Source organism: Streptomyces sp. NBC_00224, assembly GCF_041435195.1.
In the GTDB taxonomy this organism is placed as follows: domain Bacteria; phylum Actinomycetota; class Actinomycetes; order Streptomycetales; family Streptomycetaceae; genus Streptomyces.
On the sequence record NZ_CP108106.1, the window covers coordinates 6,789,219 to 6,846,889 of the forward strand.

Annotated in this window: 43 protein-coding genes and 1 pseudogene (2 of these 44 cut by a window edge); 30 read left to right on the top strand and 14 right to left on the bottom strand. The window is 69.8% G+C overall.

All coding sequences use genetic code 11. From position 1 onward, the window contains the following. From OG965_RS30335 to OG965_RS30345, 3 genes and pseudogenes are all read left to right on the top strand, one after another. Positions 1-532: the 3' portion of an AAA family ATPase gene (locus OG965_RS30335; RefSeq protein ID WP_371655217.1), read on the top strand. The gene continues 593 nt to the left of window position 1, outside the view; 532 of the gene's 1,125 nt are visible here — the last part of the coding sequence; its start codon lies off the left edge, out of view; the stop codon is at positions 530-532. Then, a pseudogene (locus OG965_RS30340) lies at positions 529-849 on the top strand (nucleotide pyrophosphohydrolase); the annotation flags it as partial. The gene OG965_RS30335 and the pseudogene OG965_RS30340, both read left to right, overlap by 4 nt. 251 nt (positions 850-1,100) lie before the next feature. Continuing rightward, entirely contained in the window at positions 1,101-1,592 is a 492-nt protein-coding gene (locus OG965_RS30345) for a DUF6099 family protein (RefSeq protein WP_371655218.1), read from the top strand. A gap of 26 nt (positions 1,593-1,618) precedes the next feature. Here the strand turns inward: OG965_RS30345 and OG965_RS30350 are convergent, their stop codons facing one another. After that, positions 1,619-1,849: a hypothetical protein gene (locus tag OG965_RS30350; protein WP_371655219.1), complete on the bottom strand. Its 231-nt coding sequence runs from the start codon at positions 1,847-1,849 to the stop codon at positions 1,619-1,621. 248 nt (positions 1,850-2,097) lie between these two features. Here OG965_RS30350 and OG965_RS30355 point away from each other — a divergent pair, with 248 nt between their 5' ends. The 6 genes from OG965_RS30355 to argF all read left to right on the top strand — a co-directional run bounded on the left by OG965_RS30355 (position 2,098) and on the right by argF (position 10,676). Then, positions 2,098-3,027 (top strand): LLM class F420-dependent oxidoreductase, encoded by a 930-nt coding sequence (locus OG965_RS30355; protein WP_371655220.1) that lies wholly within the window; start codon positions 2,098-2,100, stop codon positions 3,025-3,027. A gap of 2 nt (positions 3,028-3,029) precedes the next feature. Then, complete coding sequence (gene mmuM, locus OG965_RS30360) at positions 3,030-3,983, top strand: homocysteine S-methyltransferase (RefSeq protein WP_371655221.1); 954 nt, start codon at positions 3,030-3,032, stop codon at positions 3,981-3,983. A gap of 83 nt (positions 3,984-4,066) precedes the next feature. Further along, complete coding sequence (locus OG965_RS30365; protein ID WP_371655222.1) at positions 4,067-5,533, top strand: 3' terminal RNA ribose 2'-O-methyltransferase Hen1; 1,467 nt, start codon at positions 4,067-4,069, stop codon at positions 5,531-5,533. Next, positions 5,530-8,250, top strand: coding sequence for a polynucleotide kinase-phosphatase (locus tag OG965_RS30370; protein ID WP_371655223.1), 2,721 nt, complete (start codon positions 5,530-5,532; stop codon positions 8,248-8,250). Before OG965_RS30365 ends, OG965_RS30370 begins: the two co-directional genes overlap by 4 nt. A gap of 99 nt (positions 8,251-8,349) precedes the next feature. Then, on the top strand, positions 8,350-9,582 hold the full coding sequence (locus OG965_RS30375; RefSeq protein ID WP_371655224.1) for an arginine deiminase: 1,233 nt from the start codon (positions 8,350-8,352) through the stop codon (positions 9,580-9,582). 62 nt (positions 9,583-9,644) lie between these two features. Then, a complete protein-coding gene (argF, locus tag OG965_RS30380) occupies positions 9,645-10,676 on the top strand; it encodes an ornithine carbamoyltransferase (RefSeq protein WP_371655225.1) in 1,032 nt (343 codons plus the stop codon). Here argF and OG965_RS30385 read toward each other — a convergent pair. Next, the gene (locus tag OG965_RS30385; protein ID WP_371655226.1) at positions 10,636-11,085 is read right to left on the bottom strand and encodes an ATP-binding protein; all 450 of its coding nucleotides are present in this window, start codon (positions 11,083-11,085) and stop codon (positions 10,636-10,638) included. The two genes, argF and OG965_RS30385, sit on opposite strands and share 41 nt — an antisense overlap. Before the next feature lie 383 nt (positions 11,086-11,468). Between OG965_RS30385 and OG965_RS30390 the strand changes: the two genes are divergently transcribed. The 3 genes from OG965_RS30390 to OG965_RS30400 all read left to right on the top strand — a co-directional run bounded on the left by OG965_RS30390 (position 11,469) and on the right by OG965_RS30400 (position 15,194). Next, entirely contained in the window at positions 11,469-12,296 is an 828-nt protein-coding gene (locus tag OG965_RS30390) for an enoyl-CoA hydratase family protein (protein ID WP_371655227.1), read from the top strand. A gap of 3 nt (positions 12,297-12,299) precedes the next feature. Continuing rightward, positions 12,300-14,612 (top strand): bifunctional salicylyl-CoA 5-hydroxylase/oxidoreductase, encoded by a 2,313-nt coding sequence (locus OG965_RS30395; protein ID WP_371655228.1) that lies wholly within the window; start codon positions 12,300-12,302, stop codon positions 14,610-14,612. 126 nt (positions 14,613-14,738) lie between these two features. Then, a complete protein-coding gene (locus OG965_RS30400; RefSeq protein WP_371655229.1) occupies positions 14,739-15,194 on the top strand; it encodes a tellurite resistance TerB family protein in 456 nt (151 codons plus the stop codon). A 43-nt stretch (positions 15,195-15,237) separates the two neighbouring features. Here OG965_RS30400 and OG965_RS30405 read toward each other — a convergent pair whose 3' ends face one another. From OG965_RS30405 to OG965_RS30420, 4 genes are all read right to left on the bottom strand, one after another. After that, positions 15,238-16,200, bottom strand: coding sequence for a M56 family metallopeptidase (locus tag OG965_RS30405; protein ID WP_371655230.1), 963 nt, complete (start codon positions 16,198-16,200; stop codon positions 15,238-15,240). Between the two features lie 4 nt (positions 16,201-16,204). Continuing rightward, entirely contained in the window at positions 16,205-16,603 is a 399-nt protein-coding gene (locus OG965_RS30410) for a BlaI/MecI/CopY family transcriptional regulator (RefSeq protein ID WP_371655231.1), read from the bottom strand. An 88-nt stretch (positions 16,604-16,691) separates the two neighbouring features. After that, a complete protein-coding gene (locus OG965_RS30415; protein ID WP_371655232.1) occupies positions 16,692-17,537 on the bottom strand; it encodes a PaaX family transcriptional regulator C-terminal domain-containing protein in 846 nt (281 codons plus the stop codon). Between the two features lie 4 nt (positions 17,538-17,541). Continuing rightward, positions 17,542-19,161 (bottom strand): AMP-binding protein, encoded by a 1,620-nt coding sequence (locus OG965_RS30420; RefSeq protein WP_371655233.1) that lies wholly within the window; start codon positions 19,159-19,161, stop codon positions 17,542-17,544. Positions 19,162-19,327: 166 nt separating this feature from the next. Here OG965_RS30420 and OG965_RS30425 point away from each other — a divergent pair, with 166 nt between their 5' ends. The 11 genes from OG965_RS30425 to OG965_RS30475 all read left to right on the top strand — a co-directional run bounded on the left by OG965_RS30425 (position 19,328) and on the right by OG965_RS30475 (position 31,951). Then, a complete protein-coding gene (locus OG965_RS30425) occupies positions 19,328-20,437 on the top strand; it encodes an acyl-CoA dehydrogenase family protein (protein ID WP_371655234.1) in 1,110 nt (369 codons plus the stop codon). Then, positions 20,434-20,832 carry a RidA family protein gene (locus tag OG965_RS30430; RefSeq protein ID WP_371655235.1) on the top strand — a complete coding sequence of 133 codons (399 nt, stop codon included), beginning with the start codon at positions 20,434-20,436 and terminating at the stop codon, positions 20,830-20,832. Before OG965_RS30425 ends, OG965_RS30430 begins: the two co-directional genes overlap by 4 nt. A gap of 278 nt (positions 20,833-21,110) precedes the next feature. Then, positions 21,111-23,468 carry a collagenase gene (locus OG965_RS30435; protein ID WP_371655236.1) on the top strand — a complete coding sequence of 786 codons (2,358 nt, stop codon included), beginning with the start codon at positions 21,111-21,113 and terminating at the stop codon, positions 23,466-23,468. 81 nt (positions 23,469-23,549) lie between these two features. Further along, a complete protein-coding gene (locus OG965_RS30440; protein WP_371655237.1) occupies positions 23,550-24,737 on the top strand; it encodes an NAD(P)/FAD-dependent oxidoreductase in 1,188 nt (395 codons plus the stop codon). Continuing rightward, a complete protein-coding gene (locus tag OG965_RS30445; protein ID WP_371655238.1) occupies positions 24,737-25,108 on the top strand; it encodes a (2Fe-2S)-binding protein in 372 nt (123 codons plus the stop codon). Before OG965_RS30440 ends, OG965_RS30445 begins: the two co-directional genes overlap by 1 nt. Beyond that, a complete protein-coding gene (locus OG965_RS30450; protein ID WP_371655239.1) occupies positions 25,089-26,525 on the top strand; it encodes an FAD-dependent oxidoreductase in 1,437 nt (478 codons plus the stop codon). Before OG965_RS30445 ends, OG965_RS30450 begins: the two co-directional genes overlap by 20 nt. Positions 26,526-26,610: 85 nt before the next feature. Further along, positions 26,611-27,540, top strand: a complete 930-nt coding sequence (locus OG965_RS30455) for a dihydrodipicolinate synthase family protein (protein ID WP_371655240.1) — start codon at positions 26,611-26,613, stop codon at positions 27,538-27,540. A 2-nt stretch (positions 27,541-27,542) separates the two neighbouring features. Then, positions 27,543-28,544: a proline racemase family protein gene (locus OG965_RS30460; protein ID WP_371655241.1), complete on the top strand. Its 1,002-nt coding sequence runs from the start codon at positions 27,543-27,545 to the stop codon at positions 28,542-28,544. Further along, positions 28,541-29,521, top strand: a complete 981-nt coding sequence (locus tag OG965_RS30465) for an ornithine cyclodeaminase family protein (protein ID WP_371655242.1) — start codon at positions 28,541-28,543, stop codon at positions 29,519-29,521. Before OG965_RS30460 ends, OG965_RS30465 begins: the two co-directional genes overlap by 4 nt. Before the next feature lie 28 nt (positions 29,522-29,549). Next, a complete protein-coding gene (locus tag OG965_RS30470; RefSeq protein ID WP_371655243.1) occupies positions 29,550-30,260 on the top strand; it encodes a GntR family transcriptional regulator in 711 nt (236 codons plus the stop codon). Between the two features lie 143 nt (positions 30,261-30,403). Further along, complete coding sequence (locus OG965_RS30475) at positions 30,404-31,951, top strand: MFS transporter (protein ID WP_371655244.1); 1,548 nt, start codon at positions 30,404-30,406, stop codon at positions 31,949-31,951. Between the two features lie 53 nt (positions 31,952-32,004). On the opposite strand, the gene OG965_RS30480 is transcribed toward OG965_RS30475, so the two are convergent. After that, on the bottom strand, positions 32,005-33,531 hold the full coding sequence (locus OG965_RS30480) for a helix-turn-helix domain-containing protein (protein WP_371655245.1): 1,527 nt from the start codon (positions 33,529-33,531) through the stop codon (positions 32,005-32,007). Positions 33,532-33,882: 351 nt separating this feature from the next. On the opposite strand from OG965_RS30480, the gene acnA reads away from it, so the two are divergent. After that, a complete protein-coding gene (gene acnA / locus OG965_RS30485; protein WP_371655246.1) occupies positions 33,883-36,612 on the top strand; it encodes an aconitate hydratase AcnA in 2,730 nt (909 codons plus the stop codon). Between the two features lie 392 nt (positions 36,613-37,004). Here acnA and OG965_RS30490 read toward each other — a convergent pair whose 3' ends face one another. Together OG965_RS30490 and OG965_RS30495 are read right to left on the bottom strand one after the other, a co-directional pair. Then, positions 37,005-37,322: a hypothetical protein gene (locus OG965_RS30490; RefSeq protein ID WP_371655247.1), complete on the bottom strand. Its 318-nt coding sequence runs from the start codon at positions 37,320-37,322 to the stop codon at positions 37,005-37,007. 29 nt (positions 37,323-37,351) lie between these two features. Then, positions 37,352-41,317: a polymorphic toxin-type HINT domain-containing protein gene (locus tag OG965_RS30495; RefSeq protein ID WP_371657105.1), complete on the bottom strand. Its 3,966-nt coding sequence runs from the start codon at positions 41,315-41,317 to the stop codon at positions 37,352-37,354. Between the two features lie 349 nt (positions 41,318-41,666). Here OG965_RS30495 and OG965_RS30500 point away from each other — a divergent pair, with 349 nt between their 5' ends. After that, positions 41,667-42,182, top strand: a complete 516-nt coding sequence (locus OG965_RS30500) for a hypothetical protein (protein ID WP_371655248.1) — start codon at positions 41,667-41,669, stop codon at positions 42,180-42,182. Between the two features lie 207 nt (positions 42,183-42,389). After that, complete coding sequence (locus tag OG965_RS30505) at positions 42,390-43,892, top strand: FG-GAP-like repeat-containing protein (protein ID WP_371655249.1); 1,503 nt, start codon at positions 42,390-42,392, stop codon at positions 43,890-43,892. A 94-nt stretch (positions 43,893-43,986) separates the two neighbouring features. Here the strand turns inward: OG965_RS30505 and OG965_RS30510 are convergent, their stop codons facing one another. The 5 genes from OG965_RS30510 to OG965_RS30530 form a co-directional block, all read right to left on the bottom strand. Continuing rightward, entirely contained in the window at positions 43,987-44,904 is a 918-nt protein-coding gene (locus OG965_RS30510; protein WP_371655250.1) for an FG-GAP repeat domain-containing protein, read from the bottom strand. Positions 44,905-45,121: 217 nt separating this feature from the next. After that, a complete protein-coding gene (locus tag OG965_RS30515; RefSeq protein ID WP_371655251.1) occupies positions 45,122-46,054 on the bottom strand; it encodes an FG-GAP repeat domain-containing protein in 933 nt (310 codons plus the stop codon). A gap of 249 nt (positions 46,055-46,303) precedes the next feature. Further along, a complete protein-coding gene (locus tag OG965_RS30520; protein WP_371655252.1) occupies positions 46,304-47,266 on the bottom strand; it encodes an FG-GAP repeat domain-containing protein in 963 nt (320 codons plus the stop codon). Between the two features lie 216 nt (positions 47,267-47,482). Next, positions 47,483-48,427, bottom strand: a complete 945-nt coding sequence (locus OG965_RS30525) for an FG-GAP repeat domain-containing protein (protein WP_371655253.1) — start codon at positions 48,425-48,427, stop codon at positions 47,483-47,485. A gap of 227 nt (positions 48,428-48,654) precedes the next feature. Continuing rightward, positions 48,655-52,506, bottom strand: coding sequence for a GH92 family glycosyl hydrolase (locus OG965_RS30530; RefSeq protein WP_371655254.1), 3,852 nt, complete (start codon positions 52,504-52,506; stop codon positions 48,655-48,657). 528 nt (positions 52,507-53,034) lie between these two features. On the opposite strand from OG965_RS30530, the gene ngcE reads away from it, so the two are divergent. The 4 genes from ngcE to OG965_RS30550 form a co-directional block, all read left to right on the top strand. Further along, a complete protein-coding gene (ngcE, locus tag OG965_RS30535) occupies positions 53,035-54,486 on the top strand; it encodes an N-acetylglucosamine/diacetylchitobiose ABC transporter substrate-binding protein (RefSeq protein ID WP_371655255.1) in 1,452 nt (483 codons plus the stop codon). 58 nt (positions 54,487-54,544) lie between these two features. Then, positions 54,545-55,471: a carbohydrate ABC transporter permease gene (locus tag OG965_RS30540; protein ID WP_371655256.1), complete on the top strand. Its 927-nt coding sequence runs from the start codon at positions 54,545-54,547 to the stop codon at positions 55,469-55,471. Next, positions 55,468-56,382, top strand: coding sequence for a carbohydrate ABC transporter permease (locus OG965_RS30545; protein WP_371655257.1), 915 nt, complete (start codon positions 55,468-55,470; stop codon positions 56,380-56,382). The genes OG965_RS30540 and OG965_RS30545 overlap by 4 nt, the downstream gene beginning before the upstream one ends. A gap of 217 nt (positions 56,383-56,599) precedes the next feature. Continuing rightward, positions 56,600-57,671 carry the 5' portion of an ROK family protein gene (locus tag OG965_RS30550; protein ID WP_371655258.1) on the top strand. Its footprint extends 128 nt past the window's final position, so 1,072 of the gene's 1,200 nt are visible here — the first part of the coding sequence; its start codon is at positions 56,600-56,602; its stop codon lies off the right edge, out of view.

The window sequence follows — 57,671 nt, forward strand, 5'->3', positions numbered from 1 at the left end:
CCAGCCGCAGCGCATGCGCGAACCCGTCCTGCCCGGCCAGGGACGGCTGCGGCGCGGCTGCGACAACCTCGCCGAGATCCTCTCCCGCACCGCCGAGGAGTGCACCATCCGGCATGCCCGGCTGGTCACCGCGGCCCGCGCGGGCTGCGCCGGCCCGGTCACCGCGCTCGCCGCCGAAGAACTGGCCGACGGGACGTTACGGGCCGTGGTGGGCCGCGGCGAACGGACACCCACGCCCGTGGCCCGCCTGGGCGAAGGCGAACTGCGCTACCTCGCGCTCGCCCTGGTCCTGCTCACCGGCCCCGGAGTACTCGCCGTCGACACCGTCGCCGAGATCCCGTCCGCCATGCAGACCCTCACCGTCCTCACCGACGGATTCGACCGGGGCCTCGACCGGCGCCAGGCCGGCGAACTGGCCGCACTGGCCGCCGAGATGTGCCGACGCGGCCACATCCGTCTCGCCGGCACCGTCACGGACGCCGGATGCGCCCGAGGAGTCCAGGGGGCGGCAGTGGTAGACCTGGAGCCGTGACCGAACTCGACGTAGAGGCACTCCAGCGCCGACTGGCCGACTTCGCGGCCGCGCGCCACTGGCAGCCCTTCCACACCCCCAAGAACCTCGTCTCCGCCCTCAGCGTCGAGGCCTCCGAACTCCTTGAGATCTTCCAGTGGCTGACCCCCGAGCAGTCCGACCGCGTCATGCACGACCCCGACCGCGCCCACCGGGTGACCGACGAGGTCGCCGACGTCCTCGCCTATCTCCTCCAGCTCTGCGAAGTCCTCGGCATCGACCCGCTCGCCGCGCTCGCCGCCAAGATCGACCGCAACGAGCTCCGCTTCCCCGTCCCCACCGCCCCGCCCGCCCCGCAGAACCTCACCGGGCCCGCCCCGGCACAGACCCGCCCGACCTCCGCACAAACCGGCCGCGCCCCTGTACAGAACCCCGAAGAAAGTCCAAACGGTCACTCTTCGGAGTGAGCGAGTTATTCAAAACCCCCTGCTCGTCCACAGATTTCCCAATTCCTCTGGCTTTCCTGGCCTCAGAAGCTCACTCTAGGTAGTGACGGGGAAACGGATCGTCGTATGAACGGGGGCGACTCATGGACGCGGTACGGCTCATCGGAGTGAGCAGGTTAGCGCTCGCGGAAAGTACCGCGGCGCTGGAGATCGTCGCCGAGGCCTGGCAGGCACAAGCCCTCGCCCAGGCCATCGGAAGCCACCTGGCGGCCACCGGCCCACCGGAACTCAGGGGCGAAGCACGCGGCCTCAGCGAGACCGGCGGCCGCGGCTGCGGCGCCCTCGACCACCCCGGGCTGCGCATCGGCGGCATCCGCGCCACCCAGCTCTCCGAAGTCACCGACGCCAGACAGACGCTGACCGGACTCGGTGGCCTGCTCGGAGATGTCGGCATGGCCCTCGTCGGCGTCGCCTGCGCCACCGACGAAGAAGGGCTCTACTGGCAGTGCATCGAAGCGATCGACGCCGCCGACGAGTCGAGCGACCGGGTCCGCGGAATGCTCCGCCGACTCACCGTACGCGAGCAGGAAAGACGGCCCGGCGCCCTGCGCGACTCGACGGCGAGGCCGTCATGACCGGACGGGAGTCACCACACCGGCACTCACACGCCCGTGGAGCGGCCCTCCATATGCCCACCGGCGTCCTGACCCGGCAGCACACGCTCGGCGGAGGACTGCAGATCGGCGTCGAGCTGCGAAAGATCCGCGTTCAGCGCCGCCATCAACTCCTCCATCTGCTGCAGCAGCCCCTTCGGCGCACCTTGCTGCCCGGGCACGGACTGCCCGGCCGGCTCCTGCGGCACGGCCTGTTCGGGCACGGCTTCCTGGGACATGGCGGCCTCCTCGGCCCAAGCCCTCCCGCGAGGCCGCGGGGGTGGCAGTTCGACAGACGCGTCGGCAACGGCCGCCGGCGCGCGGGCCGGGCGGTCCGGCTCCGCCCGAGCCAACGACCACTCAGCGCGACAGTCACTGGTCAGAGCCCGCGCGGCCCGTCAGGTGGACGATATTCACCCGACTGGGCAGCCATCGCGCATACGGCAAGGGCGGGGTTGACGACAGTTCGAAGGTGCAGGATGGATGCATGGATCTTCGAATCTTCACGGAGCCCCAGCAGGGCGCCGACTACGACACTCTCCTCGCCGTCGCGAAGGCCACCGAAGCCCTCGGATTCGACGCCTTCTTCCGCTCCGACCACTACCTCCGGATGGGCTCGGCGGACGGCCTCCCGGGCCCCACCGACGCCTGGATCACCCTGGCCGGACTCGCCCGCGAGACCAGCCGCATCCGCCTCGGCACACTGATGACCGCCGGCACCTTCCGGCTCCCCGGCGTCCTCGCCATCCAGGTCGCCCAGGTGGACCAGATGTCCGGCGGCCGTATCGAACTCGGCCTGGGCGCAGGCTGGTTCGAGGGCGAGCACAAGGCGTACGGCATCCCCTTCCCGAAGGAGAAGTCCGCACGACTCGAAGAACAACTGGCCATCGTCACCGGCCTCTGGGCCACCGAGACCGGCAAGACCTTCACCCACGACGGCACCTACTACCAGCTCACCGACTCGCCCGCGCTCCCCAAGCCCGCCCAGGCCAAGGTGCCGGTCCTGATCGGCGGCCACGGCGCGGTCCGCACCCCACGGCTGGCCGCACAGTACGCCGACGAGTTCAACATCCCGTTCGCCTCCCTGGCCGACAGCGAGCGGCAGTTCGGCCGGGTGCGCGCCGCCGCGCAGAGCGCCGGACGCAGCCCCGACGGCCTGGTGTACTCCAACGCCCTGGTCGTCTGCGTAGGAAAGAACGACGCCGAAGTGGCGCGCCGGGCGGCCGCCATCGGAAGGGAGGTCGAAGAGCTCAAGGCGAACGGACTGGCGGGCTCGCCCGCCGAAGTAGTGGAGAAGATCGGCGCGTACGAGGCGATCGGTTCGTCCCGGATCTACCTGCAGGTCCTCGACCTGCACGACCTCGACCACCTCGAACTCATCTCCTCCCAGGTCCAGTCCCAGCTGAACGGGGCCTGACCGTGCGGCCCGCCCGTCCACTCGCCGACGCCCTGGCCGAACGGACCGTGGTCCTTGACGGCGGCCTCTCCAACCAACTAGAGGCCCAGGGCTGCGACTTGAGCGACCCGCTCTGGTCGGCCCGGCTGCTCGCCGACGACCCGAGCCAGATCGAGGCCGCACACGAGGCGTATGTACGGGCGGGCGCACAGGTACTGATCACCTCCAGCTACCAGGCGACGTACGAGGGCTTCGCCCACCGGGGAGTGCCCCGCCGCGAGGCGACGGCCCTGCTTGCCCGGAGCGTGGAGCTGGCGAGAAAGGCGGGGGAGAGGGCGGGGGCGGGGAGGGGGGTGGGGGGAGGGGAGGGGGAGCCCCCCAAGAAGGCCGAAGTATGGGTCGCCGCCTCGATCGGCCCCTACGGCGCCTTCCTGGCCGACGGCAGTGAGTACCGCGGCGGGTACGGGCTGACGGTGAAGGAGCTGGAGCGCTTCCACCGCCCCCGCGTCGAGACGCTGGCGGCAGCCGGGCCGGACGTGCTCGCGGTGGAGACCGTGCCCGACGCCGACGAGGCCGAGGCGCTGCTGCGGGCGGTCGAGGGGTGCGGAGTACCGGTGTGGCTGTCGTACAGCGTGGAGGGGCTGCGGACCAGGGCGGGCCAGCCGCTGGAGGAGGCGTTCGCGCTGGTGGCGGGCCTGGACCAGGTGATCGCCGTGGGCGTGAACTGCTGCACGCCCGCCGACGCGGACCGTGCCGTGGAGCTCGCGGCGTCGGTCACCGGCAAGCCGGTGGTCGTCTACCCCAACAGCGGGGAGCGCTGGGACGCGGAGGCCCGGTCGTGGCGGGGCGGCGCCACGTTCGACCCGTCGCGCGTAAGTGCCTGGCGCAGCGCGGGCGCCCGTCTGGTGGGAGGCTGCTGCCGGGTGGGGCCGACGGAGATCGCACGGCTGGCGGGGTTCGTGGCAGAAGAGGCGTGAGGGGCGGGACAGGTTGAGGCCACCCTCGGCACTCAGGGGAAAATGCCTGGTAGGAGCTGTTGAAACCGGGTGATACTCGACGCGTGTTCCTGACAATCACCACGACCGGTACCCCTGAACGCCCCGCCACCGACCTCGGGTTTCTGCTGCACAAGCATCCCGGGAAGGCGCAGGCGTTCTCCACGTCGCACGGCACCGCGCACATCCTCTACCCCGAGGCGAGCGCCGAGCGCTGCACGGCCGCGCTGCTCCTGGAGGTGGATCCGGTCGCGCTGGTGCGGCGGGGCAAGGGCAAGGGTCGTGGCGGAGCCCCCGATTCCGCGCTGGCGCAGTACGTCAACGACCGTCCGTACGCGGCCTCGTCGCTGATGTCCGTCGCGCTGAGCACCGTCTTCAGGAGCGCCCTGCGCGGTGTGTGCAACGCGCTGCCGGAGCGGGCCGAGGCGCCGCTGCCGCTGCGGATCGAGGTGCCCGCGCTGCCCGCGCGCGGCGGCGCCGACCTGGTGCACAAGCTGTTCGGGCCGCTGGGCTGGGCCTCGGTCTCGGCGGAGCCCGTCGCGCTGGACGAGGAGTTCCCGGAGTGGGGCGAGTCCCGTTACGTACGGCTCGTACTGGAGGGGGAGCTGCGGCTCGCGGACGCACTGCGGCAGTTGTACGTGCTGCTGCCGGTGCTCGACGACGCCAAGCACTACTGGGTCGCGCCCGACGAGGTCGACAAGCTGCTGCGCGCCGGTGACGGCTGGCTGGCCGACCACCCCGAGCAGAAGCTGATCACCAGCCGCTATCTGTCCCGGCGCTGGGGGCTGACCCGGCAGGCAATGGAGCGCCTCGAACTGGTGCGACTGGCCGAGGCCGATGACATCGCCGTCGAGGCCATCGACAACGCGGTGGACGAGACGACCGACACCGAGGACCGGCCCGTGCCGCTCGCCGTACAGCGACGCGATGCCATCCTGGCGGCGCTGACCGCCACCGGGGCGAGCCGGGTGCTCGATCTGGGCTGCGGCCAGGGACAGTTGGTGCAGGAGCTGCTCAAGGACGTCCGATTCACCGAGATCGTGGGTGTGGACGTCTCGATGCGGGCGCTGACGATCGCCGCGCGGCGGCTGCGCCTGGACCGGATGGGCGAGCGGCAGGCCGGGCGGATCACCCTGATGCAGGGCTCGCTCGCGTACACGGACAAGCGGCTCAAGGGGTACGACGCGGCCGTGCTCAGCGAGGTCATCGAGCACCTCGATCTGCCGAGGCTGCCCGCGCTCGAATACGCGGTGTTCGGCGCGGCGCGCCCGCGAACGGTGATCGTGACCACGCCGAACGTCGAGTACAACGTGCGCTGGGAGTCGCTCCCGGCCGGGCATGTGCGCCATGGCGACCACCGGTTCGAGTGGACGCGTGCGGAGTTCCGCGACTGGGCCGTTTCGGTGGCCGAACGGCACGGTTACGGCGTCGAGTTCGTGCCCGTGGGGCCGGACGACGCCGAGGTGGGGCCGCCCACCCAGATGGCTGTATTCGAGATGACCACGACCGCGAAGGAGGCGAACGCCGCATGAACACCGAGAACGACACCGACACCGAGGCCGGTACCAGCACCAGTACGAGTGCCAGCACCAGCACCAGTGCCGAGACGAGCACGGAGACCGGGACCGGGACCGGGACTGGGATCGAAACCGGCACCGGAACCGGAACCCGGACCGACGTCGGGCCCCCGACCCCGCCTCGCAAGCGCGCGCTCGCCGTCCCCGACCTGTCCCTCGTCGTTCTCGTCGGCGCCACCGGATCGGGCAAGTCCACTTTTGCCCGTCGGCACTTCAAGCCCACCGAGGTCATCTCGTCGGACTTCTGCCGGGGCCTGGTGGCCGACGACGAGAACGACCAGAGCGCCAGCGGCGACGCGTTCGACGTGCTCCACTACATCGCGGGCAAGCGGCTCGCGGCCGGGCGGCTGACCGTCGTCGACGCCACCAGCGTGCAGGTGGAGAGCCGCAGACAGCTGGTCCAGCTGGCTCGGGAGCACGATGTGCTGCCCGTGGCCATCGTCCTCGATCTGCCCGAGGAGGTCTGTGCCGCCCGCAACGCGACCCGGCCCGACCGTGCCGGCATGCCCCGTCAGGTCATCGCGAGGCACCGCCGTGAGCTGCGGCGTTCGCTGCGCGGCCTGGAGCGTGAGGGGTTCCGCAAGGTCCATGTCCTGCGCTCCGAGGCGGAGGTGGACAGCGTGGAGATCGCGATCGAGCGACGCTACAACGACCTCACTCACCTCACTGGCCCCTTCGACATCATCGGTGACATCCACGGCTGCCGCTCCGAGCTGGAGACGTTGCTGGTGAAGCTGGGTTACGTGGACGGGGCGCACCCCGAGGGCCGTACGGCGGTCTTCGTCGGTGACCTCGTGGACCGTGGGCCGGACAGCCCGGGTGTGTTGCGGCGCGTGATGAGAATGGTGGCCGATGGTAACGCTCTGTGTGTTCCCGGGAACCATGAGAACAAGCTCGGACGTTATCTGGGTGGCAAGAAGGTCCAGCGCACCCATGGACTGGCGGAAACCATCGAGCAGTTGGAGAGGGAGGGCGATGGATTCAAGGAACAGGTGAAGGAGTTCATCGACGGGCTCGTCAGCCACTACGTGCTCGATGGCGGCAAGCTGGTCGTCTGTCACGCGGGTCTGCCCGAGAAGTACCACGGGCGTACGTCGGGGCGTGTTCGCTCGCACGCCTTGTACGGGGAGACGACCGGCGAGACCGACGAGTTCGGCCTGCCCGTGCGCTACCCGTGGGCCGAGGACTACCGGGGTCGCGCGGCGGTCGTCTACGGCCACACGCCCGTCCCGAACACGTCGTGGATCAACAACACCATCTGCTTGGACACGGGTGCGGTGTTCGGCGGAAAGATGACCGCGCTGCGCTGGCCGGAGCGCGAGCTCGTCGACGTGCCTGCCGAGAGGGTCTGGTACGAGCCGGTCCGTCCGCTGGCCACCGAGGCGCCCGGTGGCCATGACGGACGCCCGCTCGACCTCGCCGACGTGCACGGCCGCCGGGTCGTGGAGACCCGGCAGCTGGGCAATGTGGCGGTGCGCGAGGAGAACGCGGCGGCCGCGCTCGAAGTCATGAGCCGTTTCGCCGTCGACCCACGGCTGCTCGCGTATCTGCCGCCGACGATGGCGCCCACGGCGACCTCGCGTGCGGCGGCCCGCGGCAGCGGCGGTGACGAGCAGTTCCTGGAGCATCCGGCGGAGGCGTTCGCGCAGTACGCGGCGGACGGGGTCGCGCGGGTCGTGTGCGAGGAGAAGCACATGGGCTCGCGGGCGGTGGCCCTGGTGTGCCGTGACGCCGAGGTGGCGCGCGAGCGGTTCGGGGTGCAGGGGCCGACGGGCGCTCTGCACACCCGCACCGGTCGTCCGTTCTTCGACGACGCGGCCGTCACCGAGGAGATCCTCGGCCGGTTGCGGGCGGCCGTGTCCGCGGCCGGGCTGTGGGACGAGCTCGGTACGGACTGGCTGTTGTTCGACGCCGAGCTGATGCCGTGGTCGCTGAAGGCCTCGGGGCTGCTGCGTTCGCAGTACGCGGCGGTGGGTGCCGCGTCCGGGGCGGTCTTCCCGGGCGCGCTGGGGGCTCTGGAGGCGGCCGCGGCGCGCGGTGTCGACGTGGACGGGCTGCTGGCGCGTCAGCGTGAGCGGGCGCGGGACGCGGAGGCGTTCACCGACGCGTACCGGCGGTACTGCTGGACCACGGACGGGCTGGAGGGTGTGCGGTTCGCGCCCTTCCAGATCCTGGCCTCCCAGGGCCGCAGTCTGGCCGCGGTGCCCCACGACGAGCAGCTGGCGTGGCTGGACCGTCTGGTCGAGCACGACCCGACGGGTCTGCTCCAGGTCACCCGGCGCCTGGTCGTCGACACCGGCGACGAGGCGTCCGTGCGGGCCGGCGTCGACTGGTGGCTCGATCTGACCGCTGCGGGCGGCGAGGGCATGGTGGTCAAGCCGCTCCAGGCGCTGGCCCGGGACGGCAAGGGGCGCCTTGTGCAGCCCGGTATCAAGGTGCGCGGACGCGAGTATCTGCGGATCATCTACGGTCCGGAGTACGTGCGCTCCGACAACCTGGAGCGGCTGCGGCAGCGCTCCCTGGGCCACAAGCGCTCGCTGGCGCTGCGGGAGTACGCGCTGGGGCTGGAGGCGCTGGACCGGCTGGCGGCGGGCGAGCCGCTGTGGCGTGTCCATGAGGCGGTGTTCGCGGTCCTGGCCCTGGAGTCGGAGCCGGTGGACCCCAGGCTGTGAAGCCGTGGGGGCGGAGCCGTGCGGTTCCGCCCCCACGGGCCGGGGTGGAAGCCGCCGGTTCACCGGGTGAGCGGGCTGCGGGCGGGACAGGATGGGGACATGGGATTCCACGTCGACTCCGAGACCGGGCGGCTGCGCCGCGTCATCCTGCACCGGCCCGATCTGGAGCTGAAGCGGCTCACTCCGAGTAACAAGGACGCTCTTCTCTTCGACGATGTGCTCTGGGTGCGCCGGGCCCGCCAGGAGCACGACGGCTTCGCGGACGTGCTGCGCGACCGCGGGGTCGAGGTGCACCTCTTCGGCGATCTGCTGCGCGAGTCGCTGGCGATTCCGCAGGCGAGACGGCTGGTACTGGACCGGGTCTTCGACGAGAAGGAGTACGGGCCGCTGGCCACCGGGCATCTGCGCGAGGCGTTCGACGAGCTGTCCGCCGCCGAGCTCGCCGAGGCGCTGGTGGGCGGTATGACCAAGCGGGAGTTCCTGGAGCGCCATGCCGAGCCGGTGTCCGTCCGGTTCCACGTGATGGATCTGGACGACTTTCTGCTGGGCCCGCTGCCCAACCACCTCTTCACGCGTGACACCTCTGCCTGGATCTACGACGGGGTGTCCATCAACGCGATGCGCTGGCCCGCCCGGCAGCGCGAGACGGTCCACTTCGAGGCGATCTACCGCCACCATCCGCTCTTCGCGGGCCCCGAGGCCGGGCGGTTCCACACCTGGTCGAAGGGGCAGAGCGACTATCCCTCGACCATCGAGGGCGGGGACGTGCTGGTGATCGGCAATGGTGCGGTGCTGATCGGGATGAGTGAGCGGACGACTGCGCAGGCGGTGGAGATGCTGGCGCGCGGGCTCTTCGCGGCCGGTTCCGCACGGACGATCGTGGCGCTGGACATGCCCAAGCGCAGGGCCTTCATGCACCTCGATACGGTGATGACGATGGTCGACGGAGAAACCTTCACTCAGTACGCCGGGCTCGGCATGCTCCGCTCGTACACGATCGAGCCGGGCGCCGGTGAGCAGGAGCTGAAGGTGACGGACCACCCGCCGGAGCACATGCACCGCGCCATAGCGGCCGCCCTCGGCCTGGACGGGATCCGGGTGCTGATGGCCACCCAGGACGTGCACGCGGCGGAGCGCGAGCAGTGGGACGACGGCTGCAACGTCCTGGCGGTCGAGCCGGGCGTGGTGGTGGCGTACGAGCGCAATGTCACCACCAACACGCATCTGCGGAAGCAGGGCATCGAGGTGATCGAGATTCCCGGCAGCGAGCTGGGGCGGGGGCGGGGCGGGCCTCGGTGTATGAGCTGTCCCGTGGAGCGCGATGCCGTATAGTGATGCGTTCAATCGCATATACTTACAGTGTCCCCGCCTTCCGTCACCCAGGAGCAGTCACCATGGCGACAGACCTCGCAGGCCGCCACTTCCTCAAGGAGCTGGACTTCACCGCCGAGGAGTTCCGCGCTCTGGTGGACCTCGCCGCCGAGCTCAAGGCCGCCAAGAAGGCGGGCACCGAGGTCCAGCGGCTGCGCGGGCGGAACATCGCGCTGATCTTCGAGAAGCCGTCGACGCGTACGAGGTGCTCCTTCGAGGTGGCGGCCGCCGACCAGGGTGCCTCCACGACGTACATCGACCCGGCGGGCTCGCACATCGGCAAGAAGGAGTCGGCGCGGGACACGGCACGGGTGCTCGGCCGGATGTTCGACGCGATCCAGTTCCGAGGGGACGCCCAGGAGACGGTCGAGACGCTCGCCGCGCACGCGGGCGTGCCGGTCTACAACGGCCTCACCGACGCCTGGCACCCCACTCAGATGCTCGCCGACGTCCTCACCATGACCGAGCACACCGACAAGCCCCTTGAGCGGACGGCTTTCGCCTATCTGGGTGACGCCCGGTACAACATGGGCAACTCCTACCTGTTCACGGGCGCGCTGCTCGGCATGGACGTACGGATCGTGGCCCCCAGGGCGTACTGGCCGGCCGACGCCGTCGTCGCCCTCGCGCACCGGGCCGCCGAGCGCAGCGGGGCCCGGATCACCCTCACCGAGGACATCGCCGAAGGCGTGGCGGGCGCGGACTTCGTCGCCACCGACGTCTGGGTGTCGATGGGCGAGCCCAAGGAGATCTGGGCCGAGCGGATCAAGGCGCTGGCGCCCTACGCCGTGACCATGGACGTCCTGCGTGCCACCGGCAACGCGGACGTCAAGTTCCTGCACTGCCTGCCCGCCTTCCACGACCTCGGCACGGCGGTCGCCCGCGAGATCCACGAGCAGTACGGCCTGGCCGAGCTCGAAGTCACCGACGAGGTCTTCGAATCCGCGCACTCGGTGGTCTTCGACGAGGCGGAGAACCGTCTGCACACCATCAAGGCGGTCATGGTCGCGACGCTTACGGGAACTCCGGCAGGGGCGGACGCGCCGGCAGCGTGAACCACACCGCCTTGCCGTGCGCGGTGGGGCGGTGGCCGCAGGCCGAGCTCAGGGTGCGGATCAGCAGCAGGCCCCGGCCGTGCTCCTGCCACGGGTCGGGCTCGTAGGCGGGTTCCGGGGCGCCGAGGTCGCCCGGCGGCAGCGGGGAGCGGTCGTGGACCTCGACCTGGCAGCCCGACTCCAGCAGCTCGACCACCAGCTCGATGGGCTGGTCGGCGGCGGTGTGCTCGACGGCGTTGGCCACCAGCTCGGCGGTGAGCAGTTCGGCGGTGTCGCTGTCGGCGGGGGCGTCGATGTCCGCCAGTGCGGTACGGATCAGGGCGCGGGCGATGGGGACGGCGGCGTCGGTGTGGGGGAGTGGGATACGCCAAGAGGTCGGGGCGCGGGCGGCGCCGGTGGGGTCGGGCACGGCGGGGGTTTCCGTTCGGTCGCGTGAAGCGTCCGGGGCGCGGGGGGATGCGCGGGGCGCTGCTACTCCCCCCAACTTTACGAACGGGGGCAAGGGGCCGGACAGAGGCCCCTGGCAGGCGGTGAAAGGGACGTGCGGCGCGCCGTGGGAGGCCTTTCGCCCTGCCTTTCGCCCCGCCCTTTGCCCTGCCCTTCGCCCCGGCGGTGCCGCTCGCCCGCGCGGGCGAGCCCGCGCCGCACCCCGGTCGCACGCTCGCCCGGACGTACGTGGACGGGCCCGCGCCCCTGCCGCCTCTCCATATCGCGCACTCGTGACGACAGTCACACATGAGTGATATCTTCGGAGTGCAGGCATCTGTCAGCCCGCTGAGGAGGCCGCACTCCATGAGCCCGTTCCCCAGCTCCGCACCCCGCACCGAAAACTGGCGCCACCTGCGGCTTTCCATGGCGGACGGGGTGGCCACCGTCACCCTTGCCCGCCCCGAGAAGCTCAACGCGCTCACCTTCGGGGCTTACGCCGACCTCCGCGATCTGCTCGCCGAGCTCGCCCGGGAGCGGGCCGTGCGCGCCCTGGTGCTCGCGGGCGAGGGGCGCGGCTTCTGCTCCGGCGGCGACGTCGACGAGATCATCGGCGCCACGCTCTCCATGGACACCGCCCAGTTGCTCGACTTCAACCGGATGACCGGCCAGGTCGTACGGGCCGTGCGCGAATGCCCCTTCCCGGTGATCGCGGCGGTCCACGGCGTCGCGGCCGGTGCGGGCGCGGTTCTCGCGCTGGCCGCCGACTTCCGTATCGCCGATCCCTCCGCCCGGTTCTCCTTCCTGTTCACCAAGGTCGGCCTCTCCGGCGGCGACATGGGCGCGGCCTATCTGCTGCCGCGCGTCGTCGGGCTCGGCCACGCCACCCGTCTGCTGATGCTCGGCGAGCCGGTCCGCGCCCCCGAGGCCGAACGGATCGGCCTGCTCAGCGAGCTCACCGAGGAAGGGCAGGCCGACGCGCGCGCCGCCGAGCTCGCCCGCCATCTCGCGGCCGGACCCGCCCTCGCGTATGCGCAGACCAAGGCCCTGCTCACCGCCGAACTCGACATGCCGCTCGCCGCCGCCGTCGAACTCGACGCCGCCACCCAGGCCCTCCTGATGAACGGGCAGGACTACGCCGAGTTCCACGCCGCCTTCACCGAGAAGCGGCCCCCGAAATGGCAGGGGCGCTGAGCCGTGCCCGGGCACGGCGACAGCGGCCCCGACCCCGCCGAGCGACCGCTGCGGATCGCGGTCATCGGCGGCGGCCCCGGCGGGCTGTACGCCGCCGCACTGCTCAAACGGCTGCGCCCCGAACGCGAGATCACCGTCTGGGAGCGCAACGCCCCCGACAACACGTTCGGCTTCGGAGTCGTCCTCTCCGACGAGACCCTCGGCGGGATCGAGCACGCCGACCCCGTGGTGTACGAGGCGCTGAAGGCCGAGTTCGTCCGGTGGGACGACATCGACATCGTCCACCGGGGCCGCACCCTCACCTCCGGCGGGCACGGCTTCGCCGCGCTCGGCCGGCGCAGGCTCCTGGAGATCCTGCACCAGCGCTGCCGCGCGCTCGGCGTGGGACTGCGCTTCCGCACCGAGGCGCCGCCCGCCGCCGAACTCGCCACCGGCTACGACCTGGTCATCGCGGCCGACGGCGTGCACAGCGCCACCCGCGAGGCGCACGCCGAACACTTCGCGCCCCGCGTCACCGGCCACCGCTGCCGCTACATCTGGCTGGCCGCCGACTTCGCCTTCGACTCCTTCCGCTTCGAGATCGCCGAGACCGAGCACGGCGTGATGCAACTGCACGGCTATCCGTTCGCCGCCGACTCCTCCACCGTCATCGTCGAGATGCGCGAAGAGGTCTGGCGGGCGGCCGGGTTCGACGAGCTCGACGAGCAGGGGTCGGTCGACCGCTGCGCCAAGATCTTCGCGGACGCCCTGGGCAACCGGCCGCTGCGGAGCAACAACTCCTCCTGGACCGTTTTCCGTACCGTCGTCAACGCGCACTGGTCGTACGGCAACACCGTCCTGCTCGGCGACGCCGCCCACACCGCGCACTTCTCCATCGGCTCCGGCACCAAGCTCGCCGTCGAGGACGCCCTCGCCCTGGCCGCCTGCGTCGAGGAGCAGCCCACCCTGCCGGCCGCCCTGGCCGCGTACGAGCTGGAGCGCAGACCGATCGTCGAGTCCACCCAGCGCGCTGCCGCCGCCAGTCTGCGCTGGTTCGAGGAGCTGGCGCTCTACCTCGACCAGCCGCCCCGGCAGTTCGCCTTCAACCTGCTCACCCGCAGCCGCCGGGTCACCCACGACAACCTGCGGCTGCGCGACTCCGGCTTCACCGGCGCGGTCGAGCGCGACTTCCCCTGCCCCTCCGGCACTCCTCCGATGTTCACCCCCTTCCGGCTGCGCGGGCTCGAACTGCGCAACCGTGTCGTCGTCTCTCCCATGGACATGTACCGCGCCGTGGACGGTCTCCCCGGCGACTTCCACCTCGTCCACCTCGGTGCCCGGGCCCTCGGTGGCGCGGGCCTGGTCATGACGGAGATGGTGTGCGTGAGCGCGGAGGGCCGCATCACGCCGGGATGCACCGGTCTCTACACCCCCGAGCAGGCCGCGGCCTGGCACCGGATCGTCGACTTCGTGCACCGGCAGGCCCCCGGCACCGCCATCGGCATCCAGCTCGGCCACTCCGGGCGCAAGGGCTCGACCAAGCTGATGTGGGAAGGCATCGACGAACCGCTCGACGACGGCAACTGGCCCCTCGCCGCCGCCTCACCGCTCCCTTACCGCCCCGGTGTCAACCAGGTCCCGCACGCGCTCGACCGCGCGGGGCTGACCGACATCCGCGAGCAGTTCGCCGCGGCGGCCTGGCGGGCCGCCCGCTGCGACTTCGACCTGCTCGAACTCCACTGCGCCCACGGCTACTTGCTCTCCGGATTCCTGTCCCCTCTCACCAATCAACGCACGGACTCCTACGGTGGTTCCCTCGCCAACCGGCTGCGTTTCCCGCTGGAGGTGTTCGACGCGCTGCGGGGCATCTGGCCCGACGACCGGCCCATGACCGTCCGTATCTCCGCGACCGACTGGGCGCCGGGCGGCACCACCGCCGAGGAGTCCGTCGAGATCGCCCGTGCGTTCGCCGCGCACGGCGCCGACGCCATCGACGTGTCCACCGGGCAGGTCGTCGCACAGGAGCGGCCCGAGTTCGGCCGCTCGTACCAGACGCCGTACGCCGACCGCATCCGCAACACGCTCGGCGTGCCCGTCATCGCGGTCGGGGCGATCTCGTCCTGGGACGACGTGAACTCGCTGCTGCTCGCGGGCCGGGCCGACCTCTGCGCCCTCGCCCGGCCCCATCTCTACGATCCGCACTGGACCCTGCACGCGGCCGCCGAGCAGGGCTACTCCGGCCCCGGGGCGCCCTGGCCGCCGCCGTACCGGGCGGGCAGCCGCAGGCCTCCGACCGGGCGCACGGACGCGCCCAGACCGCGGCTCAGCCTGAAGTGAGCCGCGAAGGGAGGCGCGAAGGGAGGCGCGGCTCACAGGAAGATGACACGACGTGGGAACCATTCGGCCCGCTGGTTAGTTTCTACAGCGTTGTAGAAGTGACTATCGAGACCAGATGGAGACCTCATGGCCCTGTGGGACCGCTTCAAGGAGTCCGCGTCGACCATGCAGACGCAGCTGCTCGCCAAGAAGAACGACCTGAAGAGCGGTGCGTTCCGGGATGCCAGCATGGCGATGTGCGCCCTGGTCGCCGCGGCCGACGGCACCGTCGACCCGTCCGAGCGGCGCCGCGTCGCGCAGCTCATCTCCACCAATGAGGTGCTGCAGAACTTCGCGGCCGACGACCTCCAGCGCCGCTTCGACGACTATCTGAACAAGCTCGCCGCCGACTTCGACTTCGGCAAGGTCAGTGTGTTGCAGGAGGTCGCCAAGGCGAAGAAGAAGCCCGCCGAGGCGCGCGCGGTGATCCAGATAGGCATCGTCATCGGCGGCGCCGACGGCGACTTCGACAAGACGGAGCAGGCCGTCGTGCGCGAGGCCTGCTACGCGCTGGACCTGGCGCCGACCGAATTCGACCTGTAGGAGCGGCTGTTCCGTGAGCGGAGCCGCCCCTCGGGGCGGCCCCTCACAGCACGGTCGCGGCCTTCAGCACCGTGAAGAGCGTCACGGTCGCGTTCGCCGACACCAGCGCCGAGACCGCCGCGCCGACCGCGGCGGTCCACAGCGCGAGCCCGGCCGCCGTCCACGCGGGCGGCAGCGCGGGCGCCGGCGGCACCGGGCCGAGCAGCGCCGCCACCCGGCGCGGCACCGGCCCGGCCACCGCGAACCCCGCCAGCGCGGTCGCCGCGCCCCGGCCCGCCGCCGGGCGCGACACCAGCGCGGCCTTGCCGATGGCCCGGGCCACCGTCCTGCGGTCGCCCACCGTCCGCGCCGCGTCCTCGTCCGCCCAGCGCTCGGCGGTGTACGCCACGGCGGTGCGCAGCGGGCGCAGAAACGGGTTCGCGCGGGCCGCGAGCCCGGCCACCAGCAGGAACCGGTGGTGGCGCGCCGTCAGATGCGCCTCCTCGTGCGCGATCAGCGCCTGCCGCTCGCGCGCGTCGAGGCTCTCCAACATCGCGCGCGAGACGACGATCCGCCCGTGCGCCCCGGCCGCACCGCGCCCGCCCGGCAGCGCGTACGCATAGGCCCGCGCGTCGTCCGGCAGCACGGCCAGCCTGCCCTCGGGCAGCCCCGCCAGCGCCCGGGCCGCGCGCGTGCGCACCCGCCGGTGCAGCCACACCAGGTGCGCGCACGCCCCGGCGACCGCCACCAGGAGCGGGATCGCGGCCCGGCCCACCACCTCGTCGTACGGCAGCACCGCCCGTACCTCGGGGTCGGCCCACGCGTCGGGCAGCGGATTGCCCGGCAACTGGGCCGTGCCCACCACCATCAGCAGCATCAGGCACAGGGTGCTGCACAGTGCGAGCACGCCACCGACCGCCGCGAGCAGCCACGTCGCCGCGCGCGGATGCAGCTGCTGCTCGGCCAGCCGGGCGATCGGCCAGGCGGTCAGCGGCAGGACGAGCGGCAGAAAGACGAACACACCCACCGTGTCAGTCCCCGGTCTCCGCCTCGGCGCCGTCCACGCTGTCCAGCAGCGCGCGCAGCAGCCGCTCGTCGTCGGGCGAGAGTGCGGTGACGAAGCTGGCCAGTACCGCGCCCCGGTCCCGTTCGCCGTCCAGTACCTTGCGCATCCGCAGCGCCGCGAGCCCGGCCTCGTCGGCCGCCGGCGTCCACACGAAGGAGCGCCCCGCGCGCTCCCGGGTCACCGACTGCTTGGCGTGCAGCCGCGACAGGATGGTCACGACGGTGGTGTACGCGAGCGCTCCGCCGATCCGCTCCCGCACCCAGCCGGCGGTCACCGGCCCCGCCGCGTTCCGCAGCGCCGCCAGGACCTGGGCCTCCAGCTCACCCTGCCCCCGCCTGCGGGCGCGCCTGTCCTCATCCGTCACTTCGTCATCCTACTGAGGGGCCCCGGCAACGCCTGGCCGTCAGCCGTCAGCCGTCAGCCGTCAGCCGTCAGGCATCCGGCATCCGGCATCAGCCGTCAGTCCCTCCGGCCCCCGGCTCCCGCCGTACGAACGCCGCCCCCGCGTCCCGCAGCCGGGCGTGCAGTCGGCGGAACACCTCTGCCGACCGCTCGCCCGGCCAGTCGGGCGGCAGCAGGGCGGCGGACAGGCCCGGGTCCGCGTACGGCAGGCGGCGCCAGGAGTCCAGGGCGAGCAGATAGTCCCGGTAGGCCTCCTCGGGCGGCACTTCGGACGACGTGTGCGCACGCGTCTCCCAGGCCCGCAGCGCGGGCTCGTGCAGCCCCAGGAACTCGTCGTGCTGCTTGGCGATCGCCGCCAGGTCCCACCACCGGGCGACCGCCTCGGCCGTCGGTGCGAAGCCCAGGTGCTCGCCCCGGAACAGGTCGACGTACGGGGCGAGTTGGAGCCGTTCCAGGGTGTGCCGGGTCTCGTCGTACAGCCGCGCCGGGGCGATCCACACACCGGGCGCCGCCGTGCCGAAGCCGAGCCCCGCCAGCCGGGAGCGCAGCACATGGCGCTTGTTGCGCTCCGACTCGGGGACCGAGAAGACGGCCAGCACCCAGCCGTCACGCGCGCGTGGCCGCGCGTGCGGGTAGATGCGGCGGTCGCCGTCGTCGAGCAGCTGGCGCGCGTCGGCGGACAGGGCGTACCCGGCGGCGCCGCTCGCGGTGCGCTCGGGCACCAGGAGCCCGCGCCGTTTGAGCCGGGAGACCGACGACCGTACGGACGGGGCGTCCACGCCCACGGCGGCGAGCAGGCGGATCAGCTCGGCGACCGCGAGGGAGCCGGCCGTCTCGCGCCCGTACGCGCCGTAGAGGGTGACGATCAGGGATCGGGGTGTGTGCTGCTCGGCCACGTGATCACTCTAGGGCCCGCAGCCGGAAGCGCTGCAGCTTGCCGGTCGGTGTCCGGGGGAGGGCGTCCAGGAAGACGACCTCGCGCGGGCACTTGTAGGGGGCGAGTTCGGCTTTCACGTGGTCGCGCAGCAGCCCGGCCGTGGCCTCGCCGCCCACCACCCCGTCGCGCAGTACGCAGTACGCCACTACCACCTGCCCGCGTGCCTCGTCGGGGCGGCCGATCACGGCTGTCTCCACCACGTCGGGGTGGCGCATGAGCGCGTCCTCCACCTCCGGGCCCGCGATGTTGTACCCGGCCGAGATGATCATGTCGTCGGCGCGTGCGACATAGCGGAAGTAGCCGTCGGGCTCGCGCACATAGGTGTCGCCGGTGAGGTTCCACCCTCCTTTGACGTACTCCGACTGGCGGGGGTCGGCCAGATAGCGGCAGCCGACCGGTCCGCGCACCGCGAGCAGACCCGGCTTGCCGTCAACCACCGGTTGACCCGAGGCGTCGACCACGCGCGCGTGCCAGCCGGGCACCGGCTTCCCGGTGGCGCCCGGTCTGATCTCGTCGTCCGCCGCCGAGATGAAGATGTGCAGCAGCTCGGTGGCGCCGATGCCGTTGATGATGCGCAGCCCGGTGCGCTCGTGCCAGGCGCGCCAGGTCGAGGCGGGCAGGTTCTCCCCGGCCGACACACAGCGCCGCAGCGCCCCCACGTCGTACCCGTCGAGCTCGTCCAGCATCGCCCGGTAGGCGGTCGGCGCGGTGAACAGGACGGAGACCTGGTGCCGGGCGAGCGCGGGCAGCAGCTGCTTGGGACCCGACTGTTCGAGCAGTAGCGAGGAGGCGCCCGCCCGCATCGGGAAGATGACCAGGCCGCCCAGGCCGAAGGTGAAGCCGAGCGGCGGGCTGCCCGCGAAGACGTCGTCGGGCCGGGGGCGCAGGACGTGATGGGCGAAGGTGTCCGCGATGGCCAGCACGTCCCGGTGGAAGTGCATACAGCCCTTGGGGCGGCCGGTGGTGCCCGAGGTGAACGCGATCAGTGCGACGTCGTCCGCCGCCGTCGCCACGGCCGTGAACGGCCCCCGGGCCGTGGGCGCGTCGGCGAGGCGCAGCAGGTCGTCGGCCGTACTACCCCCGTAGGGGGTGATGCGAAGGCCCGGTACGGCGGCCTTCTCCAGGTCCTGAAGCGACCGCGCGTCGCACAGGGCGTGTCCGATCCGGCCGAGTTCGCAGATGGTGGCCAGCTCGTTCGCCCGCTGCTGGGCGAGGACGGTGACGGCCACCGCGCCCGCCTTCATCACCGCCAGCCAGCACGCGGCCAGCCACGGTGTGGTCGGCCCGCGCAGCAGCACCCGGTTGCCGGGGACCACACCGAGCTCGGTGGTGAGGGCGTGGGCGATCCGGTCGACCCGGGCGCGCAGCTCGCCGTACGTCCAAGGGGCGCCCTCCGGCGTGTGGAAGACCGGCCGGTCCGCGCCGAACCGTTCGATCGTGCGGTCCAGGAGCTCGGCACCGCAGTTGAGCCGCTCGGGATAGTGCAGCTCGGGGAGGTCGAAGACCAGTTCCGGCCACTGATCGGCGGGCGGCAGATGGTCGCGGGAAAACGTGTCGGCATGCGCTGAGGTCTTCAGCTCCATACGGGATCGCCCCCTTGTCGCATCTGGAGCGTATCGTTTGGATGACGACAGTCAACGGTTCGCGATAAGAGTCGCTCGGTGTGAACACAGGCGTGAAAACAAGAGTCGGTCGACCGGAACACGGCGGGGACACAGCGAGACTGGACGCGAGACGAGAGGGACCGCCATGCCCGCATTCGCGCTGGAGCCGGAGCAGCAGGAGTGGTGCGCATGGCTGCGCACCACCGCCGAGGAGCGGCTGCGGCCCCTTGCGGACAAGGGTGACCCGGGGCGCGTGAACCGGCCACTCGTCGCCGCCCTCGGCGAGCTCGGGCTCCTGGAGCGGCTGTTCGCCTCGGGCGCCCTCGACCTCTGTCTGATGCGCGAGTCGCTGGCGTACGCGTGCACCGAGGCGGAGACCGCGCTCGCCCTCCAGGGGCTCGGCGCCCACCCGGTCGCCGCGCACGGCAGCGAAGCGCAGCGGGCCCGCTGGCTGCCCGAGGTCACCGCGGGGCGGGCCGTCGCCGCCTTCGCGCTGAGCGAGCCCGACGCCGGCTCCGACGCGGCCGCCCTCGCCCTCAAGGCCGAGCCGGACGGCGGCGGTTGGCGGCTGAGCGGCGAGAAGTGCTGGATCTCCAACGCCCCCGAGGCCGACTTCTGCACCGTGTTCGCCCGGACCACCGAGGGGGCGGGGGCGCGGGGTGTGACCGCCTTCCTGGTCCCCGCCGACCGGTCCGGGCTGAGCGGCGCCGCCCTTGACATGCTCTCCCCGCATCCGGTCGGGACGCTCGTCTTCGACGGGGTGCGCGTCGGCGCGGACGACGTCCTGGGGGAGCCCGACCGGGGCTTTCGCGTCGCCATGGGCACGTTGAACCTGTTCCGGCCGAGCGTCGGCGCGTTCGCGGTCGGCATGGCGCAGGCGGCGCTGGACGCGACCGTCGCCCACACCGCGTGCCGCACCGCGTTCGGCGGCCCGCTCAAGGACCTCCAGGCGGTCGCCCACCAGGTCGCGGAGATGGCGACCCGCACGGAGGCGGCGCGCCTGCTGGTGTACGGGGCGGCCGCCGCGTACGACAGGGGGGCGCCGCAGGTCCCCAAGTACTCGGCGATGGCCAAGCTGCTCGCCACGGAGACCGCGCAGTACGTGGTGGACGCGGCCGTCCAACTGCACGGCGCGCGGGCGCTGCTCCGGGGCCATCTGCTCGAACACCTCTACCGCGAGGTGCGCGCGCCCCGGATCTACGAGGGCGCGACCGAGGTGCAGCGCACGATCATCGCGAAGGAGCTGTACCGATGAGCCTCCACCGGGTGAACCCCGCCGAACTCTCCCCGGCCACCGGCTTCAGCCACGCCGTCGTCGCCACGGGCGGGCGGCTGGTGTTCCTCGCGGGCCAGACCGCGCTCGACGCGGACGGCAAGGTGGTGGGCGAGACGCTGCCCGAACAGTTCCGGACCGCTCTCACCAACCTCCTCGCCGCGCTCGCCGCCGCCGGAGGCACCCCGGCCGACCTGGCCCGGGTCACCGTGTACACCACGGACGTCGCGGACTACCGCGCGAGGGCCCATGAACTCGGCCTCATCTGGCGCCGCCTGGCCGGGCGCGACTACCCGGCGATGGCGGTGATCGGCGTCGTGCGGCTGTGGGACGAGCAGGCGCGGGTGGAGCTGGACGGGTTCGCGGTGCTGGACTGACGGCCATCGGCTGACCACATCGGCGTCACCCTGAGGTGACGGGCGGGGAAATAGGGGCTGCACAAGGCTTGTCAGTGCCATTTCACATTACTATGTTACAGGTCACACGGACGGCTCGTCAGATCCCCAAGTGCCTTGCGGAACAGGGCGATTCACCCCCTTTTCGGGGCGGCCTCGTCATGCCTCGGCACACCGCACCACCTGACAGCCGCAGCCGCAGCACACGCATCCCGCACCGCCGCGCCACCCCCAACTCACCTCCCACACAGGAGACTTCGGTGTCCAAGCTCAGATCCGCGCGCAAGCCGCTGCTCGCCGCCGCCGTCGCGGCGACCCTGCTCGTCACCGCCGGGCAGGCCGCACAGGCCGCGCAGGCCCCGCACCCCGCCAAGGCCGACGCCTCGCGCGCGCTCCCCGCCACCTTCGGTGCGCGGCCCGCCCCGGCCGCCGCCAAGGGGGCGAACCCCTTCGACGAGGTGGACCGCCTCGCCAAGCCGATCAAGCAGACGGCCCGTCAGCTGCCCGCCCCCGGCGGCCAGCAGGACGGGCGCATAGCCGGGCCGCAGACCCGTGCGGTCGTCCCGGCCGCCCACTCCGCGCTGCGCGCCGCCGGGGTCCCCTGCACCCTCGACGGCATCACCGGTCTGAGCCCGCAGGGGCTCGCCGACTTCCTCACGGACCCGGCCGTCACCGCCGACGGCTGTCTGCGCGGGCTCGTCTGGACCTGGGACGCGCGCCTCGCGCCGGTCATGTCCGACGCGCATGTGCAGGCCGTCGCCCACCGCGCCACCAGCCTCGCCGCGTCCCACGACGGCAAGAACAGCAGCCATCTGCTCGAACTGTTCACCTACCTCCACGCGGTCGCGTACCAGGACTACGGGCGCGACGAGATAGACGTCACCGACCAGCCCACGGTCGACGCGACGCGCGAGGCCGTCGCCGCCCTCGGCTCCGCCGCGCACACCTTCGACGTCACCCCGCAGAACGCCCAGACCCTGCGCGAGGCGCTGTACGCGGCGAGCGCGCCGGGGCTTCGCCAGCACCAACTCCCCCTGATCAAGCGGGTCCTGGCGACCATGGCGCCGGGCACCCCGACCGCTGCCAGCACGGACTGGGCCGGTGCCGCGCTCGCCGCGCTCTCCGTCAACTACCTCGGCGTCTACCCGGGCAACAAGGACACCGCGTTCCAGGCCGCCGCGGCCGCCGACCCCGCCTACCGCGCCGCCTTCCGCGCCTTCTCCGGCTACACCCACCTCAAGGGCACGGCCAACGCCTGGGTGGTCCGCGACGCGATGTCGGAGTACGGCCGCTTCGGCCAGATCGACGCCGTCAAGAGCCAGATCGTCCCCGACCTCGGTGCCCTGCTGCCGACCACGCAGACGAACTTCGGCAAGATGAGCGCACCCTGGTTCTCGCTCGCGAGCTGGCTCAACGTCTACAACCAGTGCGCCACGTACAACGTGTGCAAGGACCAGATCGAGAAGCAGATCTTCACCCACACGTACAAGTACGACAACGGCGCCATCGAGGTCCGCACCGCTCTCGACCAGGCCACCGTGGACCAGCTGTACTACGCGAGCAAGCAGGTGAAGTCGCAGTTCTTCCGGGTGCTCGGCACCGACAAGCCGCTCGCGGGCGACACCAACAGCACCCTGCACATCCACCTGTACGCCTCGCGCTCCGACTACGAGGTCTACCAGCCGTTCCTCACCGGCTACTCCACCAGCAACGGTGGGATGTACATCGAGGAGGGCGCGACCTTCTACACCTACCAGCGCAGGGTTCCGCAGGACTCCTCGCTCACCTTGGAAGAGCTCTTCCGGCACGAGTACACGCACTACCTCAACGGCCGCTGGGCGGTGCCCGGGACGTTCGGGAAGGGCGCCTGGTACACCGGCGACCGCACCACCGCCATGGACGAGGGGACCGCCGAGTTCTTCGACGGCGGCACCCGGGACGACGGCATCGCCGTGCGCAAGTCGCTGGTCAAGGGCGTCATCAACGACACGGCGGGCGGCGGCCCGCGCATGAGCGTCGACCGGCTGCTGCACGCCACCTACGACGGCGACGGCTTCCGCTTCTACAACTACGCGGGAACGTTCTTCGAGTTCCTGTGGAACGAGCGGCCCTCGCTGCTGCGGGAGATGTACGGGTACCTGCGCGCGGACGACCCGGCGGGCTTCGACGCCTGGCGCAACCGCATGGGCCGGGACGCGGGCCTGCAGGCCGCGTACAACGCGTTCCTGGACGCGCAGATAGCCAAGGTGGACACGCTGTACGTGCCCGACACCAAGTACACCCCCAACGCGAAGTTGAAGTACTCGGCCCTGTCGGGTGTGCGCACCGCGTTCGCCAAGTCCACCTACAGCCAGCCGGACTGCGTCGAGAACGGCGACCCGGGCAAGCGCCGCTTCACCTGCACCGGGAAGATCACCGCGAACCTGGCCGACGCGAACGACCCGGACCAGGTCTTCGAGGACATGTCCGAGACCGTCGACTACTTCCTCCTCGACCGGGCGGAAGAGGGCGGCAACAACCTCGCCGACATGAACTGTTCCTTCGGAACAGTGGACATCTGGTCCACCAAGAAGGCCGGCACCTCCAGTTACTCCTGTGAGGGCCCGCTGCGCAGCTGACGTCCCACCCTCTTGGGGCCGGGGCGACTCCGACCGCTCCGGCCCCTTGGTCCTCCTAGAAGAATGTGACATATTACTGTGGTGCCCAAGAGACACCCCCTGGACGCCGTGATCGTCGGCGCCGGAGTAGTCGGTGCGGCCTGCGCGTACTACGCGGGGCGCTCCGGACTCCGCGTCGCGGTGGTCGACCGCGGTCCCGTCGCGGGCGGCACCACGGGTGCGGGGGAAGGCAATCTGCTCGTCTCCGACAAGGAGGCGGGCCCCGAGCTCGACCTCGCGCTGCTGTCCACCCGACTCTGGCGCGACCTCGCTCACGTCCTCCCACCGGAGATCGAGTACGAGCCCAAGGGCGGTCTCGTCGTGGCGCCCGACGAGGCCGCCCTCACGGCGCTGCGCGCGTTCGCCGAGGAGCAGCGCAAGGCCGGTGTGCAGGCGCGCGAGATCACCCCGGACCGGCTGTACGACCTGGAGCCCCACCTGGCCCCGGGCCTGGCGGGCGGCTTCCTCTACCCGCAGGACGCCCAGGTCCAGCCCGCCCAGGCGGCGGCGCAACTCCTGCGCGCGGCACGCCAGTTCGGCGCCGAGATCCACCTCGGGCAGGAGGCCGAGGAGGTCCTCACCGGGCCGGGCGGCCGCATCCGGGGCGTGCGCACCCCGCAGGGCGACCTGTTCGCCCCGGCCGTCGTCAACGCCGCCGGGACCTGGGGCGGCGAGGTCGCGGCCCTCGCCGGCACCGCGCTGCCGGTGCTGCCCCGCCGCGGCTTCGTCCTGGTCACCGAGCCGCTGCCGCGCCTGGTGCGGCACAAGGTGTACGCCGCCGACTACATCGCGGACGTCGCCAGCGGCTCGGCCGCGCTGCAGTCCTCCGCGGTGGTCGAGGGCACCGCCGCGGGCCCGGTCCTGATCGGCGCGACACGCGAGCGGGTGGGCTTCGAACGCGCCCTGTCCACCGAGGCGCTGCGCCGCCTCGCCGCCCAGGCCGCCGCCCTGTTCCCGGTCCTCGCGGGCGTCCGCGCGATCCGTACCTACCACGGCTTCCGCCCCTACCTCCCCGACCATCTGCCCGCGATCGGCCCCGACCCCCGGGTCCCGGGCCTGCTGCACGCGTGTGGTCACGAGGGCGCGGGCATCGGCCTCGCACCGGCCACCGGCCTGCTGATCGCCTCGGCGCTGCGGGGCGAGCGAACCGCCCTTGACCTCCGACCGTTCAGGCCCGACCGTTTCGCGACGGGGAAGTACGCGGGCGAGCACGAGCGGGGAGTCGGCTGATGGCGAAGGTGTACGAACCGGAGGGCGGCTCCGAAGCGAACCGCCCCTCCCCGCGGGGTGCCTCCTCGCCCGCCGCCCTCGTCCGGGCGGCGCCCGACCCCGCGTTCACCGTCACCTTCGACGGCCGGACGCTCACCGCCCTGCCCGGACAGAGCATCGCCGCCGTGTTCTGGGCCGCCGGGATCCTCTCCTGGCGCACCACGCGCGCGGGGGGCGAGCCGCGTGGCGCGTTCTGCGGGATCGGCTCCTGCTACGACTGCCTCGCCACCGTCAACGGCCGCCCCAACCAGCGCGCCTGCCTCGTCGCGGCCCGCCCCGGCGACGTGATCACCACCCAGGAGGGCACGGGCCATGCCGACCTCGCCGTCTGACCTCGCCGTCGTCGACCTGGCCGTCGTCGGCGCCGGGCCCGCCGGGCTCGCGGGCGCCGTGGCGGCGGCCGACCTCGGCCTGGGCGTCACGGTCCTGGACGCGGGGGAGCGGCCCGGCGGGCAGTTCTACCGGCACCCCGCGCCGGGCCTGCGCGCCGCCCGGCCCGAGGCGCTGCACCACGACTGGGAGGCGTTCGCCACGCGCGCGTCCCGGCTCGAAGCCCACTGCCGCGCCGGCCGCGTCACCCACCTCGCCGCCCACCACGTCTGGACGGTGGTCCGGGACGCGGCCACGGGGGAGTGGCTGCTGCACGCGGTCGCGAGCGGCCCCGGCGGCGAGGAGGCCCCGGCCATGGTCCGGGCGCGGGCGGTGCTGCTCGCGACCGGCGCGTACGAGCGCCAACTCCCCTTCCCCGGCTGGACCTTGCCGGGCGTCGTCGGTGCGGGCGGGGCGCAGGCCATGCTGAAGTCCGGCCTGGTGCTGCCCGGCAGGCGGGTGGTGGTGGCGGGCAGCGGTCCGCTGCTGCTCGCCGTCGCCGCATCGCTCGCGGCGGCCGGGGCCACCGTCCCGGCCGTGGTCGAGGCGTCCGCGTACACCTCGTACGCACGCGAACTGCCCGCGCTCGTCCGAAACCCCGGCAAACTGGGCGAGGGGGCGCTGTACGGCGGCGGGCTGCTGCGGCACCGGGTGCGGCTGCTGACCCGGCACGCGGTGACGGCCGCGCACGGCACCGACCGCGTCGAGGCCGTCACGGTGTCCCGGCTCGACCGCGACTGGCGGCCCGTGGCGGGCAGCGAGCGCCGTATGCCGTGCGACGCGCTCGCGGTCGGCCACGGGCTCGTCCCCCAGCTGGAGCTGGCGACCGGCCTGGGCTGCGCCACCCGCCGGGCGCCCGACGGCACCCTCGCCCTGGACCTCGACCCCGCGCAGCGCACTTCCGTGCCCGGGATCTGGGCGGCGGGGGAGACCGGCGGCATCGGGGGCGCTCAACTGGCCCTGACAGAGGGCGAGTTGGCGGCCTCGGCGATCGCGTACGAGCTCCACGGGACCCCGCGCCCGCGCCGGGCCGCCGCCCTGGTGCGGCGGCGTGCGCGGCTGCGCCGGTTCGCCGACGCGATGGCGGCCGCGCACCTGCCCGGGGACGGCTGGACCGGATGGCTGGACGACGCGACCCTGGTGTGCCGCTGCGAGGAGGTCCCGGCGGGGCGGATCAGGGAGGCCGTGGCGGACCTCGGCGCGCACGATGCCCGGAGCGTGAAACTGCTGACCAGGGCCGGGATGGGCTGGTGCCAGGGCAGGATGTGCGGCCCGGCCGTGGCCTGCCTTGCGGGCGGCGGCCCGGCCGAGGACCGGCGGCCGCTGTCCTGTCCGGTGGAGCTCGGCCGGCTCGCCCAACTGCCCCCGTCCGTAAGCTGACGGCAGCCGTCATCACCCGGTGCGGCTCTTGTGGTCGACGTACAGCGTTCAGTAAAATGTCACACACCACATTAGGGAGTCACCGATGACGTCTGCCCAGACCGCCGTGTCCGCCCGCTCCTCCTCCGCCCGGCAGCCCTGGCGCGGCATCATGGTCGCCACCGCCCTGCCCCTGCGCGACGACCTGTCCGTCGACTACGACGCCTACGCCGCCCATGTGCGCTGGCTGATCGACAACGGCTGCGACGGTGTCGTGCCGAACGGCTCCCTCGGCGAGTACCAGACCCTCACCGACGAAGAGCGCAGCCGCGTCGTCCAAGTCGCCGTGGAGGCGGCGGGCGACGGGGACCGGGTGATGCCCGGCGTCGCCGCGTACGGCAGCGCCGAGAGCCGCCGCTGGGCCGAACAGGCCGCCGAGGCGGGCGCGGGCTCGGTCCTGCTGCTCCCGCCGAACGCCTACCGCGCCGACGAGGCCGCGGTGCGCGCCCACTACGCCGAGGTGGCCCGGGCCGAGCTGCCGGTCGTCGCGTACAACAACCCGTACGACACCAAGGTCGACCTGACGCCCGCGCTCCTCGCCCAGCTGCACCGGGACGGCAGTATCGTCGCGGTCAAGGAGTTCAGCGGGGACGTGCGCCGGGCGTACGAGATCGCCGAACTCGCCCCGGAACTCGACCTGTTGATCGGCGCCGACGACGTGCTCCTCGAACTCGCCCTCGCTGGCGCGGTCGGCTGGGTCGCCGGGTACCCCAACGCGCTGCCCGCGGCCTCGGTCGCCCTCTACCGCGCCGCCGTCGCCGGGGACCTGGAGAGCGCGCTGCCGCTCTACAAGTCACTGCACCCACTGCTGCGCTGGGACTCGAAGACCGAGTTCGTGCAGGCCATCAAATTGTCGATGGACATCGCCGGACGGCCCGGCGGACCGGTCCGCCCGCCGCGCGCCGCGCTCGCCGGGGACCAGGAGTCCGCGGTCCGCGCGGCCACCGAGAAGGCACTCGCGGAAGGACTTCGCTGACCATGCGCACACGTCACGTCTACCACGCGGTCGACTCGCACACCGAGGGCATGCCGACCCGGGTGATCACCGGCGGGGTCGGTGTCGTCCCCGGCGCGACCATGGCCGAGAAGCGGCTCCACTTCCTCGACCACCTCGACCACCTCCGCACGCTGCTGATGTACGAGCCGCGCGGCCACGCCTCCATGAGCGGCGCGATCCTCCAGCCGCCCACCCGCCCCGACGCCGACTACGGCGTCCTGTACATCGAGGTCTCCGGGCTGCTGCCGATGTGCGGCCACGGGACGATCGGCGTGGCCACCGTGCTGGTCGAGACCGGCATGGTGACGGTGACCGAGCCGGTCACCACGGTCCGCCTCGACACCCCCGCCGGTCTGGTGAGCGTCGACGTCCAGGTGCAGGACGGCGAGGCGAAGTCCGTCACGTTCACCAACGTGCCCTCCTTCTGCCTCGGACTCGACCGCAAGGTGGAGGTGCCCGGCCACGGCACGGTCACCTACGACATCGCGTACGGCGGGAACTTCTACGCGTTCGTCGACCTCGACGACCTCGGGCTGCCCTTCGACCGGGCGCGCAAGGACGACCTGCTCGCCGCCGGGCTCGCGATCATGGACGCCATCAACGCGACCGACCGGCCGGTGCACCCCGAGAACCCCGGGATCGGCGGCGTCAAGCACGTCTACCTCACCGCGCCCGGCTCGGACGCGGTCCGCTCCCGGCACGCCATGGCGATCCACCCGGGCTGGTTCGACCGCTCCCCGTGCGGCACCGGCACCTCCGCCCGGATGGCACAGTTGCACGCCCGGGGCGAACTCCCGCTCCACCGCGACTTCGTCAACGAGTCCTTCATCGGTACGGAGTTCACCGGCAGGCTGGTCGAGGAGACCACGGTCGGCGGCCTGGTGGCGGTGGTGCCGACGGTGACCGGACGCGCCTGGATCACCGGGACGGCCCAGTACTTCCTGGACCCGGCCGACCCCTTCCCGGCGGGCTTCCTGCTGTGAGCGCCCCCGTGGACGTGCCCGGCCAGGACCTCGTCCTGGTCGGCGCGGAGGAGCTCGCACGCCTGCTCACGCCCGCCGCGGCCGCCGAGGCGGTGGCGGACGTGCTGCGCGGCGGGTTCGACCCCGAGTCGGATCCGCCGCGCGTCAACCTGCCGGTCGCGGCAGGGGAGTTGCTGCTGATGCCCGCCGCCGCCGGGGCGTACGCGGGGGTGAAGATCGCGGGCGTCGCCCCGGCCAACCCCGCGTGCGGTCTGCCCCGGATCACCGGCAGCTATCTGCTCCTGGACGGCGCGACCCTGCTGCCGCTCGCCCTCCTCGACGGCGCGGCCCTGACGACCCTGCGCACCCCGGCCGTCTCCGCCGTCGCGCTCGCGCATCTGGCGGCTCCGGACGCGGCCCGCCTCGTCCTGTTCGGCGCGGGCCCGCAGGCGTACGGCCATCTGCGAGCGGCCCTGGCCGTACGGGAGTTGAAGGAGCTCACCGTGGTCGCCCGCAGCCCCGAGGCCGTCGAGGCGCTGGTGGCGTACGCCCGTACGCTCGGCGTGGAAGCGCGCGGCGGCAGCCCGGACGACGTCCGCGACGCCGACCTCGTCATCTGCTGCACCACCGCGCGCGAGCCGCTGTTCGACGGCCGGCTGGTCGCGGACGGGGCCACCGTGGTCGCGGTCGGCTCGCACGAACCGGGCGCCCGGGAAACCGACTCGGCGCTTGTGCGGCGCTCGGCGGTGTACGTGGAGTCGCGGGCGGCGGCCCTGCGCGAGGCGGGCGATCTGCTGATCCCGCTGAACGAGGGCGCGATCGGGCCCGGTCAGATGGCGGGCACCCTCGCCGAGCTCGTCAACGGGCGGGCCTCTGTCCCACCCGACCGCCCCCGCCTCTTCAAAAGCGTGGGCATGGCCTGGGAGGATCTGGCCGTGGCGGCCGCATGGCACCGTGCACGGTGCAACCCGAGCGAGCAACGTGACATTGTACGCTGAGCCTCCGCGGATTCACGGAGGAAGTGCCATGGGCGACCTGAAGCAGCGCAATCTCATCACGGCCCAGGAACGCCTGCGCGACCAGGTCGCCCACGCCCTGCGCGCCGCCCTGGTCGCCGGTGAACTCCGCCCGGGCAACATCTACTCCGCCCCGGGGCTGGCCGCGGACTTCGGCATCTCGGCCACCCCGGTCCGCGAGGCGATGCTGGACCTGGCCCGCGAAGGGCTCGTCGAACCCGTACGGAACAAGGGCTTTCGCATCACCGAGGTGAGCGAGCGCGACCTCGACCAGTACACGGAACTGCGCGCGATGATCGAGGTGCCCACCGTCGGCAAGGTGACGCAGCTGGCCACCGTGGAGCAGCTGGAGGCACTCCGGCCGGTCGCCGAGGAGATCGTCGCCCACGCGCGCGAGCACAACCTCATCGGCTATCTCGACGCCGACCGCCGCTTCCACCTCCAGCTCCTCGGCCTCGCCGGGAACGAGCGGCTCGTCGAGACCGTCGGCGACCTGCGCAAGCGCTCCCGCCTCTACGGACTGACCAGGCTGGATGAGCGCGGCCAGCTCATCTCCTCGGCCGAGGAGCACATCGAGCTCCTCGACCTGATGGTGGCGGGCGACGAACTCGCCGCCCAGGAGTGCATGGCCCGCCACCTCGGCCACGTCCGCTCGCTCTGGGCGCAGGCCCGCGACGAGCCCGTCGAGCCGCGCCCCAAGCGCACGCTGGGCAACCGCTGACCTGCGCACGGTGACGACTGCGGGGCAGCGGCGGGCCGTTGGGGCGGCCGGGACTTGATCGACTGGTGAGGCCCAGGGGCCGGGCTTAGTGTCGAGAGGTGGACGAGACGTCCACCGCCCCTCGTGCGAGGGCAAGGTCCGCCATGACGAGTTCTCAGCCGACACCCACGACCGCCACCGCCGCCCCCGACAGCAAGGGCGGCGGCAAGGGGATCGCGCTCCTGGTCATCGCCTCGTGCCAGTTGATGGTGGTACTCGACATCACCATCGTGAACATCGCCCTTCCGCACATCCAGAGCGCCCTGGACTTCTCCACGACCAGCCTGGCCTGGGTGGTGAGCGCCTACACGCTCACCTTCGGCGGGCTGCTGCTGCTCGGCGGCCGCACCGGCGACATCCTCGGCAGACGCCGGGTCTTCGTCTTCGGCGTCCTGCTCTTCGCGGTCGCCTCCCTCCTCGGCGGACTGTCCCAGAGCTCCGGCCAGTTGCTGGCCGCGCGCGCCTTCCAGGGCGTCGGCGGCGCCATCGCCTCGCCGACCGCGCTGGCCCTGATCACCACCACGTTCACCGAAGGCCCCGAGCGCAACCGGGCGTTCGGCGTCTTCGCGGCGGTCTCCGCGGGCGGCGGCGCGATCGGCCTGCTCGCGGGCGGCGTCCTCGTCGAATGGCTCGACTGGCGCTGGGTGTTCTTCGTCAACGTGCCGATCGCGGTGCTGATCGCGCTGGCGACACCCCGGTACATCCAGGAGTCCGAGCGCCATCCGGGCCACTTCGACTTCACCGGCGCGCTCACCTCGACCCTCGGTATGACCGCGCTGGTCTACGGCTTCATCCGGGCCGCCCAGGAGGGCTGGCGCGACCCGTACACGCTGGGGTCCTTCGGTGCCGCCGTACTGCTGCTCGTCATGTTCTTCCTGGTGGAGCGGCGTTCGGAGCGGCCCATCACCCCGCTGCACATGTTCGCCGACCGCAACCGCGCGGGCACCTACGGCATCATGCTGAGCCTCGCCGCCGCGATCTTCGGCATGTTCTTCTTCCTCACGCTGTTCGTGCAGAACGTGCTGGGCTTCAGCCCGCTGAAGGCCGGGCTCGCCTTCCTGCCGGTCAGCGCCGTCATCGCGGTGGGCGCGGGGATCGCCTCGCAACTGCTGCCGAAGTACGGCCCCAAGCCCTTCATGGTGACGGGTTCGGTCCTGGCCGCGGTGGGTCTGTCCTGGCTGACGCTCACCGACGTCCACTCCACGTACGCGGGCAGCATCCTGGGCCCGATGCTCGTCTTCAGCCTCGGCATGGGGCTGAACTTCGTCTCGCTGACGCTGATGGCCGTCTCCGGCGTGCCCGTGCACGAGACGGGCGCCGCCTCCGGCATGCTCAACGCCACCCAGCAGGTGGGTGGCTCGCTGGGCCTGTCCATCCTGGTCACGGTCTTCGGCACGGCCAGCCGCAACGAGGCGACCGACCAGGTGCCGAAGTTCCTGCACCAGGCGAGCCCCGCCGAGCGCCTGATGTTCGAGCGCACCGGCAAGCTCCCCCGCCCCTGGAGCGACCAGGTGCTCGCCTCCGGGGTCTCCACGGCCTTCATCGTGGCCGCGATCTTCACGATCGTGGCGGCGGTGATCGCCCTGCTGGCCATCCAGGTCCGCCCCGAGGACCTGGAACGCCTCCAGGGCGGAACGACCCCCGGTCCCTGAGGCCGCCCGGCGGGGACGATCTCAGGGACCGGGGACCAATGAGCGAGTCGTTACTAGATGTCCCGGAAGATCTCGATCTGCGCGCCCACCGAGTTGAGGCGCTCCGCCAGCTCCTCGTAGCCGCGGTTGATCACGTACACATTGCGCAGTACGGACGTGCCCTCGGCCGCCATCATTGCGAGCAGGACCACCACCGCCGGGCGCAGCGCGGGCGGGCACATCATCTCCGCCGCGCGCCAGCGGGTCGGACCCTCGACGAGCACCCGGTGCGGGTCGAGGAGCTGGAGGCGGCCGCCGAGGCGGTTGAGGTCCGTGAGGTAGATCGCGCGGTTGTCGTAGACCCAGTCGTGGATGAGGGTCTTGCCCTGGGCCACCGCCGCGATCGCCGCGAAGAACGGCACGTTGTCGATGTTGAGCCCGGGGAACGGCATCGGGTGGATCTTGTCGATCGGCGCCTCCAGCTTGGAGGGGCGGACCGTGAGGTCGATCAGCCGGGTGCGGCCGTTGTCGGCGGCGTACTCCGCCGAGCGGTCGTGGTCCAGGCCCATCTCCTCCAGGACCGCGAGCTCGATCTCCAGGAACTCGATCGGCACCCGACGGATCGTCAGCTCCGACTCGGTGACCACGGCGGCGGCGAGCAGGCTCATCGCCTCGACCGGGTCCTCGGACGGCGAGTAGTCGACGTCGACGTCGATGTTCGCCATGCCGTGCACGGTCAGGGTGGTGGTGCCGACGCCGTCGACCCGTACGCCGAGCGCCTCCAGGAAGAAGCAGAGGTCCTGGACCATGTAGTTGGAGGAGGCGTTGCGGATGACGGTGACGCCGTCGTGGCGGGCGGCGGCCAGCAGCGCGTTCTCGGTCACCGTGTCGCCGCGCTCGGTCAGCACGATCGGGCGGTCCGGGGCGGTCCGCGTCACCTCGGCGTGGTAGATGCCCTCGGTGGCCGTGATGTCCAGGCCGAAGCGGCGCAGGGCGATCATGTGCGGCTCGATGGTGCGCGTACCGAGGTCGCAGCCGCCCGCGTACGGCAGCCGGAAGCGGTCCATGCGGTGCAGCAGCGGGCCGAGGAACATGATGATGGACCGGGTCCGGCGGGCGGCCTCCGCGTCCATGCCGTCCATGTCGAGCTCGGCCGGGGGCACGATCTCCAGGTCGACGCCGTCGTTGATCCAGCGGGTGCGCACCCCGATGGAGTTGAGGACCTCCAGGAGGCGGAAGACCTCTTCGATACGGGCCACCCGGCGCAGCACCGTACGGCCCTTGTTGAGGAGCGAGCCGCAGAGCAGCGCCACGCAGGCGTTCTTGCTCGTCTTGACGTCGATGGAGCCGGAGAGCCGGCGACGGCCGACCACCCGCAGATGCATGGGCCCGGCGTAGCCGAGCGAGACGATCTCGCTGTCGAGTGCTTCGCCGATACGGGCGATCATCTCAAGGCTGATGTTCTGGTTCCCGCGCTCGATACGGTTCACGGCGCTCTGGCTCGTGCCCAGAGCCTCGGCCAACTGCGTCTGTGTCCAGCCCCGGTGCTGCCGGGCGTCACGGATGAGCTTGCCGATGCGTACGAGGTAGTCGTCTGACATGGCGGCAGGTTATCTCACATATGAGATGAGATTCCTGTTGGGGTGCGCCGTCAGGGTGAGGACTGTGTGAAGCAACGTCAGTTCTGATGGTCGGGCGGTGAGGGTGCCGGGGCAACCGGAGTGCGTCCGTCCGGGGCCCTCCGGGGCAGCCCGCGCGCGCGTGCGGGGCGTGCCCGCACATGACCAGCGGCCGCCCATGTACTAGAGTTATCTCGACATCGAGATATCTGCCGAGGCGCACCGCGGCCGCACGCCACCGTCACTGTGGCGGTAAGGGTGGCCTAACTTAGCCTTACCTTAGCGGATTGGCTATCCAGCGTGACGGCAGGATGCGGTGGAACGCGCACATATATGAAGGAGACTGTCGTGTCGGCGAACAGCTTCGACGCCCGCAGCACGCTGCAGGTGGGCGACGAGTCGTACGAGATCTTCAAGCTGGACAAGGTCGAGGGCTCCGCGCGCCTCCCTTACAGCCTGAAGGTCCTGCTGGAGAACCTGCTCCGTACCGAGGACGGCGCGAACATCACCGCCGACCACATCCGGGCGCTCGGCGGCTGGGACTCCCAGGCGCAGCCCAGCCAGGAGATCCAGTTCACGCCGGCCCGCGTGATCATGCAGGACTTCACCGGCGTGCCCTGCGTCGTCGACCTCGCCACCATGCGTGAGGCCGTCAAGGAGCTCGGCGGCGACCCGGCGAAGATCAACCCGCTGGCCCCGGCCGAGCTGGTCATCGACCACTCCGTGATCGCGGACAAGTTCGGCACGAAGGACTCCTTCGCGCAGAACGTCGAGCTGGAGTACGGCCGCAACAAGGAGCGCTACCAGTTCCTGCGCTGGGGCCAGACCGCGTTCGACGAGTTCAAGGTCGTCCCGCCGGGCACCGGCATCGTCCACCAGGTCAACATCGAGCACCTGGCCCGCACGGTCATGGTCCGCGGCGGTGTGGCCTACCCGGACACCCTGGTCGGCACCGACTCGCACACCACCATGGTCAACGGCCTCGGTGTGCTGGGCTGGGGCGTCGGCGGCATCGAGGCCGAGGCCGCGATGCTCGGCCAGCCGGTCTCGATGCTCATCCCGCGCGTCGTCGGCTTCAAGCTGACCGGCGAGCTGAACCCGGGCACCACCGCCACCGACCTGGTCCTCACGATCACCGAGATGCTGCGCAAGCACGGCGTCGTCGGCAAGTTCGTCGAGTTCTACGGTGAGGGCGTCGCCGCCACCTCGCTGGCCAACCGCGCCACCATCGGCAACATGTCGCCGGAGTTCGGCTCCACCGCCGCGATCTTCCCGATCGACGACGAGACCCTGAAGTACCTGCGCCTGACCGGCCGCGACGCCCAGCAGGTCGCGCTCGTCGAGGCGTACGCCAAGGAGCAGGGCCTCTGGCTCGACCCGGCCGCCGAGCCCGACTTCTCCGAGAAGCTGGAGCTCGACCTCTCCACGGTCGTGCCCTCCATCGCCGGCCCGAAGCGCCCGCAGGACCGCATCGTCCTGGCCAACGCCTCCCAGCAGTTCGCCCTGGACGTGCGCAACTACGTCGAGGACGACGACGAGGCGGGCAAGGAGTCCTTCCCGGCCTCCGACTCCCCGGCCTCCGCCAACGGCGTGCCGAGCCGCCCGACGCTGGTCACCCTGGCCGACGGCTCCTCGTTCGAGATCGACCACGGCGCCGTCACCGTCGCCGCGATCACCTCGTGCACCAACACCTCGAACCCGTACGTCATGGTCGCCGCGGCCCTCGTCGCGAAGAAGGCCGTGGACAAGGGCCTGACCCGCAAGCCGTGGGTCAAGACCACGCTGGCCCCGGGCTCGAAGGTCGTCACGGACTACTTCGACAAGGCCGGTCTGACGCCCTACCTCGACAAGATGGGCTTCAACCTGGTCGGCTACGGCTGCACCACCTGCATCGGCAACTCGGGCCCCCTCGACGAGGAGATCTCGAAGGCGATCAACGAGCACGACCTCGCGGTCACCTCGGTGCTCTCCGGCAACCGCAACTTCGAGGGCCGGATCAACCCCGACGTCAAGATGAACTACCTGGCGTCCCCGCCGCTGGTCGTCGCGTACGCCATCGCGGGCTCGATGAAGGTCGACATCACCACCGAGGCCATCGGCACGGACACCGACGGCAACCCGGTCTTCCTCAAGGACATCTGGCCGACCGAGGCCGAGGTCAACGACGTCGTGGCCAACGCCATCGGCGAGGACATGTTCAACAAGTCCTACCAGGACGTCTTCGCGGGTGACGCGCAGTGGCAGTCGCTGCCGATCCCGACGGGCAACACCTTCGAGTGGGACCCGCAGTCCACCTACGTCCGCAAGCCCCCTTACTTCGAGGGCATGCAGATGGAGACGACCCCGGTCACCGACATCTCCGGCGCCCGCGTCCTGGCCAAGCTGGGCGACTCGGTCACCACCGACCACATCTCCCCGGCCGGTGCGATCAAGGCCGACACCCCGGCCGGCAAGTACCTCACGGAGCACGGCGTCAACCGCCGTGACTTCAACTCCTACGGCTCGCGCCGTGGCAACCACGAGGTCATGATCCGCGGCACGTTCGCCAACATCCGCCTGCGCAACCAGATCGCGGAGGGCACGGAAGGCGGCTTCACCCGCGACTTCACGGTCGAGGGCGCCCCGGTCTCCTTCATCTACGACGCCTCCCAGAACTACCAGGCCGCCGGCATCCCGCTGGTCATCCTGGCGGGCAAGGAGTACGGCTCGGGCTCGTCCCGCGACTGGGCCGCCAAGGGCACGGCGCTGCTCGGCGTCAAGGCCGTCATCGCCGAGTCGTACGAGCGCATCCACCGCTCGAACCTCATCGGCATGGGCGTCCTCCCGCTCCAGTTCCCGGAGGGCGCCACGGCCGCCTCCCTCGGCCTGACCGGCGAGGAGACCTTCGCCTTCACCGGCGTGACCGTCCTGAACGACGGCACCACCCCGCGCACGGTGAAGGTCACCACGAACACGGGCGTGGACTTCGACGCGGTCGTCCGCATCGACACCCCCGGCGAGGCGGACTACTACCGCAACGGCGGCATCATGCAGTACGTGCTGCGGAACCTGATCCGTAACTAAGGATCTGGGTCTGTCAGCACGCGGAAGGGCCGCATCCCGGTGGGGTGCGGCCCTTCCGTATGTGAGACGCATATTGCTTCGGCGGTGTCCATAGCCGTAGCTGAGCTCCGGCTGGGCCCTGATGTGGTGCGATGGTTGGCGGATGCGATTCGGGAGGCTCCAAGGACTTCTACCCCGTCACTTCCGCAGCTTCCTCTACCAGCCGGACTTCAACGCATCCGCTTCCACGGCCACGGCACTCGACCGCCTCCCCGCTCCCGGAACGGGGAGGCGGCCTCGTCGTGATCAAGGAACCATTGTCGTTGAATTGCTGGAAACAAACCCCACGGGCCCTCTGGAGCTACAGCCCGTACTCCGCCCCACGTCGGCCAGTATCGAGGAAGGTGACCTTGCTATTCCCGCGAATGCCCCACCTCAAGGAATTGCCGATAAATGAGGTCGAGCAGTGCCGCGTATGCGTGCTGCGAGCGGGCGACGGCCTCGTCGCCACCCGATGCCACGCCACCGAGCCGATCGATTCGATGCATCAATGCTTGAAGCATCGAGAGGACATCAACCGGCGCCGGCTTGAAGATACCGCGTTCGACATACCGGATCACCGTCGTTACGTACTCGTCGGCTTCCGCCAGATCGCTGTGCGTCAGAATCAGGTCCTTGCTCGCCCCGCTCCGAGGGAACGGCAGATTGCGCCACAGGGTGTAGGCGTCCATGAAACTGAGCATTATGGTTTCCCCTGAGCCTAGTGAGTCTCGTCGTACCAGAAGGAAACGACTCGTCCGTCCGGGCCGACGATCCCGCCCATGCCCCCGTTGGGATCCGAATACTTCACACCCCACTTGCCGTCGTCGAATGGCATCCTCTTCGCGTTGTACCCCTTCTTGCCTCCCGGCTCGGCCAACCGCTTTGCCCAGTCAATCGAATCCTTCAAGTACTTCTCACGCGTGACGTTCAATGGTTCACCGTGCTTTTCCCAGTGGTATTGGAAGCTGGCCCCAGGATTTTCGAAGGTTCCCTCGTGCCAGCCCTCAGGGCATGGCCCTGAATTGTGCACCAATACCGGCGTGTCACCCGCCAGCACATAGTACGTGTGAAGGTCTTCGACGGTGAGGTTGTAGGTGCGCGCGTGTGTGCTGTAGGCACGGTTGGCCTGGACGCGGACGATGCTCTGGTCGCTGCTGAGGAGGCTCTTGCCCGGTGCGAGTTCGCCTGCCTTGAGCCAGCGGTGCCCTGACGGGTTCCAGAACGGATGCTCGTATGTGGCAGTGAGCTTCTGGGGCCCGCTGGCGGTTGCGAGGGTGAGTTCGTTGAGGTGCTTGTCGCTTTCGGTGATGATCAAGCGAGTAACTCTGCGTGGGGCGGTCTTGCCTGCGAGGGGATCGGTTGCGAGGACTTCGTCCCCTTCGCGGATTCCCTCGATGTTCTTGGTCGAACGGTCTGCCATCAGCACCTTGGTGCCGGCTAGGAAGCACCTGGTGCAGTCCGGGTATGGATTGGTATTTTTTCCTGGCTGGTGCTCGGTATCGTCAATGCGGCTCAGAATTTTAGCGACGAGCATTAGCTTGTTTTTGAAGGCGAGTTGCTGCGCCAGGTCGCCGCAGGCCCACAGGTCGTAGTCTGCGCAGCTCACCAGCGAGCCCATGTGAATGGCGTGGTTCGCGTACCCGTACAGCTTGTTCATGGCAGCCTCGAAGGCGGGTGCCCTGGCAAGGATCTCGCAGGCTACTTCGTTGTGCTGGCACCAGCGGCCGGGATTGTCGCGCGCTTCCTGGCAGTTGACGAATCCGCACCGGTATTGCTCCCGGGCTTGGGCCCCAAGGTCCTGCGCCGCGGCCTTCCTCCGAGCTTCCTCTTCGGCTCTAATCTTGGTTACGGCCGCGTTGAAGGCGTCCTTGGCTGCCTTGGCGGCAGTGCCAGCATCCTTGCCAGCGGCGGTCGCGGAGGCACGGGCATCGTCGGCGGCGGCCCAGGCCGAAGAGGCGGACAGATGCGCCGATGCTGCTGATATCTGTGCTTGGTCAGCAGAGCCAGCCGCTTCGGCGGCTGCCTGCTGGGCGTCGTTGGCGGCTAGGCGGGCGGTTCGTGCAGAGGCTGCGGCCTGGGCCGCGGAAGCCTCGGCTTCCCGGGCGGATTGGTCGGCTCGGGCGGCGTGGTCTTGGGCTTCGCGTTTCTTTGCCTCGGCTTCCTTGGCTGCTTGCTGGGCCTCGTTGGATGCGTTGCGTGCCCAGAAGGCGGCATAGCGCGCTTCGGCGGCGTTCTGCTGCGCGGTGGCAGCCACCTTGGCGGCTTCGGCGATCAGCTGCCGGACCTGCGAGACATGCGTCGCGGCGAGGAGATCTTGTTGCTGTGCCTTGTACTGACCGACTTCGATGAATGCGTGCAGTTGTCGGGCCGGACCTTCCAGAGCGATCCGGGCCTCCGCCTTGATCTGGGGGCCTCCGCTGTCGAACAGCTGAGCGGCGCGGACACGTTCGTCCTCGGTTCGGGCCGTGTATTGAGTGACGCTGATAAATTCTCGGTACTTGTCGATACTCGCCGAATTGAGTGCGGCCCGACCTGCCTCCGCCACTCCGCGGCTGCCCTTGTCGATGATCTGGGCGATGTGGACACGCAGGTCCGGAGCCGACACCTCGTACTGGCCGTGGGCCAGGAACGCGGTGATCTGTGCGGCGTCCCCCCTGAGGGCTGCCTCCGCGGCAGTGCGTACCGAGCTCAGAGGGCTTTCCGAGGCCAGTTCTTCGACACGGTCGCGGTCGTCTTGCTGTGCAGCTTCCAACCGGCCGCTGCGCACGTAGCCAGCGACTGCTTGGCTCGTGCCGGCGAGCGCCGACTCAGCGGCGGCCTGGCTCCACGGGGGGCCTGTCTTCAGAGTCAGCAGGGCGAGCCTGCGGCCCTTGGCTTCAGCGGAGGCAGGGTCCGGGCCGGGCTGGGACGCCTCGGTGGCCAGGCGTTCGGCCTCGACTTGGAGGTCCTTGCGCTGCTGGGCTGCCTTGGTCTTGTTCCTCTGGTCGAGCTCGTCCTTGGCTTTCAGGTCCTGGGCGCGCGCGATGCTCTCGTTCGTACGAGTGGTGAGGGCTTCTGCTTCGACCTGGCGAGCCAGGTCATGGGTGGACTGGGCCTTGGCGGCAGCGCTGCTCGCCGCGTCTGCCGCTTCGGTGGCGGCTTTGGCGCGGGCTTCGGACTGGGTCGCGGCAGTATCGGCCTCACCCGCATGGGTGGCTGCGTTGTCGGCGGCCTCGGCTGCCTTCTCCGCGTGTCCGGCGGCGGAATTGGCCGCATCCCGGGATTGGCCCGCGGCGGTCGCCGCCTTCCGTGCCAGGGCTTCGGCCGCGAGGGCCGCGCGGTTCGCTTCCCTGGCGTGCCTGCGAGCTGCGGCTGCGGCCTCGCGAGCCTCGGCGGAGCGGCTGTCCGCCTGGTCGACGTAGCTGCTGGCCTCCTCGGCGGCCGTGGCGGCATCGTTGGCGTTGCCACCGGCGCTCAGGGCAGCGAGCGCGGCATCCCCTGCGGCGGACGCCGCGACACTAGCTTGGTTGGCGGCGTCGGCGGCCAGATGAGCACCCTTGGCGGCGGTCCGCGCCCCCTCAGCCGCCTGACGCGCCGTCGAAGCCTTGGTCTTGTCCGAGGCGGCCGCGGCGGCTGCACTCTGGGCTCTGGACGCTGCCTGGGCAGCACCGGCGGCGGCAGCTGCGGCCTGCGAAGCCGCATTGGCCGCGATTCGGGCGGAGTTGTTGGCGGCGCGGGCCGCGTCGATCGCCTGCTGGGCAGCGGTCGCAGCCTGGTTGGCCGCCGTGGCCGCTTCCTTTGCCTTCGCGGCCGCTGTGTCGGCGTCGTTCTTGGCGAGCGCGGTCTCGGCGGCGGCCTTTTCGGCGTCCTTCTTTGCCTGCTTCGATGCGGTGACAGCACGTGCCGACGCATCCTTGGCGGCCTCCGTCTCCGCTGCGGCCTGTCGGCCTGCCTCCCGGGCCTGGATGGCGAGTTGGGCGACTGTGGCGTGTTCCTGGTCACGTGACCGTGCCACGTATTGGCCGACTTGGAGGAACTCCCGGATGTCGTCCGGCGTTCCGTTCAGCGCGATTCGGCCTGCGGCCACCACATTGGATCCGCCGGTGCTCAGAATCTGCGCCAGCTCGATGCGATCGTCCTGATCGCGCTGGGTGTACTGACCCTGTTCCAGGAACGTGTTGACGTCCTCGGCGGTACCGCTGAGGGCTTTGCGACCGGCCTCTTGGACTCCTCGCCCACCCGCGCTGATGACCTGGGCCACCCGGACCCGCTGGTCCTGTTCGAGAGGGGCTTTCCAGCCATCTTTCAGAAAGGACTTGAGCTCCTCGGGGGTGCCTCCGAGGGCCTTGAGAGCTGCGTCTTGAACTCCGCGACCGCCCACATTGATGAGCTGGCCGGTTGCGACTCGGTTGTCCGCGAACTCTTCCTTGTCTTTGACCTGTTCAAGGAAGTACTTGACGTCTGATTCGCTGCCGAGCAGGGCAGCTTCCGCTGCGGCCTTCATTCCGGTTCCGCCGGTCTTCCACAGCTCCAGGACCTGTCCGCGAGCCGTGGGAGTGATGGATCCGGAGTCTGATTCGGCGGCGACTGGTTCTGCGGCTCTGGCCGGATCTGACCCCAAGAGGCCGGACAGGAGGATTGTGCACAACAGACTCAAGCACAGCGCGTGTATCGCGCGAGGTGCCTTCCAAGTGGAGTCCTTCAAACGGGCTCTTCGTTTCAAAGCGGCACTCATCTCGCTGACTGGCAAGGCCAGTTGCCGCATTTCGGCGTCGAGAGCATATCCGGTGTCTTTACTGTGCCTTCACAGAGTCATGGTCGCTGACGGAGCGAAGGGTCAAGGTTGGCTCGAAAGCCTCGGTAGGTGCATCACGCAGTGGGAGTGCGGCAGCTTCTGATATTGCACGGCGGTAGGGACCCTGTGAAGTTCCTGTGAAGCAGGTCACGTTGACACTCTGCGGCTGTCGTCGGATATTTTGAGTCGGGGATCTATTTTTCATTAGTTGTGCGTGGGGGGACGCAACTTGCAGTCACCCATGCCCGGAAGGATGTCGGTGACTTCTCTCATCCGTAAGCTGATCATGGCCGGAAGTGCCACTGTCCTGGCGGTCATCGTCGGCGTTCCTGCTCTGGCCTCGGCTGCATCCAGCTCTGTTCCTGCGGCGACATCTGGTGTCACAGATCTGCCGCCTATCGGGGTTGAGGACTTCGCGTACCCCGGGGCGACCGGGATCGAAGCTGAAAAGAAGATCACGCTGATCAAGGGGGACGGTCACATTGTGCTGGCCGACTCGTGCGACGGCTCACCCCAGCAAATCAAGGTGTGGACCCGGAACAACGACGGCAAGGACGTTTGCTTCCGCGCCATCGGTAAGTCGGGGTACCTGACGATGAAGATCGCTGAAGTCTGGGCTGTGGAGACTGGAGACCATCCGGTTACCGCCGACCTCACGGCCGATGGCGGCAAGACCCATCAGAGCGTGGACGTAGGGCCCGGTCGCTTCAAGGCTGTGGGTGAGGCGAGCGGTTCTCAGCCGGCTGCGCTACTCGAACTGCGAGTGACTGGCTGAAGATCACTGTGGGCTGACGTCCAGTGATTGCCGGGGCGTAAAAGGTAGAGATTGGCCAGGATTCTACGGCTGGTGGCAGACCGTAGAGTTGAGCGCTCGACGAGAAAGATGAGAATGACTAACAGGCGTTCGCGTTGGGCTTGGGTAACCGGCCTTGCGACTACTGCTGTTGTTGCCGGAACTATCGCAAGTTCCCCTGCTGGGGCGGTGGTTGGCGCTGCGGTTAGCGACGGCGCGTACTCGTTCGCAGTCAAGATCCATATCGGCGAAGGCCAGCGGACCTGCTCTGGCGCGCTCGTGGACCCCCAGTGGGTACTGACTGCCGCGAGCTGCTTTGCCGACAACCCTCAGCAAGGGTTCGACATTCCTGCTGGGGCACCCAAGTTGCAGGCTCGGGTCACCCAGTCGGGTGGCAGTCTGGACAAGCTCGCCCTGCTTCGAAGCAGGGAGATCACCGAGCTGGTTCCTGCCAAGGGCCGCGACTTGGTCATGGCCAAAGTGAAGACGGGCTTCGCTCTGCCGCCGGGCCGCATACCGACTGGTTTCGAGCCTGCTTTCCCAGAAGCTGTCCCGATCCAGGTCGCTGTTCCGGGCCCGGCTGCAGGTGAGGAATTGCGCGTCGTCGGGTTCGGACGAACGAGGGACGAGTGGGTCCCGGACAGGCCCCACAGCGGATCGTTCGTTGTCGGGGCAGTTGGAGACGCCAGCTTTGGTATCGACAAGAAGGCCGAGTCGGATGCAAGCCTGTGTAAGGGCGACGCGGGTGCTCCCGTCTTCCGGGAGAAGGGCAATAAGGTCGAGCTGGTCGGAATCAACAGCCGTTCCTGGCAGGGGGGGTGCTTCGGGGAGTCCGAGACCCGCACTGCCGCGTTCGAAACCCGCCTTGACGACGTCAACAGCTGGATCCAGAAGACCCGGCTGCCGGCGAAGCCCCCGGTGCTCAGCCCTCTGACCACAACTGCGGACTTCAACGGTGATGGCCGGACGGACGTCGCTGCCGTCCTTGGAGACGGTTCGCTGAGTGTCTTCTATGCCAATAGCAATGCGAACCTCGAGTACGGGCGCTTGCTGAGGGCGTATGACCCCAACTGGGGCGCGATGAAGAGGATCGTGGGCGGCGACTTCAACGGTGACGGTCGGGCCGACGTCGCTGCCGTGGCTGAAGACGGCACGCTGAGGCTGTACGCGGGCAAGCCGGACGGCGGCCTTGCTGATGGCAAGCAGATGTGGTCGGACCAGACGTGGAAGTCCGCGCTGCAACTCGCCCGCTACAAGGCCGACGGCTCGGGCCGGGATGGCCTCCTGGCTGTTAGGGGTGATGGCGTGCTTGCGTCATATTCGGCGAGTGCGGACGGAGTGCTCAGCCTTCAGAAGAATGGCATGTGGCGGGACAACAGCTGGCAGACCATGAAGCAGGTGACCACCGGCGACTTCAACGGGGATGGTCGCGACGACATCGCAGCCATTGCGAGTGACGGTGAACTGCGTGGCTATAACGGAAACGCCAAGGGCTTGTTCGACGATGGCATTGTCATGTGGCGGGACAAGTCGTGGGCGGGCGCCAACGCCGTTCTCGGCGGAGACGTCAACGGCGATGGCAAGTTCGACCTAGTGGGACTGTGGACCGGTTCACAGGCGCTGAGGCTCTACAAGGGCAATGGCAAGTCTGCCTTCGCGGACGCCGTGGCCATGTGGCCGCAGGCTTCCTGATATCGGCACTCGCCGAGTCATAAGGGAATGGGCCGTACTCCGGGAGGGAGTACGGCCCATTCGCGTGTCTCAAGACCTCACTGTGGTCCCGGGATCAGAACAGCAGGCGGTAGGTGTTCCAGCCGCCGTTGCCGATCTTCACGCGGGACTTGTACGGGGAGGACGCGTTGCCCGTGCCCGAGTAGCGCCACAGGGAGCCGTCGTTGCCGCGGGCGATCAGGTCCGTCTTGCCGTCGTAGTCGACGTCGCCGGTGGAGATGAGGGTGTTGTACGTGTCCCACCCTCCACCGATCTTGGTGCGGCCCTCGAACGGGGCCTTGTAGTTGCCCGTTCCCTTGTAGAGCCACAGGTTGCCCGAGCCGTCGCGAGCGACGATGTCGGCCTTGCCGTCGCCGGTCAGGTCGCCGTTACCCGCGATCTGGTTGTACTGGCCCCAGCCGCCGCCGACCTTGTAGCGCGAGGTCAGCTTGCCGTCGCCGTAGCCGAGGTAGATGTACAGGTTGCCGCTGCCGTCCCGGGCGAGCAGGTCGCCCGCTCCGGCGCCGCCGAGGTTGCCCACGGACCAGATGTGGTTGTAGGTGTTCCAGCCGCCGCCGACGGTGAACTCGCCGATGTCCCACATGAAGTAGCGGAGGTAGCCGTCGGCGCTGCGGTACCAGACGCCGTCCGAGTGGCCGTCGCCGTTGTGGTCGACCTGGGTGAGGTCCTTCTCGTTGCTCCAGTTCTCACCGGACTTCACGCGGTCGCTGAGACCACCCTTGCCGTCGGGCGCGTAGCTGTACAGGTAGCCGTTGCTGGCGAAGCCGTACAGCGCGTTCCGAGTCGTGTCCGCGACCGCGGACGAGCGCAGGCCGGCCGGCGCGTGCGCCTTGGCGGCCCCGTCCTTGGCGGACTTGGCGGGGTTCTCGGCGGCAACGGCGGAAGCGCCCGTCGCGACGAGCGCGGCGGTGATCGCCGCGGCGGCGAGGCGCGAGGCTATGCGTCCGCGCGTACGGCCAGAAGTCTTGGCCACGTATTTCTCCATGGAGTTGTTGAGACATGGCGCGCCTCACGAGGTGCGGCTCGCCACAGGATCAACGAGATCGTTTCACGGCTTTCTCACATCTTCCAAACAAGTTTGTGCGGGAATCGTCACGTCCGGTTGGCGACGCGTCCTCGGACGCCGAAGGGCCGCACCGCCGAAGCGGTACGGCCCTTCGTCACGTCAGACGTGGGGTACTGCGGGTCGATCAGAAGAACAGCCGGTAGGTGTTCCAGCCGCTCGTGCCGATCTTCGTGCGGCCCTGGAACGGGGACGCGGCGTTGCCGGTGCCCTTGTACAGGTACAGCGCGCCCGAACCGTCGCGGCCGATGAGGTCGGCCTTGCCGTCCAGGTCGATGTCGCCCGCGGCGAAGATCGAGTTGTAGGTGTTCCACCCACCACCGATCTTGGTGCGGCCCTCGAACGGCGCCTTGTAGTTGCCGGTGCCCTTGTAGAGCCACAGCGTGCCGTCGCCGCCGCGCGCCACGATGTCGGCCTTGCCGTCGCCGGTCAGGTCGCCGTTGCCCGCGATCTGGGTGTACTGGCCCCAGCCGCCGCCGACCGTGTAGCGGGACGTCATCTTGCCGGTGCCGTAGCCCAGGTACAGGTACAGCGTGCCCGAGGAGTCGCGGCCGAGCAGGTCACCGGCACCGGCGCCGCCCAGGTTGCCCGGGGAGAGCAGGGTGTTGTACGTGTTCCAGCCGCCACCCACGGTCGACGGGTTGGAACCGTCGCTCGGCGCGTAGTACAGGTTGCCGTTGTAGTCGGCCTCCCAGGCGCCGTCCGCCAGGTTGTCGGCGTCCTGGTCGACCTGGCCGACCCACTTGAAGGCCCAGCCCGTGTTGCCCGGGAAGTCCACGCGGGACTCAAGGCCGCCGTTGCCGTCCGGCGCGTAGTAATAGACGGTGTTCGACTTGTCGATGCCGTACAGGCCGAACACCGGAGCGTCGCCCACGTTGGACGCCTGCGCGCTCGTCAGGGCGCCCTTGGCCGGCTTGGCCGCCGGAGCCTTGAACGGCTTCGCCGAGGGGTTGTCGGCGGCGAACGCGGAGGCGCCCGTGCCGACGAGGGCGGCGGTAACCGCCGCGGCAGCGAGACGGGAAGCTATCCGTCCACGCTTACGGCCAGAGATCTTGGCCACGTATGTCTCCATTGGTCGTGATTGAGACGTGGTGCGGCTCGGGTGTCGAGTCGCGTCACGAGTTCAGCGGAATCGTTTCACGACTCCTTTACCTGTCAACCCGCTTAGCGACAAACGGGATCAAGACAACAGCTATTTCTCGCCCCCTGTTCACCTGCTGTGTCCCGAAAACACCCAAAAGGGCCGCATTCCTCGACGGGAATGCGGCCCTCCGGTTTATGCCGTGGCGCCGTGCTGCGCGCGGAGGCGTCAGAACAGCAGTCGGTACGTGTTCCAGCCGCCGTTGCCTATCTTGACGCGCGGCTTGTACGGGGACGCGGCGTTGCCCGTGCCCTTGTACAGCCACAGCGCGCCCGCGGCGTCGCGCCCGAGCAGGTCGGTGGTGCCGTCGAGGTCCACGTCGCCCGAGGAGACGAGGGCGTTGTAGGTGTTCCAGCCGCCACCGATCTTGGTGCGGCCCTCGAAGGGTGCCTTGTAGTTGCCGGTGCCCTTGTAGAGCCACAGCGTGCCGTCGCCGCCGCGCGCCACGATGTCGGCCTTGCCGTCACCCGTGAGGTCGCCGTTGCCCGCGAGCGCCGTGTACTGGCCCCAGCCGCCGCCCACCAGGTAGCGGGACGTGAGCTTGCCGGTGCCGTAGCCCAGGTAGAGGTACAGGTTGCCCGAGGAGTCGCGGCCCAGCAGGTCGCCGGCGCCCGCGCCGCCCAGGTTGCCCGGGGACAGCAGGGTGTTGTAGGTGTTCCAGCCGCCGCCGACGGTGGTGTTCTCAAGCTCGACGTACGGCTCGTACGTCATCGTGCCCTTGGTGTCCCACTTCCAGAGGCCGTCCGCGACGCCGTCGGCGTCGTTGTCGACCTGGGCGCCGTTCTTCAGACCGCCCTGGCCCTCGTCGAGCTGCATCTTGGGCGAGAAGCCGCCCTCGAAGTCCGGCAGATAGGCGTAGCTGTTGCCGGAGCGGTCCACGCCGATCAGCGGGAAGACCGGGTAGGCGCCGTTGGGGTCGTCCGCCTTCGTGACGCCGTGCTTGGCGCCCTTCGCCGCGGCGTGCGCGGCGGCCTTGGCGGCGGCGGCCTTCACCGACGCCTTGGCGGACGGGGTCGGGTTGTCGGCCGCGAACGCGGAGGCGCCGGTGCCGACGAGGGCGGCGGCAGCCGCCACGGCAGCGAGACGGAGGGCGGCTCTCCGCCCGCGCGTACGGCCAGAAGTCTTGGCCACGTATCTCTCCATAGAGTCGATGAGCCATGACGCGGCACCGGGCATCCCTGCGAACCGTGCGCCGGACACGTCACGCGATCATCGAGATCCTTACACAACTCCTTTACCTGTCAACCTGTTTGAGTGCGGAACAGCGACAGAGGGCGGACGCGGGGGCAACGGAAAGGGCCGCACCCTCTTCCGGGAGTGCGGCCCTTTGCGCAGTGGATCAAGACATCAGAAGAACAGGCGGTACGTGTTCCAGCCGCTCGTCCCGATGTTCTTGCGCCCGGCGAACGGCGCCGCCGCGTTGCCCGTGCCCGAGTAGCGCCACAGGGAGCCGTCGTTGCCGCGCGCGATGAGGTCGGTCCTGCCGTCCAGGTCCAGGTCGCCCATCGAGAACAGGGCGTTGTACGTGTTCCAGCCGCCACCGATCTTGGTGCGGCCCTCGAAGGGCGCCTTGTAGTTGCCGGTGCCCTTGTAGAGCCACAGCGTGCCCGAGCCGTCGCGGGCGACGATGTCGTTCTTGCCGTCGCCGGTCAGGTCGCCGTTGCCCGCGATCTGGTTGTACGTGTTCCAGCCGCCGCCGACCTTGTAGCGGCTCGCCACCTTGCCGGTGCCGTAGCCCAGGTACACGTACAGGTCGCCGGTGGTGTCACGGGCGAGCAGGTCGCCGGCCGCGGCGCCGCCCAGGTTGCCGGGGGAGACGAGCAGGTTGTACGTGTTCCAGCCGCCGCCCACGGTCCACGGCTCGGTGGCGTCGTCCGCGGCGTAGTACATCGTGCCGTTCTTGTCCCACTCCCACCAGCCGTCGGCGTACCCGTCGGCGTCGTGGTCGACCTGGGTCGTCCACTTGATGGGGTCCCAGCCCGTGTCGATCTTGGCGCGCGGGCTGAGGGCGCCGCCGCCGTCGCGGATGTAGCCGTACAGCGTGTTGGCGCGGTCCGCGGCGAACAGGTCGAACTGGGGGGCCTCGGGGCTGGGCGCCGAGGTCATCGCGCCGGACCGGGCGAGCGACGGCGCCGACGCCGCCGGGGTGGCGGCGGCGAACGGCTTCGGCGGGTTGACCGCGGCGACCGCGGTCGCACCGGTGCCGACGAGGGCGGCGGCGGCCACGGCGGCGCCGAGCCGGGCGGCTATCCGGCTCCGCTTGCTGCCGGAAATCCCAGAAGTCTCAGACATTCCGGAAGTCCCGGACATCCCAGAAGTCCCGGAGGTCCCGGAATCCTTGGCCAGATTCTTGGCCACGTAGTTCTCCATGATCCATGAGGCTCAGATGCGACGTGGCGCGCCTCAGCAGACGAGACGCGCCACGGGTTTCACCGGAATCTTGCCATGACTCCTTTACATGTCAATCGGCTTGAGGTAAAAGCGGCCAACTCGATATGCCCGCCCGCCCGCTGGGGCCGTCAGCGCAGCAGCTCGGCCTCCGCCAGCGTCGCCGGTCCGCCCGTCGGCACCAGCCGGTAGTGCCCGTACGAGCCGGGCCGGGCCACGCCGAACACCCGGGTCTGCTTGTCCCAGGCGAACGACTCACCGGAACGCTTGTCCAGATCGACCCACTTCGTCCCATCCGAAGACCCTTGGAGGACCCACCCCTTGGGGGCCTTCGCCCGGTCCGAGGACGTCAGGGTGTACTGCACCGCACGCGTGGACGACGCCACCGGCAGCTCGACGGAGTCGAACGTGCCCGCTGTCGCCGAGGTGTCGTCGAACAGCGGGCCGCTGCCCGAGATCGCGTCGGCCGGCGGCGTGGGCACCTTGTCGTCGTGCGTGATCGACACCGGCGCCGCCTTCTCGCCCGTGCCCCAGGCCGACGGCCTCGGCCCCATCGAGAAGTCCAGCGTGCCGCCCCGGGCCAGCAGGGAGTGGGGGAGCGCGGTGGAGTTCCAGGCCTTGCCGTTCACCTTGAGCGACTGGACGTAGAGGTTGCGGGAGCTGTTCTTGGGGGCCTTGACCACGAGGTCGCGGCCGTTCTCCAGGTGCACGGTGGCCTTGGTGAACTGGGGTGAGCCGATGGCGTACTCGCCGCTGCCCATGACCAGCGGATAGAACCCGAGCGCGGAGAACAGGTACCAGGCCGACTGCTCGCCGTTGTCCTCGTCGCCGTGGTAGCCCTGGCCGATCTCGCTGCCCGTGTAGAGGCGGTTCATGACCTCGCGGACCTTCTCCTGCGTCTTCCAGGGCTGCCCGGCCGCGTCGTACATGTACGTCACGTGGTGGCCGACCTGGTTGGAGTGGCCGTACATGCCCATCCGGACGTCACGCGCCTCCGTCATCTCGTGGATGACGCTGCCGTACGAACCGGCGAAGTCGGGCGAGGCCGTCTCCGGCGTCGCGAAGAACGCGTCGAGCTTCTTCGCCAGACCGGCGCGCCCGCCGTAGAGGTTGGCGAGGCCGCGCGAGTCCTGCGGGGCGGTGAACGCGTAGCCCCAGCCGTTGGTCTCGGTGTAGTCGTACCCCCAGACCCGCGGGTCGTACGTGTCGCTCGGCACCCGCCGGTCGCCCTTGGCGTCGCGGCCCTGGAAGAAGCCGGGCGCACCGGCCCCGGCGCTCGCCGCCTTCGGGTCGAAGAGCTTCACGTAGTTCCGGGCGCGGCCCAGGAAGTACGCCGACTCCTCCTTGTAGCGGGACTTGCCGGTCTTCTTGTGGAGCGCCTCGCCCATCTTCGCCAGGCCGTAGTCGTTGAGGTAGCCCTCAAGGGACCAGGACAGGCCCTCGTGCGTGGAGGTCGGGGTGTACCCGAGGAAGGGCGAGGTGTCCATGCCCTTGCGGCCGACCCCCGCGGCCGGCGGAGCGACGGTCGCGTTCTTCAGCGCGGCCTCGTAGGCGGCCTCGCCGTCGAACTTCACGCCCTTCACATACGCGTCGGCGAACGCCACGTCCGAGCTGGTCCCGGTCATCAGGTCCGCGTAGCCGGGCGAGGACCACCGTGAGATCCAGCCGCCGTCCTTGTACTGCTGGACGAATCCGTCGACCATCTCACCGGCCCGCGCCGGGGTGAGCAGCGAGTACGCGGGCCAGGTCGTCCGGTAGGTGTCCCAGAAGCCGTTGTTGACGTACACCTTGCCGTCGACGATCTTCGCGCCGGTGTGCGTCGGGGTGTCCTGGCCGGTCCCCGGGGTGAAGGGGCTGGCGTACTGGTTCTTGGAACCGACCTTCTCGAAGCCGGAGTTCGGGTAGAGGTAGAGCCGGTAGAGCGAGGAGTAGAGGGTCGTCAGCTGGTCGTGGCTCGCGCCCTCGACCTCGACCCGGCCCAGGATCTTGTCCCACGCCTGGCGCGCCCGGTCCCGTACGCGCTCGAAGGACGTGCCCGCCGGGATCTCCGCGGCGAGGTTCGCCTTCGCCTGGTCCACACTGATGAGTGAAGTGGCGAGGCGCAGGGTGACCGTGCGGTCCTTGCCGGGGCTGAGGCGCAGATAGCCGGTGACGTCCGCGCCGCCGCCCCCGGGCAGCTTGCCGCCCGCGGTGGCCGGAGCGTCGAAGACGCCGTACACGAAGAGCCGGGTGGCGCCCTCCGAGAGGCCGCTCTTGACGTCGGAGTAGCCGGTGAAGGAGGAGGCCGCCGGGTCCAGGGTGAGGCCGCCGTTGTTGTTGACGTTGTCGAGGAGCACGCTCGCGTCGTCACCGGGATAGGTGAACCGCATGGTCGCGGCGTGGTCGGTGGGTGCCATCTCGGCCTTGAGGCCGTTCTCGAAGGTGACGCCGTAGTAGTAGGGCTTCGCGGTCTCGTTCTCGTGCCGGAACGGCAGCGCGCGTGCGGTGCGCGAGGCGTCCGGGGTGCCGGCGGCCGCCGACGGCATCAGCTGGAAGGTCTGCCGGTCGCCCATCCAGGGGCTCGGCTCGTGGCTGGCCGAGAAGGCCTGGAGGGTGGGCAGGTTGTCCGCGTTGTTGCGCCGCGCGTAGTCGTACAGCCAGTCCTGCGAGCCCGCGTTGGTCACCGGGGTCCAGAAGTTGAACCCGTTGGGGACGGCCGTCGCCGGGAAGGTGTTGCCGCGCGAGAAGGAGCCGCTGGAGTTGGTTCCCCGGGTGGTGAGCGCGTAGTCGGCGAGGTGGGCGAGGCGCTTCTCCGGCTTCTTCGGGGCGAGCGCGAGGTCGTCGATCCAGCCCTGGAACTTCGCCGGGCCCCTGGGCGAGTCGTACGCCACCAGGATCCGGTCGGCCGTCTTGCCTGCGGCCACCGCCCCGATGCGCGAGGACACCTGGTTCCACTGGTTGACGTAGAGCGTCTTCGCCGCGCCCTGGCCCTGCGGGGTGAGCGCACCGCCGTGCGAGTCGACCGCCTTCAGGTCGCTCAGATAGGTGCCGTCGGTGAAGGCGAGGTCCACCGACACGTTCGTGGCGGGGTAGCCGAGGTCGGTCTCCGGCATCGACGGGAAGATCTTGTAGTCCAACACGGTGTCCCGGTCGATCCGGGTGTCCACGTCGAAGATCTTGTTGTACGAGTAGGCCCGCCCGTCCGCCTTGTGCGTACCGGCGTAACGCAGGGCCCTCTTTCCGGTGAATCCGGCGTTGGCCTTGGCGGTGGGTGAACCACCGGGTCCACGGTCCGGCAGCGTCCGCATGTCCTGTGGGGTCGGGGTGCTGGTGTCCCCGTTCGAGAACTGCACATCGGCCAGCTGGGTGATGTCGGCTCCGCCGTTGCGGGTGATCTCCAGACGGTAGTGCGCGTACGCCGCGGCGCCCGCGAAGTCGTACGTCTTGGTCTGGAAGCGCGAGGTGAACGTTTCACCCGAGCGGGTGTCCAGCGTCGTCCAGGTGCTGCCGTCCGTCGAGCCCTTCAGCGTCCAGTCCTTGGGGTCGCGGGGCGCCGCGTCATTGGCCGAGGTCAGCGCGTAGGTGACGACCTTGACCGGGCTTTCGAGATCGAATTCCAGCCAGGCGGTCGGCTGGAAGGCGAGCCATTTGGTGCTCGGCTGGCCGTCGACGAGGTTCTCCTTCACCTCGCCCGAGCCGTCGTTCTCGGCGCTCGCCCGCAGCGCCGTCACCTTGTCGGTGACATTGCCCGGTATGCCGCTGGTGAATCCGCCGTCGACGCCCGAGGCGCGTTTCTTCCCGTCCGGGCCCGTGTCCACGGTGTCGCGCCAGTCCGGCTGCGGCTGGCCGGTTTCGAACGAGGTACGGAACGCCTGGCCGCCGGAGGCGGGTTGCGCCGAGGCCACCTGGGCCGACGCGGCCCACTGGGCCGTCACCACGAGCATGAAGGAGGCCGCCGCGAGGGCGGCCGCCGGCCCTTGTCGGAGCCGGGATCTGGGCAGCATACGGGGCCTTTCCATTGGCGGGCGCATGACACGGCGACGCCCGGCCGAGGCCCGTGCGCACCGGTCATACGATCTGGACAACGTTGTCAGAGAGAAAATGCAGGATCCAGTAGGAAGGCAAGTCGTAGGTGGTGTCAAGGGTGTTGAGGGGGAATGGCCTGGGCGTTCCGGCGCGCCGCGGGAGTGTCGCGGGGGTCCGGCCCACCGCGCTCCGCCATCAGATATCCAAGAGGTCTCAACTCGGGAAAGGATGCCGTCCAACCATGCTTTCGATCTTGCTCAGTTGACGGAAAGTGGACTATACCTGTCGGCGTCCGCTCCGCCGGGAAACCGGCGGGCTCGGGGGACGGGGGACGTCGGGGAAGCAACGGCACGTCATCCTCCGCAAAACCGGCGTATCCGCTGCGTACCCTGCACTACCCAAGCTTCAGCACAACTGACCGCGGTGGCGGGGCCCTTCGCCTGCAGGCGATTTGGTACGGGCGACCGGTACACCGCCTGAGTCCTGGAGAAGGCGAGGACTTGAGCATGGGATCCACCTCCGCCCACGACAGCAATGAGGGCCTGGGCCGTCGCGATCTGATCAAGCGGTCCGCGGCGCTCGGTCTGATCACCGTTCCGGCGATGGGCTTCCTGTCCGCCTGTGCGAGCGGCGACAGCGGCAGCGACAAGAAGGTCGAGAAGGGCACCAAGTCCGACAAGAACCCGCTCGCGGTGAATGAGTCGGCCCCTCTCGACGTCGTCATCTTCGACGGCGGTTTCGGCACCAAGTACGCCACCGACGCGAACGCCGTCTATGAGAAGGCGTTCCCGAAGGCGAAGATCAGTTTCCACAAGACCCAGAAGATCCAGTCGGAGCTCCAGCCCAAGTTCAACGGCGGCACCCCGCCGGACCTGATCGACAACTCGGGCGCCGAGCAGATGGACATGGGCGTCCTGGTCGGAAAGAGCCAGCTCACCGATCTGACCCCGCTCCTGGACGCGCCGTCCATCGACGACCCGAGCAAGAAGGTCCGCGACACGCTGCGGCCCGGCATCGTCGAGATGGGCCAGTTCGACGGCGACCCGGTGTGGATCTTCTACTACGCGTACACGGTCTACGGCGTCTGGTACTCGCAGACCGCGCTCGACAAGCTCGACGCGAAGTACCCGGAGACCTGGGACGAGATGCTCGCCCTGTGCGCGAAGGCCAAGAAGCAGGGCATCGCGGGCTGGACGTACCCGGGCAAGTACCCGTACTACCTGCCGTTCTCGCTCTACCCGTTCATCGCCAAGATCGGCGGCAAGGAGGTCCTCGACTCCATCGACAACCTGGAGCCGAAGGCCTGGGAGCACCCGGCCGTCAAGGCCGCGTTCGAGGCGTACTACGAGCTCTTCAAGAAGGGCTACATCCTCCAGGGCACCCCGGGCATGACCCACATCCAGTCGCAGACCGCCTGGACCAAGGGGCAGGCGCTGTTCATCCCGAACGGCTCCTGGGTGGAGAACGAGGCCGCTCCCACCACGCCCAAGGACTTCAAGATGATGGTGGGCGCGCCCTCCAGCCTGGACGGCAGCGACAAGATGCCGTTCGGCACCATCTGGGCGTCCGGCGGCGAGCCGTTCATCGTCCCGGCGAAGGCGAAGAACCCGACCGGCGGCATGGAGCAGCTGCGCATCATGCTCAGCGAGGCCTCCTCGAAGAACTTCACCACCCAGGTGAAGTCGCTCTCCGCCTTCAACGGCGGCACCGACGGCCTGTCCCTGTCGACGGCCCTGCAGTCCGGTGTCGACGCGCTGAAGAAGGCCGGCACCAACGTCGTCAACCCGCGGCTCCAGGACTGGTACGTAAAGCTCCAGAAGGAGCAGATCGGTGTCGCCGGTCTCGGTGAGATGATGGCGGGCCGCGCCACCCCGGCCGAAACCATCAAGAAGATCCAGGGTTACGCCGACAAGGCCGCCCAGGACCAGAACATCAAGCACTACAAGCACAAGAAGTAGCGGCAGTGGTCAAGCGTCACCAGCGGCGGCACCCGCTAGAAGATCGGGGTCGGTAACCATGCAACACGGCAAGTACCGGTTCATCGTGGGATTTCTGGCACTCCCACTGGCGTTGTACTCACTCTTCGTCATCTGGCCGTTCATCCAGTCCATCTACTACTCGTTCACGGACTGGACCGGTCTGAGCCCGGACTTCAAGATGGTCGGCTTCGACAACTACAAGCGGATGTTCGACGACGACATCTTCTGGAAGTCGTTGCAGCACAGTCTGCTGTTCGTCCTGCTGCTGCCGCTGGTGACGCTGGGGCTCGCGCTGTTCTTCGCCTTCATGCTCAATGTCGGGGGGCGGCGCCGAAAGGGCGCCGCCATTACCGGAGTGCGCGGCTCCGGATTCTATAAAATCGCGTACTTCTTTCCGCAGGTGCTCTCGATCGCGATCGTCGCCCTGCTCTTCCAGTTCGCGTACAACCCCAACAACGGCGTGATCAACTCCGCGCTCAAGGGGGTCGGCCTGGGAAGCGTCCAGCCGAACTGGCTCGGCGACCCGGATCTGGCGCTGTACTGCGTGATGGCCGTGCTCGTCTGGTCCACCGTCGGATTCTTCGTCGTCCTGTTCTCGGCCGGAATGGCGTCGATCCCCAGGGACTTCTACGAGGCGGCGCTGCTCGACGGGGCCAGCCGCTTCACCACGTTCTTCAGGATCACGCTGCCACTGCTCTGGGACACCGTGCAGTCCGGCTGGGTCTACATGGGCATCCTCGCCCTCGGCGCCGAGGCGTTCGCCTCCGTGCAGATCATGACGGTGGGCCCGGGCGGCCCCGACTACTCGACCACGGTCCTGCCGCTCTACGTCTATCAGTCGGCGTTCCGCGACGGTCAGGCCGGATACGCGACCACGATCGGTGTCGCGCTGCTCGTCGTCACGCTGCTGTTCGCGGCGGTCGTGATGCGACTGGGCCGGCGCGAGCGGCTGGAGTTCTCATGACCACTGACACCTCGACCGCCGACCTCGCCGAGGAGCGCCCGCCCGTGGCCAAACAGGCGGCACCCGCGAAGAAGGAGAAGAAGAGCGAGGGCGTGGTCCTCAACGTCTTCTCGCACGGCGTGCTCATCCTCTGGGCGTTCATGGTCGTCATCCCGCTGCTCTGGGCGGTCATGGCGTCCTTCAAGGACGACAACTCGATCCTGTCCACGCCCTGGGCGCTCCCGGACAAGCTGCACTTCGACAACTGGTCGCGGGCCTGGACCCAGGCCCATATGAGCGACTACTTCGTCAACACCATCCTGGTGGTGGGCGGCTCGCTCATCGGCACGCTGCTGCTCGGCTCGATGGCCGCGTACGTACTGGCGCGCTTCGACTTCCCCGGGAACCGGTTCATCTACTACCTGTTCATCGGCGGGATGAGCTTCCCGATCATGCTGGCCCTGGTGCCGCTGTTCTACGTGATGAACAACCTGAGCCTGCTGAACACGACCCACGGCCTGATCCTGGTCTACATCGCGTACTCGCTGCCGTTCACGGTCTTCTTCCTCACCTCGTTCTTCCGGACGCTCCCCACCTCGGTCGCCGAGGCGGCGATGATCGACGGCGCCTCCCACACCCGTACCTTCTTCCAGGTGATGCTGCCGATGGCCCGTCCGGGTCTGATCAGCGTGGGCATCTTCAACTTCCTGGGGCAGTGGAACCAGTACATGCTGCCGACGGTCCTCAACACGGACCCGGACAAGCGGGTGCTCTCCCAGGGCCTGGTCGAGCTCGCGACCAGCCAGGGGTACAAGGGCGACTGGTCCGGCCTCATGGCGGGCCTGGTGATGGCGATGCTGCCGGTGCTCGCCGCGTACATCGTCTTCCAGCGCCAGGTCGTCGCGGGACTCACCGCGGGAGCGCTCAAATAGCGGTACGTCACGCTCCGTATCCACCACGGGACCGCCCGTCGGCGACACGCCGACGGGCGGTCCCGTGCTATGTCCCACTGCTCAGGTCTTGACGGGAGACAACCCGAAAGGCTCAGCTTAGAGTTCACATGTTGGAGATAGGGCGGGGCCTCAAAGCTGCGGCCTCGTGCGGGGGCGGCCGTCGTGCCGCCTGCCTACGGCAGGAGTGGATGAGTCGATGGAGACTCCGGGGTCGCAGACGTCATTGCACCGGGCCAATCTGGAGCGGGTCGTACGCGCGGTGCGCATGGCGGGCTCGCTCACCCAGGCCGAGATCGCCAGGACCACGGGGCTCTCCGCGGCCACGGTCTCCAACATCGTTCGTGAACTGAAGGAAGCCGGAACCGTCGAGGTCACGCCCACCTCGGCGGGCGGCCGCCGGGCCCGCAGCGTCTCGCTCAGCGGCTCCGCGGGCATCGTCATCGGCGTCGACTTCGGCCACACCCATCTGCGCGTCGCGGTCGGCAACCTGGCCCACCAGGTGCTCGCCGAGGAGGCCGAGCCGCTCGACGTCGACGCCTCCTCCGCACAGGGCTTCGGCAGGGCGGAACAGCTGGTCACACGGCTGATCGCGGCCACCGGCATCGGCCCGGACAAGGTCATCGGGGTGGGTCTGGGCGTGCCCGGACCCATCGACATGGAGTCCGGAACGCTGGGCTCCACGGCCATCCTGCCGGGCTGGACCGGCATCAACCCCCGCGAGGAGCTCTCCGGGCGCCTGGGCGTGCCGGTGTACGTCGACAACGACGCCAACCTGGGCGCCCTGGGCGAGCTGGTGTGGGGCAGCGGGCGCGGGGTCAAGGACCTGGCGTACATCAAGGTGGCGAGCGGTGTCGGCGCCGGTCTGGTGATCGACGGGCAGATCTACCGGGGCCCGGGCGGCACGGCCGGCGAGATCGGGCACATCACCCTGGACGAGTCGGGCCCGGTGTGCCGCTGCGGCAACCGGGGCTGCCTGGAGACCTTCACGGCCGCCCGGTACGTGCTGCCGCTGCTCCAGTCCAGCCACGGGGCCGATCTGACCATGGAACGGGTGGTCCAGCTGGCCCGCGAGGGCGACCCGGGGTGCCGCCGGGTCATCGCGGACGTGGGACGCCACATCGGCAGCGGTGTCGCCAACCTCTGCAATCTGCTCAACCCCAGCCGGGTGGTGCTCGGCGGCGATCTGGCGGAGGCCGGGGAGCTGGTCCTGGGGCCCATCAGGGACTCCGTGTCGCGGTACGCCATCCCCAGTGCGGCGCGCCAGCTTT

Excerpts from the sequence above, each read along its gene's own strand:
- OG965_RS30375 (WP_371655224.1), top strand. The coding sequence starts at position 8,350 with ATGGGATTCCACGTCGACTCCGAGACCGGGCGGCTGCGCCGCGTCATC.
- OG965_RS30525 (WP_371655253.1), bottom strand. The coding sequence starts at position 48,427 with ATGTCTGAGACTTCTGGGATTTCCGGCAGCAAGCGGAGCCGGATAGCC.
- OG965_RS30545 (WP_371655257.1), top strand. The coding sequence starts at position 55,468 with ATGACCACTGACACCTCGACCGCCGACCTCGCCGAGGAGCGCCCGCCC.
- OG965_RS30490 (WP_371655247.1), bottom strand. The coding sequence starts at position 37,322 with ATGGACGCCTACACCCTGTGGCGCAATCTGCCGTTCCCTCGGAGCGGG.
- OG965_RS30370 (WP_371655223.1), top strand. The coding sequence starts at position 5,530 with ATGAACACCGAGAACGACACCGACACCGAGGCCGGTACCAGCACCAGT.
- OG965_RS30430 (WP_371655235.1), top strand. The coding sequence starts at position 20,434 with ATGAGCCTCCACCGGGTGAACCCCGCCGAACTCTCCCCGGCCACCGGC.
- OG965_RS30420 (WP_371655233.1), bottom strand. The coding sequence starts at position 19,161 with ATGGAGCTGAAGACCTCAGCGCATGCCGACACGTTTTCCCGCGACCAT.
- OG965_RS30540 (WP_371655256.1), top strand. The coding sequence starts at position 54,545 with ATGCAACACGGCAAGTACCGGTTCATCGTGGGATTTCTGGCACTCCCA.
- argF (WP_371655225.1), top strand. The coding sequence starts at position 9,645 with ATGGCGACAGACCTCGCAGGCCGCCACTTCCTCAAGGAGCTGGACTTC.
- OG965_RS30455 (WP_371655240.1), top strand. The coding sequence starts at position 26,611 with ATGACGTCTGCCCAGACCGCCGTGTCCGCCCGCTCCTCCTCCGCCCGG.
- OG965_RS30460 (WP_371655241.1), top strand. The coding sequence starts at position 27,543 with ATGCGCACACGTCACGTCTACCACGCGGTCGACTCGCACACCGAGGGC.
- OG965_RS30425 (WP_371655234.1), top strand. The coding sequence starts at position 19,328 with ATGCCCGCATTCGCGCTGGAGCCGGAGCAGCAGGAGTGGTGCGCATGG.
- OG965_RS30445 (WP_371655238.1), top strand. The coding sequence starts at position 24,737 with ATGGCGAAGGTGTACGAACCGGAGGGCGGCTCCGAAGCGAACCGCCCC.
- OG965_RS30345 (WP_371655218.1), top strand. The coding sequence starts at position 1,101 with ATGGACGCGGTACGGCTCATCGGAGTGAGCAGGTTAGCGCTCGCGGAA.
- ngcE (WP_371655255.1), top strand. The coding sequence starts at position 53,035 with ATGGGATCCACCTCCGCCCACGACAGCAATGAGGGCCTGGGCCGTCGC.
- OG965_RS30470 (WP_371655243.1), top strand. The coding sequence starts at position 29,550 with ATGGGCGACCTGAAGCAGCGCAATCTCATCACGGCCCAGGAACGCCTG.
- OG965_RS30480 (WP_371655245.1), bottom strand. The coding sequence starts at position 33,531 with ATGTCAGACGACTACCTCGTACGCATCGGCAAGCTCATCCGTGACGCC.
- acnA (WP_371655246.1), top strand. The coding sequence starts at position 33,883 with ATGAAGGAGACTGTCGTGTCGGCGAACAGCTTCGACGCCCGCAGCACG.
- OG965_RS30475 (WP_371655244.1), top strand. The coding sequence starts at position 30,404 with ATGACGAGTTCTCAGCCGACACCCACGACCGCCACCGCCGCCCCCGAC.
- OG965_RS30530 (WP_371655254.1), bottom strand. The coding sequence starts at position 52,506 with ATGCTGCCCAGATCCCGGCTCCGACAAGGGCCGGCGGCCGCCCTCGCG.
- OG965_RS30400 (WP_371655229.1), top strand. The coding sequence starts at position 14,739 with ATGGCCCTGTGGGACCGCTTCAAGGAGTCCGCGTCGACCATGCAGACG.
- OG965_RS30450 (WP_371655239.1), top strand. The coding sequence starts at position 25,089 with ATGCCGACCTCGCCGTCTGACCTCGCCGTCGTCGACCTGGCCGTCGTC.
- OG965_RS30355 (WP_371655220.1), top strand. The coding sequence starts at position 2,098 with ATGGATCTTCGAATCTTCACGGAGCCCCAGCAGGGCGCCGACTACGAC.
- OG965_RS30390 (WP_371655227.1), top strand. The coding sequence starts at position 11,469 with ATGAGCCCGTTCCCCAGCTCCGCACCCCGCACCGAAAACTGGCGCCAC.
- OG965_RS30350 (WP_371655219.1), bottom strand. The coding sequence starts at position 1,849 with ATGTCCCAGGAAGCCGTGCCCGAACAGGCCGTGCCGCAGGAGCCGGCC.